General features: G+C 74.1%; 33 protein-coding genes and 2 pseudogenes. 13 read left to right on the top strand and 22 right to left on the bottom strand.

The window, feature by feature from the left end; translation table 11 throughout:
* Positions 1 to 152: 152 nt before the first annotated feature.
* The 8 genes from ACH4SE_RS35585 to ACH4SE_RS35550 all read right to left on the bottom strand — a co-directional run bounded on the left by ACH4SE_RS35585 (position 153) and on the right by ACH4SE_RS35550 (position 11,514).
* On the bottom strand, positions 153 to 737 hold the full coding sequence (locus ACH4SE_RS35585) for a TetR/AcrR family transcriptional regulator (protein ID WP_398547713.1): 585 nt from the start codon (positions 735 to 737) through the stop codon (positions 153 to 155).
* A gap of 70 nt (positions 738 to 807) precedes the next feature.
* A complete protein-coding gene (locus tag ACH4SE_RS35580) occupies positions 808 to 1,848 on the bottom strand; it encodes a 3-oxoacyl-ACP synthase III family protein (protein ID WP_398547712.1) in 1,041 nt (346 codons plus the stop codon).
* A 98-nt stretch (positions 1,849 to 1,946) separates the two neighbouring features.
* Positions 1,947 to 3,515, bottom strand: a complete 1,569-nt coding sequence (locus ACH4SE_RS35575; protein ID WP_398547711.1) for an alkaline phosphatase family protein — start codon at positions 3,513 to 3,515, stop codon at positions 1,947 to 1,949.
* 55 nt (positions 3,516 to 3,570) lie between these two features.
* Complete coding sequence (locus ACH4SE_RS35570) at positions 3,571 to 6,963, bottom strand: hypothetical protein (protein WP_398547710.1); 3,393 nt, start codon at positions 6,961 to 6,963, stop codon at positions 3,571 to 3,573.
* 255 nt (positions 6,964 to 7,218) lie between these two features.
* Complete coding sequence (locus tag ACH4SE_RS35565) at positions 7,219 to 8,127, bottom strand: class I SAM-dependent methyltransferase (protein ID WP_398547709.1); 909 nt, start codon at positions 8,125 to 8,127, stop codon at positions 7,219 to 7,221.
* An 83-nt stretch (positions 8,128 to 8,210) separates the two neighbouring features.
* Entirely contained in the window at positions 8,211 to 9,314 is a 1,104-nt protein-coding gene (locus ACH4SE_RS35560; RefSeq protein WP_398547715.1) for an NAD(P)-dependent alcohol dehydrogenase, read from the bottom strand.
* Positions 9,311 to 10,750 carry an aldehyde dehydrogenase family protein gene (locus ACH4SE_RS35555; RefSeq protein WP_398547708.1) on the bottom strand — a complete coding sequence of 480 codons (1,440 nt, stop codon included), beginning with the start codon at positions 10,748 to 10,750 and terminating at the stop codon, positions 9,311 to 9,313. The genes ACH4SE_RS35560 and ACH4SE_RS35555 overlap by 4 nt, the downstream gene beginning before the upstream one ends.
* Before the next feature lie 8 nt (positions 10,751 to 10,758).
* Positions 10,759 to 11,514, bottom strand: a complete 756-nt coding sequence (locus tag ACH4SE_RS35550; RefSeq protein WP_398547707.1) for a (5-formylfuran-3-yl)methyl phosphate synthase — start codon at positions 11,512 to 11,514, stop codon at positions 10,759 to 10,761.
* Between the two features lie 543 nt (positions 11,515 to 12,057).
* On the opposite strand from ACH4SE_RS35550, the gene ACH4SE_RS35545 reads away from it, so the two are divergent.
* From ACH4SE_RS35545 to ACH4SE_RS35535, 3 genes are all read left to right on the top strand, one after another.
* The gene (locus ACH4SE_RS35545) at positions 12,058 to 13,683 is read left to right on the top strand and encodes an NUDIX domain-containing protein (RefSeq protein WP_398547706.1); all 1,626 of its coding nucleotides are present in this window, start codon (positions 12,058 to 12,060) and stop codon (positions 13,681 to 13,683) included.
* 483 nt (positions 13,684 to 14,166) lie between these two features.
* Positions 14,167 to 14,592 (top strand): PPOX class F420-dependent oxidoreductase, encoded by a 426-nt coding sequence (locus ACH4SE_RS35540; protein ID WP_398547705.1) that lies wholly within the window; start codon positions 14,167 to 14,169, stop codon positions 14,590 to 14,592.
* 235 nt (positions 14,593 to 14,827) lie between these two features.
* Positions 14,828 to 15,703, top strand: a complete 876-nt coding sequence (locus ACH4SE_RS35535; protein WP_398547704.1) for a hypothetical protein — start codon at positions 14,828 to 14,830, stop codon at positions 15,701 to 15,703.
* A gap of 66 nt (positions 15,704 to 15,769) precedes the next feature.
* Here ACH4SE_RS35535 and ACH4SE_RS35530 read toward each other — a convergent pair whose 3' ends face one another.
* On the bottom strand, positions 15,770 to 16,723 hold the full coding sequence (locus tag ACH4SE_RS35530; protein ID WP_398547703.1) for a helix-turn-helix transcriptional regulator: 954 nt from the start codon (positions 16,721 to 16,723) through the stop codon (positions 15,770 to 15,772).
* A gap of 95 nt (positions 16,724 to 16,818) precedes the next feature.
* On the opposite strand from ACH4SE_RS35530, the gene ACH4SE_RS35525 reads away from it, so the two are divergent.
* The 3 genes from ACH4SE_RS35525 (at position 16,819) to ACH4SE_RS35515 (ending at position 19,569) form a co-directional block, all read left to right on the top strand.
* On the top strand, positions 16,819 to 18,258 hold the full coding sequence (locus tag ACH4SE_RS35525) for an MFS transporter (RefSeq protein WP_398547702.1): 1,440 nt from the start codon (positions 16,819 to 16,821) through the stop codon (positions 18,256 to 18,258).
* A 177-nt stretch (positions 18,259 to 18,435) separates the two neighbouring features.
* Positions 18,436 to 19,023: an RICIN domain-containing protein gene (locus tag ACH4SE_RS35520; RefSeq protein WP_398547701.1), complete on the top strand. Its 588-nt coding sequence runs from the start codon at positions 18,436 to 18,438 to the stop codon at positions 19,021 to 19,023.
* A 324-nt stretch (positions 19,024 to 19,347) separates the two neighbouring features.
* Positions 19,348 to 19,569, top strand: a complete 222-nt coding sequence (locus tag ACH4SE_RS35515; RefSeq protein WP_398547700.1) for a hypothetical protein — start codon at positions 19,348 to 19,350, stop codon at positions 19,567 to 19,569.
* Positions 19,570 to 19,642: 73 nt separating this feature from the next.
* Here the strand turns inward: ACH4SE_RS35515 and ACH4SE_RS35510 are convergent, their stop codons facing one another.
* Genes ACH4SE_RS35510 through ACH4SE_RS35500 form a run of 3 tightly spaced genes read right to left on the bottom strand, consistent with a single transcriptional unit; the run spans position 19,643 to position 23,248 of the window.
* Positions 19,643 to 21,250, bottom strand: coding sequence for an FAD-dependent oxidoreductase (locus ACH4SE_RS35510; protein WP_398547699.1), 1,608 nt, complete (start codon positions 21,248 to 21,250; stop codon positions 19,643 to 19,645).
* The gene (locus ACH4SE_RS35505; RefSeq protein ID WP_398547698.1) at positions 21,247 to 22,008 is read right to left on the bottom strand and encodes a methyltransferase domain-containing protein; all 762 of its coding nucleotides are present in this window, start codon (positions 22,006 to 22,008) and stop codon (positions 21,247 to 21,249) included. The genes ACH4SE_RS35510 and ACH4SE_RS35505 overlap by 4 nt, the downstream gene beginning before the upstream one ends.
* Before the next feature lies 1 nt (position 22,009).
* The gene (locus ACH4SE_RS35500) at positions 22,010 to 23,248 is read right to left on the bottom strand and encodes a lycopene cyclase family protein (protein ID WP_398547697.1); all 1,239 of its coding nucleotides are present in this window, start codon (positions 23,246 to 23,248) and stop codon (positions 22,010 to 22,012) included.
* 407 nt (positions 23,249 to 23,655) lie between these two features.
* Between ACH4SE_RS35500 and ACH4SE_RS35495 the strand changes: the two genes are divergently transcribed.
* From ACH4SE_RS35495 to ACH4SE_RS35480, 4 genes are read left to right on the top strand one after another with little or no spacing between them, the layout of a single operon-like run.
* Entirely contained in the window at positions 23,656 to 23,937 is a 282-nt protein-coding gene (locus ACH4SE_RS35495; protein WP_398547696.1) for a hypothetical protein, read from the top strand.
* The gene (gene crtI / locus ACH4SE_RS35490) at positions 23,937 to 25,481 is read left to right on the top strand and encodes a phytoene desaturase family protein (protein WP_398547714.1); all 1,545 of its coding nucleotides are present in this window, start codon (positions 23,937 to 23,939) and stop codon (positions 25,479 to 25,481) included. Before ACH4SE_RS35495 ends, crtI begins: the two co-directional genes overlap by 1 nt.
* Complete coding sequence (locus ACH4SE_RS35485) at positions 25,478 to 26,542, top strand: phytoene/squalene synthase family protein (protein ID WP_398547695.1); 1,065 nt, start codon at positions 25,478 to 25,480, stop codon at positions 26,540 to 26,542. The genes crtI and ACH4SE_RS35485 overlap by 4 nt, the downstream gene beginning before the upstream one ends.
* Complete coding sequence (locus ACH4SE_RS35480) at positions 26,539 to 27,543, top strand: DUF5914 domain-containing protein (RefSeq protein WP_398547694.1); 1,005 nt, start codon at positions 26,539 to 26,541, stop codon at positions 27,541 to 27,543. The genes ACH4SE_RS35485 and ACH4SE_RS35480 overlap by 4 nt, the downstream gene beginning before the upstream one ends.
* Before the next feature lie 44 nt (positions 27,544 to 27,587).
* Here the strand turns inward: ACH4SE_RS35480 and ACH4SE_RS35475 are convergent, their stop codons facing one another.
* Both ACH4SE_RS35475 and ACH4SE_RS35470 read right to left on the bottom strand, forming a co-directional pair.
* Positions 27,588 to 28,400, bottom strand: coding sequence for a hypothetical protein (locus tag ACH4SE_RS35475; protein WP_398547693.1), 813 nt, complete (start codon positions 28,398 to 28,400; stop codon positions 27,588 to 27,590).
* 107 nt (positions 28,401 to 28,507) lie between these two features.
* On the bottom strand, positions 28,508 to 30,031 hold the full coding sequence (locus tag ACH4SE_RS35470; protein ID WP_398547692.1) for a glycoside hydrolase family 43 protein: 1,524 nt from the start codon (positions 30,029 to 30,031) through the stop codon (positions 28,508 to 28,510).
* Positions 30,032 to 30,791: 760 nt separating this feature from the next.
* On the opposite strand from ACH4SE_RS35470, the gene ACH4SE_RS35465 reads away from it, so the two are divergent.
* On the top strand, positions 30,792 to 32,270 hold the full coding sequence (locus tag ACH4SE_RS35465) for an endo-1,4-beta-xylanase (protein ID WP_398547691.1): 1,479 nt from the start codon (positions 30,792 to 30,794) through the stop codon (positions 32,268 to 32,270).
* Between the two features lie 72 nt (positions 32,271 to 32,342).
* On the opposite strand, the gene ACH4SE_RS35460 is transcribed toward ACH4SE_RS35465, so the two are convergent.
* The 7 genes and pseudogenes from ACH4SE_RS35460 to ACH4SE_RS35430 form a co-directional block, all read right to left on the bottom strand.
* On the bottom strand, positions 32,343 to 34,064 hold the full coding sequence (locus ACH4SE_RS35460; protein WP_398547690.1) for a CocE/NonD family hydrolase: 1,722 nt from the start codon (positions 34,062 to 34,064) through the stop codon (positions 32,343 to 32,345).
* A 129-nt stretch (positions 34,065 to 34,193) separates the two neighbouring features.
* Entirely contained in the window at positions 34,194 to 35,075 is an 882-nt protein-coding gene (locus tag ACH4SE_RS35455) for a carbohydrate ABC transporter permease (protein ID WP_398547689.1), read from the bottom strand.
* Positions 35,075 to 36,097 carry a carbohydrate ABC transporter permease gene (locus tag ACH4SE_RS35450; protein WP_398547688.1) on the bottom strand — a complete coding sequence of 341 codons (1,023 nt, stop codon included), beginning with the start codon at positions 36,095 to 36,097 and terminating at the stop codon, positions 35,075 to 35,077. Before ACH4SE_RS35450 ends, ACH4SE_RS35455 begins: the two co-directional genes overlap by 1 nt.
* Positions 36,098 to 36,108: 11 nt before the next feature.
* Positions 36,109 to 37,413: an ABC transporter substrate-binding protein gene (locus ACH4SE_RS35445; protein WP_398547687.1), complete on the bottom strand. Its 1,305-nt coding sequence runs from the start codon at positions 37,411 to 37,413 to the stop codon at positions 36,109 to 36,111.
* Between the two features lie 579 nt (positions 37,414 to 37,992).
* Positions 37,993 to 39,012 (bottom strand): annotated as a pseudogene (locus tag ACH4SE_RS35440) (non-reducing end alpha-L-arabinofuranosidase family hydrolase); the annotation flags it as partial.
* Positions 38,998 to 39,315: pseudogene (locus ACH4SE_RS35435) on the bottom strand (cellulose binding domain-containing protein); the annotation flags it as partial. The pseudogenes ACH4SE_RS35440 and ACH4SE_RS35435, both read right to left, overlap by 15 nt.
* A 463-nt stretch (positions 39,316 to 39,778) precedes the next feature.
* Complete coding sequence (locus ACH4SE_RS35430; protein WP_398547686.1) at positions 39,779 to 40,057, bottom strand: GlsB/YeaQ/YmgE family stress response membrane protein; 279 nt, start codon at positions 40,055 to 40,057, stop codon at positions 39,779 to 39,781.
* Between the two features lie 238 nt (positions 40,058 to 40,295).
* On the opposite strand from ACH4SE_RS35430, the gene ctaD reads away from it, so the two are divergent.
* Together ctaD and ACH4SE_RS35420 are read left to right on the top strand one after the other, a co-directional pair.
* Positions 40,296 to 42,026 carry a cytochrome c oxidase subunit I gene (gene ctaD, locus ACH4SE_RS35425; protein WP_398547685.1) on the top strand — a complete coding sequence of 577 codons (1,731 nt, stop codon included), beginning with the start codon at positions 40,296 to 40,298 and terminating at the stop codon, positions 42,024 to 42,026.
* A complete protein-coding gene (locus ACH4SE_RS35420) occupies positions 42,023 to 42,388 on the top strand; it encodes a hypothetical protein (protein ID WP_398547684.1) in 366 nt (121 codons plus the stop codon). Before ctaD ends, ACH4SE_RS35420 begins: the two co-directional genes overlap by 4 nt.
* Positions 42,389 to 42,418: 30 nt before the next feature.
* Here the strand turns inward: ACH4SE_RS35420 and ACH4SE_RS35415 are convergent, their stop codons facing one another.
* Positions 42,419 to 43,489 carry an aldose epimerase family protein gene (locus ACH4SE_RS35415; RefSeq protein ID WP_398547683.1) on the bottom strand — a complete coding sequence of 357 codons (1,071 nt, stop codon included), beginning with the start codon at positions 43,487 to 43,489 and terminating at the stop codon, positions 42,419 to 42,421.
* Positions 43,490 to 43,692 lie beyond the last annotated feature (203 nt).

Raw genomic sequence — 43,692 nt, 5'->3', positions numbered from 1 at the left:
CGCCCGGGGCCGCGGGGGCCGGGGGGGGGGGGGGGGGGCGGCGCGGGGGCGGGGGGGGGCGGGGGGCGGGGGGGCCCCCGCCCCGGGGGGGGGGGCGGGCGGGGGGGGGGCCCCCGGGCCCCCCCCCCCGCCCCCGTCCGCCTGCGGGCCCGTCAGCTGCGCGGGGTGATCCCCTCGTACAGGAAGGGCAGCAGCTCCTTGGCCGCCCTGCCGGTCTGCTCGGTGACCAGCGCCACCGCGTTGCTCAGCTTGAGCAGGGTGGAGACGTCCAGGTCCTCGCGGATGGTGCCGTCGTCCTGCGCCGCGCGCAGCAGCCGGGCGGCGGCGGCGCGCATCCCGTGGCAGGACTGGTAGAGGTGCGAGGTCTCGTCGTGCATCGCGGCGAGGGTGGAGGCGGGCAGGCCGCGGTACTCGGTGAGGTTGTCCAGCAGCACGTCCAGCCAGCGCCGCAGCCCCGGTCCGCCCGGGTCGGGCCCCGCCAGCAGCTCCTCCGCCAGTGCCTGGAGCGCGTCGAAGCGGTCCGCGATGACCGCCTCCAGCAGCACCTCGCGGGTGGGGAAGTGCCGGTAGACGGTGCCCACGCCGAAACCGGCCTGCTTCGCGAGGCCGTTGAGGGTCACCTCGGCGCCCTTCTGGGCGTAGAGCGTGCGCGCCACGTCGAGCAGCTTCTCGCGGTTGCGCAGGGCGTCCGCCCGGGCGGGCGTCCGCCGCATCACGTCCTCCGACCGGTGGGCCACCACATACCGGCGAGTCTACCCCGCGGGCGGGCGCGGCCGGGGGCCGCACCCGCCCGGTGCCGGCGCGCCGTCAGACCCGCTCGACGGCGAAGCCGGCCCTGATCCACTTGCTGGACTCCACGGCGATCCCCAGCGCCCTGTCCCCCGGCACCATCTCGTCCAGCGCGCGCTCCAGTTGCAGGAACGGCAGGGCGTTCCCGGTGTTGCCGGTCTCGGTGACGCAGGCGATCTCCTCGGCCGCCGGGAAGCCCAGCAGCGGCAGGATCTTCTCGCTCATCCGGGCGGAGAGCTGGGGCGGCAGCAGGTAGTCGACCTCGCTCTCCTGCCAGTCCAGGTCCGCCAGCAGCACCCGCGCGATCTCCGCCGCCATCGGCGGCACCGACTCCTCGATCTCCTTGTAGTTCTCGCCGATGGCCGGCTCCTGGGACTTCTCACCGCGGTCCGCCGGGCCGTACCAGCGCAGGGTCTGCCCGGGCTCCCGGCCCAGGCCGGTCAGCGTGGTGCCGACCCGGTGGACCAGCGCGCGGGCGCCGCGCCCGGCACCCGTGCCCAGCACCACCGCGCCCGCCGCGTCCCCGAAGAGCAGGAAGTTGACCAGCTGGGCGGGCGGCAGGGTGCTGAGGTCCGCGGTGGTGTCGAAGTACTTGGCGGTGGTGTCGGCGCCGATCACCAGGGCGGTGCGCTTGGTGCCGGAGGCCAGGAACTGGTGGGCCACCTGGAGCGCCTGGACGGCCCCGGAGCAGCCCGACTGCAGCTGGAAGGCCGGCACGCCGTCGATGCCGAGCCGGTCGGCGACCATGGTGGCGGTGGTGGGCATCAGCTGGTCCGGGGTCGCGGTGCCCATCACGACCAGGTCGACGTCCGGCCCGGCCAATCCGGCCGCGTCCAGCGCCCGCTGGGCGGCGGTCGCCGCGAGGTCGGTCAGCGACCAGCGGGGCTCCCCGGTGTCGAGGTCGACCGACAGGTGGCGGGTGCCCGCACCGACGAAGGTGTCCACCCACTGCCGCCAGGTCTCCGTCATACCGAACCGGCGGGCGAGCCGGGCGTTGTCGATCGGCAGGCCGGGCACGGCGGTGCCCACGGACAGGATGTGCACAGGACGAGTCTCCACCCGTCCATCGTCGGGGCCCGGTCTAAAGCGGTCCTTTGCCCGCGGGCGGCCCGTGCCGCGCGACGGCGCCCCGTCGCGCGGCACGGCCGGGCCTTCGGTCAGCGCTCCTGGCGGGGCATGGGCTGGGTCGCGCCGGGCACCTGCGGCATGGGCTGGGTGGCGGCCTCCGCCTGCGCGGCGACGTTGGCGAGCCGCGCCCCCGCCTCGAACTCCGGGTCGGACGGCGCCCGCTCGGCGTGCGGCTGGAAGACGCCGGAGAGGTCGCCGAAGGTCTTCCGGCGCCAGCGCGTGATGGCGTCGAAGGTGACCGGGCCCTTCCCCGAGAGCCCGCCCGCCGCCGTGACCGCCTCGATGAGGCGCAGCGGCGAGGTGTGGTCGGAGACCTCGGAGAAGATGTGCCCGCCCACGGTCCACGGCGACACCACGATGCAGGGCACGCGGAAGCCGGCGCCGACCGGCAGGCCGCCGCCGGGGGTGCCCCTGGGCGACGGGAGGCTGACGTACTCCTCGGGGTAGGCGCCGCGGTCCGGGACCGGCGGCGGGACGTGGTCGAAGAAGCCGTCGTTCTCGTCGTAGTTGATGATGAAGACGGTCGAGTTCCACAGCTCCTCGTTGGCCGCGAGGGCCTCCAGCTTGGAGGCGAGGAAGTACGCCCCGGCAGCGGGGGTGTTCGGCGGGTGCTCGTCGGAGGCGTAGGGGCCGTCCGGGAAGAGCCACGTCACGTCGGCGAGGGTGCCGTTGGCGCAGTCCTCCTCGAAGCCGAGGTAGGGCGTGCCGGCCGGGGTCGGGTTGAGCGGGTCGCCCACGCCGCCGGGCGTCCCGTCGCCGAACAGCGTGCCGTTGAGCCGTATCCGGTTGTACAGCTCGGGCGGGACGAGGCCGGGCTCCTTGAAGTTGGCCCACCAGCTGAAGTAGTTGTAGCTGCCGGAGCTGGTGTAGGTCTTGACGGTGTAGCCGGCGTCGAAGAGCACCTCGGCCGCCGACTTCCAGGCCAGTGTGTTGGGCTGCACCGTCTCCAGGATCGGGCCGCCCTGCTTGCCCTGCGGGTCGTTGGTGCCCGACATCCAGATCGCCCGGTTGGGGTAGGTGGGTCCGAGCACCGAGCAGAAGTAGTGGTCGAGCAGGGTGAAGTTCTCGGCGAGCGCCCAGTGGAAGGGGATGTCCTCCTTCTTCAGGTAGCCCATCGTGTAGGAGCCCTTCACGTCGCCGTCGGAGGCGAGGTGGGAGACCAGCCAGCCGTCCATCGCGCCCCCGTTCCAGGCGGCGTGCTGGTCGCGCCAGTCGTGCGAGAGCGACGGCACCGCGGCGGCGCCGGTGGTGACGGTGTCCATGTGGAAGGGCGCGAGCCAGCCGTCGGGGTTGGCCGGGTCGGGCTGCTGGAAGACGGAGTTGCCGTTCGGCAGCCGGACGGCCTTCTTGTCGCCGAAGCCGCGCGCGCCCGGGAAGGTGCCGAAGTAGTGGTCGAAGGACCGGTTCTCCTGCATGACGTACACGACGTGCTTGATCTGGGAGAGGTCGAAGCCGCGCCGGCCGGCCGAGGCGGCGCGCGCGAGCTGCGCGGGCAGGACGCCGGACATGCCGGCCGCGGCGGCGACCCCTGCCGCGCCGGCGATGAAGGCGCGCCGCGAGGGGCCGCGGCTGCTCGGTGTGGCGCTGGTGCCGTTCATGCGGGTTTCTTTCCTCGTCGTGGGGTCGGGCCGGGAGCCGGGGCGGGCCCGCTGGTCAGCGGGCGACGCCCAGGACCTCGGCGATGGCGCTGTTGGTGGTGTCGGCGACGTACAGGACGCCGGTCGACAGGTCGACCGCGACGGCGTACGGGGTGTTGAGGTGCGAGGCGGAGGGCGCCTGGCCGCTGCTCTCGCCGCCGGCCGTGGGCGCCGCGGCGTTGACGACGGTGGTGATGGTGCCGTCGGGGGTGACCTCGCGGACCGCGTTGTTGAGGGTGTCGGCGATGAAGAGGTTTCCGGCGTTGTCGACGGCCACGCCCTGGGGGGCGTTGAGCCGGGCGCGGACGGCGGGGCCGCCGTCGCCGGACCAGCCGCCGCGGCCGTCGTCCACGGCCCTGTCCTCGGCGTAGTCGCCGGCGACCGTCGTGATGGTGCCGGTCCGCCCGTCGACCTTGCGGACGACGTTGTTGGCGGCGTCGGCGATGTAGACGTTGTCGTGCCGGTCGACGGCCACGCCGGTGGGCATGGTCAGCCTCGCCGTGCGGGCCGCGCCGCCGTCGCCGGAGTAGCCGGCGTCGCCGCGGCCCGCGAAGGAGGTGATCCGCCCGTTCGGCAGGAGCTTCACGACGCGGTGGTTGTAGGTGTCGGCGATGTAGACGTCGCCGTGCGCGTCGGCCGCGACCGCCTGCGGGTGGTTCAGCGACGTGCTGGTGGCGACCCGCTGCTCCTGCCCGGCGAGGCCGGAGGAGCCGCCGGTCCGCGCGTCACCGGTGCCCGCGACCCGGTGGATGACGCCGTCCGGGGTGATCTCGCGGACCACATTGTCGGCGCTGTCGGCGACGAAGAGGTCGCCCTCGGCGTCCACGGCGGTGCCGCCGGGCTGGTAGAGCGTGGCGGCGGTGGCGGGACCGCCGTCGCCGTTCAGGCCGGAGCCCTCCAGCGAGCCGGCGATCACCTTGCTCTGCCCGTTCGCGAGCGCGGCGAGGACGTTGTCGCCGGTGTTGGAGGCGTAGACGACACCGCCGCTCGCCGAGACGCCGGCCGGGCGGTACAGGCCGCCTGCGGGCGGCAGCGGCAGGCCCGTGGTCGGGTCGATGCGGACCTCCCCGCCGCCCGTGGCGTCGTAGGGCAGGGTCTGCAGGATCGGTCCGGTCGGCCTGGTGCTGTCACCGATGACGAGGCTGAGGTCGTCCGCCTCACCGTTGTTGTCGGCGCCGGTGTTGACGGCGGTCATGGTGATCTTCAGGACGACCCTGACCGCTCCGGCGGGCACGGTGCCGTACCAGGCCTGCGGGACGAGTCCGGAGACGCCGCCGCGCTGGTTGGCCTTGACCGGGCCGATGCTCGCGATCGTCAGCGTCGCGCCGTTGCCGCCCTGGAAGTCGGCGGTGACGACGGCGTTGTCGTTCTGCGTGGCGTAGCCGCCGAGCAGCCCGGAGAGTGCGAAGGACTTGCCGGAGACGTCGCCGAGCGGGGCGAGGTCGATGGGCTGGGTCTGGGTGGTGGCGACGCCTGCGATCGCGCTCTGCGGGTCGTGGCCGCCCCAGAAGACGCGGCTGCCCGGGCGAACGGGCGGGTAGGCGGACGGCGCCTGGGCGTACGACTCGGCGACGGCCCGGGGAGCGGGCAGCGGGGAGGCGCTGGCCCAGCAGTCCGGTACGGACACCGGGGCGTCGCCGGGCGCGCCGAACCACACGTCGGAGGTGTACTCCTCCGCGCCAGGGTTGGAGACCAGGTTGCGGTCCAGCGCCGGGGCCACCCGGTCGGGGCAGTTGGGGTCGGTGCCGTGGGTGCCGGTGGTGAGGTCGTAGTTCTGCCCGTGGACGCCGGAGGACGTGGGGTCGACGACGAAGGCGAGGTCGTCGGCGACGCCGTTGCTCTCGCTGCCCGCGGAGATCGCCGTCGCGGAGATCGTGACGACGACCGTGGCGGTGCCCTTGGGCAGGGTGCCGAGGGTCTGGACGGGCAGCATGCCACTGTCGGCCGGGGTGCCGCCCTTCGCCGCGAGGTAGTCGGCGGCCGCGACCCGCTCGGGCTCGGTGATGGGCCCGATCCGCGCGCTCGCCAGGGTGGTGCCGCTCGCGTCCTCGAAGTCGGCCCGGACCTCGGCGAAGTCGCCCTGCGTGGAGTAGCCGCCGAGCTGGCCGGACAGCGCGAAGGGGTGGCCGCCCGCGTTCAGTCCGCCGACGTCGACGGTCTGGCTCGCGGAGGTCGTCACGCCCTGGACGTCGCCGCGGAAGCCGGGCGCCGGGGTGAAGCCGGGGTTCGCCGCCGGTGTCGCGGTGGAGTTCGCCCCGCCGGAGAAGTACCGGGATCCCTCCAGGCCGGGGTAGGGCGCCTTCTGGGTCCTCGACTCCACGACCGCGTCGGGGGCCGGCAGGTCGCTGTGGCCGGTCCAGCAGGCCGGTACGTCGACGGTGGCGTTCGCCGTGCCGGGGTCGGTGACGCCGCCGCCGGTGCCGTAGGGGTAGGCGACGGACACGTGGTCCTCCGCGCCCGGGTTGGAGATCAGGTTCCGGCCCGCGGCGGGCGCGGCGGGCCGGGGGCAGTTGCCGGACTCGTCGTAGTCCTGGCCGGCCGGCGCCACCGCGCTGTCGCCGACGACGACGAGGCCGAGGTTGTCGGCGTTGGCGTCGTTGTGGCCGGCGCCGCCCATGGTGAAGGTCAGGGTGACGACCACCTTGGACGCCCCGTCCGGGACGGTGCCGTACGCGCTGCGCGGGAGCATGCTGGAGGTGTCGCCCCGGTCGGCCGCCAGCACCGGTCCCAGGGTGGTGACCGCCGGGCGGGCGGTTCCGTCGTCGACCGCCTTGCCGCCGGAGTCCTCCCACGTGGCGCTGACGGAGGTGGCGTCGTCCTGGTTGGCGTAGCCGCCCAGGTTCGCGGTGAGCGCGAAGTGCGTGCCCGCGACGTCGCCGAGCGGCGCGAGGTCGATCGTCTGGGTCGCGGTGGTGACGGTCCCGGCGGGCGCCTTGTCGTTGGCGCTCCTGCCGCCGTAGAAGTTCCGCGTCCCCGCCTTGCCGGGGTAGGAGGCGGCGACCGCGCTGGCGATCTCGTTCGCCGGGTCGGTGCCGGCGATGGTGGAGGTGAGCGACCAGCAGTCGGGCAGGAGTACGGCGTCGGGGTCGGCGACCCCGCTGCCGGCGGTGGTGCCCGCGCCGCCCGGCAGCTCCCCGCGCGTCGTGGCGTACTCCGCGCCCGGGTTGGAGATCAGGTTGGCGTCGAGCGCGGCGTCCGCGCGTCCGGTCGCCGCGGAGCAGTACGCCCCGCCCGTCAGGTCGTAGGACTGCGGCGGCGCCGTGAAGGCGCTGACCCCCGTCCCGGACGCACCGGCCGACGGCAGCCCGACGATCACGAGCCCGGCGGCGACCACCGCGACGGCCGCCTTGCGCTGCGTGCCCCGGCCCCACCGCCGCCCACGCCACGTGGCCAGCTCTTTCACCCTCACCGTGCCGCCTTCCGTCCGCCGAGTCGTGCCGGTGCGACCGGCAAACGGCGAGCGGCACCGGAGATCCGGGTGCACGCTCGCCCTGGCGTACGCTCTGCGGGCCGGGTGAACGGGTGTCAAACGGGCGCCGTCCGGCACGCGTTGGATCAGCGAACGGTTCTGCTGCCCGGTCCGGCGGATCGTGCGCGGCGTGTTTTGTACGGCCGCCCGGGCGTCCCGCGGCCGGCGGCGGACCGCGGGGCGGGGCGGTGGGCGTCACGGGCGGGGCTTGTGCGCGAAGACCCAGCGGTTGCCCTCCAGCGCGTCGTTCCCCTCCGGCATCGGGCCGCGGCCGTGCAGCCGTGTGAAGTCGAAGGGGGTGTGGACGGCGGTGGACCAGCCCCTCGCCGACAGGGCGCCCGCGGAGTCGGGGCGGGGCCGCCGGTCGAACAGGGCGAGCAGGTCGATGCCGGTCCGCAGGCGCGTCGCGACGTAGAGGGGGCTGTCGCGGTGGACCAGCAGGTCCTTTTCGAGCTTGGCCTCGAAGGCCAGGGCGCCGCCCGCCGGAGTCATCCGGTCGACCGTGTCGATCAGGTGGGTCTCGGCGGCGGGCGGCAGGTAGAACAGCAGGCCCTCGGCCAGCCAGACGCTCGGTGCGGCCGTGTCGAAGCCCGCTCCGGTCAGCGCCCCGGCCCAGTCGTCGCGCAGGTCGACCGGGACGGGCACGCGTGCCGCCCGCGGGGTGGCGGCCAGACCGGCGAGCACCCGGTGCTTGAAGTCCAGCACCCCGGGCCGGTCGATCTCGAAGACCGCGCAGCCGTCCGGCCAGTCGAGCCGGAAGGCCCGCGTGTCCAGCCCCGCCCCGAGCAGGACCGCCTGGCGGGCCCCGGTCTCGCGTACCGAGCGGTGCACGAAGTCGTCGAGGGCCCTGGTCCGCAGGCCGAAGTAGCGGGCGAACCGCCCCCACAGCGGGTCGGCGTCCCCGTCCGGGACCTGCTCGGCGCGCAGCGGCCACTTCGCGCACGCCGGCGCCGCCCGCACGAAGTGCTCGGCGTAGGCGTCCTGGGCCAGGCTGTCCGCCCGGTGGGTCTCGATCGCCCGCGCCGCGGCGACCAGGAGCGCGGTCAGGCCGACACCCCCCTGCACGTCCTCCCGCTCGGTGTCCTGCTGCGCCGTGCCGGTCATGTGTGCTCCCTCGGTGTGGGTGAGAGCCCCGCGTACGGGGCGGCGGCGGGGTGCCGGGGCGGCCCGGCCGGACTGGCCGGCCCTCACCGCGCCCTCCCCTCCGGGATCAGCACGGGCTTGACCACGCGGCCCGCGTCGCAGTCGCGTTCGGCCTCGTTGACGGCGCCGAGCGGGTAGGTACGGATCAGCTCGTCGAAGGGGAAGAGGCCCGCCCGCCACAGGCCGATGAGCCGCGGGACGAGCAGCCCCGGCACCGCGTCCCCCTCGCAGATGTGGGAGATCCGCCGCCCCCGGTCCAGCGTCCCGGCCGCCAGCGCCAGCGTGCCGTGCAGCCGGGCCACCAGGCCGAGGTGGCCCAGCGGGCGCAGTGCCCGCAGCGCGTCGTTGACCAGCCGCTCCGAACCCGTGGTGTCCAGCGCGTACTGCGCACCCCCTTCGGTCAGGTGCCGGATCCGGCCGGGCAGATCCGCCGTCCCGGCGGGCACCGCGGTCGCGCCCAGCCGCTCGGCGAGGGCCAGCCGTTCGGGATGCCGGTCGACGGCGACGGTCACCGCACCGGCGGCGGTGGCGGCCATCACCGCCGCGAGCCCCACCGCGCCCGCTCCGTAGACCGCGACGGTGTCGCCCGCGCCCACGCCGAAGGAGTGGAGGACGGCGCCGGCGCCGGTGAGGAAGCCGCAGCCGAGCGGGCCGAGCAGTTCGACGGGGAGCGACGGGTCGACCCGGACGGCGTTGCGGGCCGGGACCACCGCGTAGTCGGCGAAGGACGACTGGCCGAACCACCGGGGCGCCAGCGCGCCCCCGGCCGCGTCCGTGAACCGCGCCGCGTCCTCCGCGCGGCCGCCGAAGAGGTTGAGCGAGGCGAAGGAGTCGCAGTAGGCGGGGGCCGCGCCCTGGCAGTTCCGGCAGCGCCCGCAGGAGTCGAAGCTCAGTACGACGTGGTCGCCGGGGCTCAGCCCGGTGCCGGGCCCGCCCGTCTCCACGACGGTCCCGGCGCCCTCGTGGCCGAGCACCGCGGGCAGCGGTGAGCGGCCCCCCGAGCGCCGCACCGCGAGATCGGTCCGGCACATCCCGCTGCCCGCGATCCGCACCAGGACCTCGCCCTCGGCCGGTCCCGGGTCCAGCACCACCTCCTCGACGGCGAACCGGCCGTCGTACGAGCGCAGCACCGCCGCGTCGAACCTCAGTGCCACGCCGTCCCCCCTGCCTCCGGTGCGGCTTCCGCTTCCAGGGGGCGGTGCAGGACGAAGGGCTGGAGGTTTCCGTACAGCCCCCACGGCCCGCCCGCGACACCGACACCGCTCTCCTTGGTACCGGCGAAGGGCTGGGCGAGGGAGAGTTCGGCGTGGTGGTTGATCCACGCCGTCCCGCACTCCAGCCGCCCGGCCACCGCCTCCGCCCGGTCGAGGTCGGTCCCCCAGACCGAGCCGCCCAGACCGAAGCCGGTGGCGTTGGCCGCCGCGACGGCGTCGTCGAGGCCGGTGTACGGCAGCACCGGCAGCACCGGCCCGAACTGCTCGTCGGCCACCACCGGGCTGCCGGAGGGGACGTCGGCGAGGACGGTCGGCGCGAAGAAGTAGCCCGGCCGGTCGAGCCGGTGGCCGCCGGCCGCGGCCCTGGCACCGTCCGCCAGCGCGCGGGCGGTGCAGGCCTCCACCCGGGCCAGCTGGGGGGCGTTGTTGAGCGGCCCCAGCTGCGAGCGCGGGTCGAGCCCGGCGCCGACGACGGCGGACTTCGCGCGCTCCGCGAGGGCCTCGACCACCTCGGCGTACCGCCGGGCCGGGGCGTAGACGCGTTTGACGGCCATGCAGACCTGCCCGCAGTTGCGGAAGGCGGCCCAGAACAGCCGGTCCGCGATCCGCTCGACGTCCACGTCGTCCAGCAGGAGGGCGGCGTCGTTGCCCCCCAGCTCCAGGGTGACCCGGGCGAGGGTGGCCGCGGCGCCGGCCGCGACGGCCCGCCCGGTGGGGGCGGAGCCGGTGAAGGTCACGTGGCGGATGCCCGGATGGGCCGCGAGGCGGGCGCCGAGCGGTTCGCGGCCGGTGACGACGGTGAGCACGCCCTCGGGCAGCGCCGCCGAGAGCACCGACGCCAGCAGCCGGGTCGCCAGCGGCGTGTAGGGCGAGGGTTTGAGCACCACCGTGTTGCCCGCGGCGAGCGCGGGCGCGAACTTCGCGGACGCGAGCTGGAGCGGGAAGTTCCACGGCACGATCGCGGCGACCGGCCCGAGCGGGCGCCACCGCAGCTCGCTGCGCACCGGCCGCCCGTCGGCCACGGGCACGGGCCCGGGTTCGAGCGCGGCGAAGTAGCGCATCCGGGCCGCCGTCCGGGCGACCTCCGCGCGGGACTCCGCCAGCGGCTTGCCCTGCTCGCGGGTGAGCAGCGGCGCGAGGTCGTCGCGGGCCGCCTCGACGGCGTCGGCCGCCGCGAGCAGCGCGGCGGTGCGGGCCGGGGGGTCGCTCCGCCAGCCGAACCAGGCCGCCCGGGCCCGCTCGACGACGGCGTCCAGCTCCTGCGGTGACTGGTCGGGGGCCTCCGCGAAGGCCTCCCCCGTGGCGGGGTCGACGACGGGGAGACGCCCGCCGCGGGCCTCCCGCCCCGGCGCGGGCCGGTCCTCCGGCATGCCGGCCGTCAGCCCGCCGCCGCGACGCGGGCGGCGCCTTCGCCGGCGTGCCGGTCCATCTCGGCCCGGAAGGCGGCCACCAGGTCCGGCCGGATCCTCCCGGTGGTGCGGTCACCGCCCTCGCAGACCGCGCCGCGCACTCCCACGATGTCCGTGCCGATCCGGGTCAGCGGGCCCAGGTCCGCCGCCTTGACGCTGCCCGCGAGGGCCGCGAGCAGGCCCGCCTCGTGGGCGAGCCGGACGAACTCCCCGCAGGCGTCCGGCGGCACGTGGTCGAACAGCCCGCTGCCGTCCTTGACCGCGGTGTCCAGCATGGCCGCGTCGGAACCGGAGCGCCGGGCGATGTCCGGCAGCGCGAGCGGGTTGACGCAGCCGATCCGGTGGGCGTCGGCGTAGCCCGAGGCCACCACGAACGCGTCCGGCCGGTAGTCCTTGACGGCCCGGACGACCCCGCGCATGACCTCGACGGCCTGGTCGGGCGTCGTGCACCCGTAGAGGCCGACCTTGATGTACGAGGCCCCCGACACCACCGCGCCCAGCGCGGCCTGGGCCACCGTGCCGGGCTTGTACGGGACGTCGCCGACCGTGGCCGACACCGGCGTGCCCGCCGGGACCGCGCCGCGGATCTCCCTGATGACCCACGGGTAGTTCGCGCCGAGGGACCCCTCGTCCGGTTTCTTGACGTCGACGATGTCGAGGTGTTCGGCGGCCTTCGCGCAGTCGAGGGCTTCCTCGACGCTGTCCGGGGAGATGAGAAGCAGCAACGCGGACTCCAGTTTCCTCGCATGGCAGCCCGGCCACACGGACGTGGCGCGGACGCCGCCCGGATCACGTGCGGTGTGCTCATCATTACGGCGGCCTCCGCCCCGCCGGCAGAGCGCGCGGAACCCGTACGGGTCACTCCCCCCGCCGTCCCGCGCCCTCCCCGCGCGCCGTCCACGCCGGTCCGCGGCCACGGCCATTGGCCCGAACGAGGCGTTACGGAGGGGGGATTCCGTGCGTTTGCCAGACCACCAGGGCCACGGCGGCGCCCCGACGGAGGACACCATGGATCCCGCACCCGTACACCCGTCCCCCTCTGCCGGACGCCGTCCCACCGCACCGGCGTCCGTGGCCCGCGGCGGCGGCCCGTCGCGGCCGGACCCGGCGCGGGCCCTGTGAGCGGGCCCGCCGGTACGCCCCCCGGCGGCGTCCCCGGGCCGCGTCCCGCACCGCCGGAGCAGCCGGACGGCCCCGGCCGGGGACGGGACACCGGGGCGCCGGCCGTCCGTCTTCCCGCCCCTCCCCCACCTGATCGGAGACCGCCGATGACAGCCGCCCCGACGACGGCCGTGCCGCCGGTACGGCACGAGCCCGCCGGCACCGCCGCACTGCTCGTCAACTCCCGCGGGCACTACCTGCTGCACCTGCGGGACGCGCACAAACCCATCTGGCAGCCCGGGACCTGGGCACTGCCCGGGGGCGGCCGCGAGCCCGGCGAGACACCGGACGAGAACATCCGCCGCGAACTGCGGGAGGAGACCGGCCTGGAGATCGACGGACTGCGGCCCTTCGCCGTCGTCGACTCCGGCAGCGACGGCGAGCCGACCATGGTCTACACCGGACGCTGGGACGGCGATCCCGCCGCCCTGGCCGTCACCGAGGGGATCATGCTGCGCTGGACACCGCCCGCCCAGGTCCCGTTCCTCACGGTGGAGCCCGGCGCCGCGGCGGTCATCGCCCGCCACCAGGCCGACCCGGAGCCGCGCCCCGACGCCCGGGGCCGGCCGCAGTCCCTGCACGTCGCCCTGCCGCCGGCGCGGCACACCGAACCGCTGGACGTCCACCTGATCCTGCGCCGCGAGGGTCCCGGCGGCCCGCAGGTGCTGGTCACCCGGCGGGCCGGGCCGGTGTACGCCTCCGGTCTGCGCCACCTCCCGTCCGGCCACCTCGACGGCCCGCACGAGGACGCCGTCGCCGCGCTGGTGCGCGAGGCCCGCGAGGAGACCGGCGTCCTCGTCGACCCGGCCGACGTCCGGGCGGCGGTCACCGTGCACCACCGCAGCCCCGCCGGGCAGGCCAGGATCGGGCTGTTCTTCGAGGTCCTGCGGTGGCACGGCACCCCGCGGATCGCCGAACCCGCCCTCTGCGACGCCATGGAATGGGCACCGCTGCACGCCCTGCCCGGCGACATGGTGGCGTACTGCCGCGCCGGTCTGGACGCCTACGCCGCCGGCGCCCGGGCGGCCGTGCACTTCCAGCTCCCCGGCGACCCGGTCGGCTACTCCCCCGGGGCCGACCGGCTGCGGCTCCTGCCGCACCCGTCCGGCCACGGCCGGGCCAACGCGCCGGAGCGCGCGGCGCACGCACGCTCCCGGCCGGCCGTGGAGGAGCGGCCCGCTCCGGGCGCGGCCGGGCCGGCGCACGAGGAGGGGCCGGCCGCGGCGGGCCCTCCCGGCTGGCTGCCGCCCGAGCAGTACGCCGCGACGCTGCTGAAGGCGACCTGCTTCGCCTGCGTCCACCTGACCGACGAGGAGGGCCGGCCGCTGCAACTGCACGCGGTCTACTCCGCCACTCACCCGTGGCAGCTGCCCGGCGGAACCATGGAGCCGGGCGAGCGCCCCTGGGAGACGGCGGTGCGCGAATGCCGGGAGGAGACCGGCCTCACCCCGTCCGGTCCGCCCCGGCTGCTGGCCACCGTGTTCGGACTGCCCGGCGAGGAGTGGCCGTTCGCGTCGGTCGGGCTGGTCTTCGACGGCGGACGCCTCACCGCGGAGCAGATCCGCGGCATCACGCTGAGCCCGCAGGAGCACGACGACGTCCGCGTCCTGCCCCTGGCGGAGTGGGAGGCGCTGATGCCGCCCCGCGACTTCGCCCGCCTGGTCGCGGTCGACGAGGCACGCCGCACCGGTGTCGCCGCGTACATCGGCGACTGGGACTGGGGAGACGCATGAGCGGCGCGGCCCTACCGCCCCTACGGCGCCCGTGCGTTCGTCACCGCCGGACGCGCCACCCGGCTGTCCGCTTCCCCGGACGGCCGGCACCGGACCGGCAACCCGACGCGGCCGGGCCTCGGCACCCGCCGCCGGGCGCACCGCCCGGCCCACCGGGGCCCGGGGAGCCGCGCCGCCGGACACACCGCCCGGCCGGCGGCCCTACCGCCCGTACGGCGCCCGTGCGTTCGTCACCGCCGGACGCGCCACCGGGCCCCGACCGGCTGTCCGCGCCCGCCCGGACGGCCGGGGCCTGATGGGGCCGCGCCGCCGCGGCACCCGCCTGCACCGGCCCGAGCGGATCCGCCCGCGTCCCGACGAGGAGGGCGCCGAAGGCCGCACCGCGCCGCGAGGAAGGGACGCGCGCCGCCGGCCGGGCGGTGATGCCCGGTCCGCGGCGCGGCGCCGCGGCGGGTCCGCCTCCGGCCGGGCCATGATGGGGCCATGCCCGAGATGACCGAACCGGAGTGGCGGGCCTTCCTCGCCCACGGCACCCGCACCGCCAAGCTCGCCACCACCCGCGCCGACGGCCGCCCCCACGTGGCGCCCGTCTGGTTCCTGCTGGAGGGTGACGAGCTGGTCCTCAACACCGGCCGCGACACCGTCAAGGGCCGCACGCTGGCCCGTGACCCGCGGGTGATGGTGTGCGTCGACGACGAGCGGCCGCCGTTCTCCTTCGTCCTCGTCCACGGGACGGCCACCCTCTCCGAGGACCTGGACGAGATCCGCGCCTGGGCGGGCCGCATCGGCGCCCGCTACATGGGCGAGGACCGCGCCGAGGAGTTCGCCGCCCGGAACGGCGTCCCCGGCGAGCTGCTCGTCCGCATCCGCATCGAGAAGGTCACCGCGGTCAGCAACCTCGCCGGCTGAGGCGCCGTCGCGCTCGGCCCCGGCCCGGGGAGCGCGGGAGCGGCGACGGGGTCCCCGGACCGCGCCGGTGGGGCCGGGCGACGGCGGCGGTGTCCGGCGCAACCGCCGGACAGCGCAGCGTACTTCAGGCTCGCGGGCGTCCCCGCACCCGTACCGGTCCCGCGTCACCGGCGAAGGCCGGGGGGCGTCCGGCGCCCCCTCCTCGCCCCGGACCGCGCCTTGTACGCTGATCCGCATGACGGACCCCCGGGGCGGCCGCCGCTGCCACACCCCCCTCAACGCCCTGCACTCCGCGGTGTACTTCTCGCCGGAGTTCGACAAGGAGATGGAGGCCCTCGGGCTCGCGAAGGCCCCCGGCGCGTACTTCAGCGCCCCGGGCTACTTCGCCGCACGCTCCGCCGCGATGGGCGCCGTCGGCCCCGGCACGGTGACGGCGGCCTTCTTCAACTTCAGCCATGCGCTGATCGCCCGGCACGTTCCCGCGGTCTGGGCCGTCGCCGCGCCCGAGCAGGTGCTGGCGGCACGCCTGCGCGCCGCCGACCGCCTGCTGCGGCGGCTGCTGGGCGACGGGGCGACGGCGAGCGGGGAGATGGCCGAGGCCGCCGAGCTGGCCCGGCACGCCGCCGCCGGCTGCGTGCGCGCGGGCCGGCCGCTGGGATCCGCGGAGGCGGACCAGCCCGTGGCGCAGGAGCCGCACCTGGCGCTCTGGCAGGCCGCGACCGTCCTGCGGGAACACCGCGGCGACGGCCACGTCGCCCTGCTCACGCAGGCGGGCCTGGACGGGATCGAAGCCCTCGTCTCCCACACGTCCTCCGGCCGCGGCTTCACCCCCGCCTTCGCCCGGGCGACGCGGGGCTGGAGCGAGGAGGAGTGGTCGGCGGCGCAGGAGCGCCTGCGGGACAAGGGCCTGCTGGACGCGGAGGGCCGGCTGACCGAGGCGGGGACCGCCCTGCGCGCGGAGCTGGAGCACGAGACGGACCGGCTGGCCGCCGGGCCCTACGACCACCTCGGAGCGGCCGGGGTCGCACGCCTCACGGAACTCGCGGGCGGCTTCGCCGCGACGGCGCTGGGCAACGGGGCGTTCCCGGACGGGATCTTCGGCAGGCGCTGAGCGCAGGGGCGGCGGCTGCCCCGGTCCCCCGGCGCCGGCGGAGCCTCGCGGTGCCGCGCCCACCCGTCACCTCGTCGCTTCGCGCGCGCGGTCCGCGAAGGTGCGGAGGCGGTCGACCAGGGCCGAGGGCGACCGGACGTGGAAGGGCAGGTCCAGCATCAGCAGGCGCACGGCCATCCAGTCGACGCGGTCGGCGTCCACGCGCCAGCGTGACGTGCCGTCCGCAAGGGCCTCCACCTCGCCCGGCGCCTGGCCGAGCTTCGACCGCAGGACGTCCGCGGGGGCGTCGACGTCCACCACCGCCGGCACCGTGGGCCACAGGCCGCGCAGCTTGGACTCGACGAACTCGGCCGCGTCGGCGGCGGGGAGCACGCGCGGCGCGGCGCGCGCACCGGTCGCGGTGACGCCGGTCAGCCGGTCGACCCGGAAGATGCGCCAGTCGTCGCGCGCCAGGTCCCAGGCCACCAGGTACCAGCGCCGGGCGCTGGCGACCAGCCGCTGCGGTTCGACGTGCCGGCGGGACTGCGCGCCGTCGCCCGCGCGGTAGGCGAAGCGGACGCTCTCGTGGTTGGCGATCGCACCGGCCAGGACGGTCAGCGCGGAGGGCTCGACGCGCGGGCCGCCGCCGGTCATCGTCACCACGGCGGCGCCCAGCGCGCCCACGCGGTGCCGCAGCCGCGACGGCAGCACCTGCTCCAGCTTGGTCAGCGCGCGCAGTGACGCCTCCTCGATGCCGTCCACCGCGCTGCCCGCGGCCGCGCGCAGGCCCACGGCGATCGCGACCGCCTCCTCGTCGTCCAGCAGCAGCGGCGGCAGCGCCCGGCCGGCGACCAGGCGGTAGCCGCCGAGCGAGCCCATGGTGGCCTCGACCGGGTAGCCGAGTTCGCGCAGCCGGTCCACGTCGCGCCGGACGGTGCGGGTACTCACCGCGAGCCGTTCGGCCAGCTCCGTACCGGACCACTCCCTGGGGGTCTGGAGGAGCGAGAGCAGATTCAGCAGTCGTGCCGGGGTGTCCATCATGTTTTCCAGGGTCGGCGCACTGTAGGACAGCACCTGTCCTACATCGCCCATAGCGTAGGGCCTGTCAGCGAACGAGGCAGGCAGGAGCCCGAGGAATGAGTAACGAGCGCAGGCGCTGGATCGCCCTCGCCGTGGTGATGACGGCCAGTTTCATGGACCTGGTCGACGCGACGATCGTCAACGTCGCCGTGCCCAGCATCCAGCGCGACACCGGCGCCGGCTTCAGCGCGGTGCAGTGGATCACCGCCGGCTACGCCCTGGCCTTCGCGGTCGGCCTGATCACGGGCGGACGGCTGGGTGACATCTACGGCCGCAAGCGCGTGTTCCTGCTCGGCACGGCCGGCTTCACGGTGGCGTCGCTGCTGTGCGGGGTGGCGGCCGATCCGCAGATGCTGGTGGCGACCCGCATGCTGCAGGGCGCGGCGGCCGCGCTGATGGTGCCCCAGGTGCTGTCGATCATCCACGCGACCTTTTCAGGTGAGGAACGCGGCAAGGTCTTCGGCCTGTTCGGCGCGGTCATCGGCCTGGCGGCCGTCACGGGTCCGCTGCTCGGCGCGCTGCTCACCCAGTGGGACGTCCTCGGGCTGCAGTGGCGGCCGATCTTCCTGATCAACCTGCCCGTGGGGATCGCCGGACTGCTCCTCGGGCGCCGGTTCATCGACGAGTCGAAGGCCCCGCAGGCGCTGCGGCTCGACCTGGCGGGTGTCGCGCTGGCCACCGCCGGCCTGCTGATGCTGATGTACCCGCTGGTCCAGGGCCGGGAGAACGGGTGGCCGCTGTGGGGCTACGCGATGATGGCCGGCGGCCTCGCCGTGCTCGCCGGATTCGTCCGCTACGAGCGGGCCAAGGCGGCCAGGGACGGCTCCCCGCTGGTCGAGCTGGTGCTCTTCCGGGCCCGCAGCTTCGCCGCGGGCATCGGGGTCCAGCTGCTCTTCGGTGTCGCGTGCGGCATCTTCTTCCTGGTCTGGACGCTCTACATGCAGATCGCGCTGGGCTGGTCCCCGCTGCACGCCGGGCTCACCGGCCTGCCGTTCACGGTGGCCTGCTCGGCCTCGGCCGGCATGTCCGTCCAGCTGCTGGTGCCGCGCTTCGGCCGCCTGGTGCTGCAGGCCGGGGCGCTGACCACGGCCGCCGGCGCGCTCCTCTACGTCGCGGAGGCCGAGCGCTACGGGCACGCGGTGCACTCGTGGCAGATGGCGCTGCCGCTGCTGGTGATGGGCGCCGGGATGGGCATGGTCTTCTCGCCGCTGACGGACGCGGTCCTGTCCGACGTGCCGCAGGAGCACGCGGGATCGGCCTCCGGACTGATCAACACCACCAACCAGCTGGGCAACGCGTTCGGCCTGGCCCTGGTCTCGGTCGCCTTCACCGGCCCGACCCCGGTCCGCGCCTTCGAACACGCCATGTTCTGGATGGTCGGCGCGCTCGCCGTCGTGGTCACCCTCATGGCGGCCCTCCCCCGCCGGGCCTCGCGTACCGCGGAGCCGGCGGGCCCGGCCGCCGAGCCCGCGAAGGCGCCCGCCCTGGCGGGCTAGGCCGCGCCGCAGGCGGTCGGCGGCCCGCGGCCGGGGAGCGTCCCCGGCCGCGGGCCGCCGTCGTGCACCCCTGCCCCGGCCCTTCGGCCGACCGGGCTACGCGCGGCGCCTTCCGTCCCGAAAGTCGCTCTTTGCCCGTCTTCCTGCCGTCATACTCCCCTTGTCGTTTTCCACCGCATGACGGAGCAGGAGGCAGACCGGGTGAAGACCCTCACGAATCTGGCGGCGGGTGCGGGAGCACTGGCGCTGACCGCCGGAGTGGCGCTCGGCACGCAGGGAGCGTCCGCGGCCGACAGGTCGCCGGCCGCGACGCCGCGGGCGATCGTCGCGCTGCAGTTCACGCTGCGCCTGGCCGTCAACCCCTACCAGGTCGCCAACGTCCGCGGAGCGGGCAGTTCCGACGGCGTGCCGATCATCCAGTACCCGCTGACCACCGGCGCCAACGAGCGCTGGCAGCTCGACGCGGCCGGCGGCAGCTACTACACGATCAAGTCCGTCAGCAGCGGGAAGTGCGTCAACGTGGCCGGCGGCGGCACCGCCAACGGCACCGAGGTCATCCAGTACACCTGCGGAACGGCCCCCAACGAGCTGTGGCGCTTCGTCCCCACGGGCATCGGCTACCAGATCGTCGACAAGTCGGCCAACAAGTGCCTGAACGTCGCCGGCGGTGTCGGCGTCGGACGCATCCTGATCCAGTACTCCTGCACCCCCCAGGGCGCGCCCAACGACGTCTGGCTCCCCGTCTGGGAACCCAACAACCGCTGAGCCGCCGCCGTCACGTCCGGCCTCCGTTGCGTCGCGGGGTCCGGCACCGAGGGCCCGCCGGCCTGGTCACCGACCGGCCGGCGGGCCCTTTCGCACACCGCCGGCGGGGCGGGCAGCCCCCGGGGGGCACCGCGGCGCCGTTCGCGTTCCCCGGCACCCGGGTGCGGCGGCGGCGACGTAGCCGCGAAGGACGTGGGCCACACATCGACGACGGACCCCCGGCCACCCCTTTCAGGTGACTGCGGCATATTCCGGACGGCGCGGGGGAGATCACGAATGCTCATGACGTCCCGTCAGTGTCCGTAGCCGAAGGAGCTCCACCCGATGCGACGCACCGTCACCACCGCGCTGTTCGCCGCCCTCCTGACCGCCGCCCTTCCGCTGGGTCCGGCGGCCGCACCGGCCTCCGCCGCGCCCTCCGCCCCGCCGGTCACCGCGGTCTGGATGGAGGACTGCCTCGCCGGCGACGGCCACCCCGTGGCGAGGGACGGCGTCCTGACGTGCCACGGCGGGGAGTTCGACGGGCAGCCGATCGACGCCGGGTGAACCGGCACCCGCCGCGCGCACTGTGTCCCGGCGGCCCGGCGGCCCGGCGGCCCGGCGGCCCGGCAACGTCGGCTCAGCCCTCGCCGCGGGCGGTGGACCCGGTGCGCGCCGGCGTCCGGAGGGGGCGGGCGAATCCGGCCGCGGCGCGCAGCGGCGCCGAGCGTCCGCGGTCCGGGACGGTCCACAGGGTGTGGCCGCGGAGGGCCCAGCGGCGCAGGAGGGCGTTGGCCGCGAGGAATCCGGTGGTGGCGGCCCGTTCCATGAGGGCGACGGGCAGGTCGGTGCGGACGAGGTCGCCGGCGAGGACGAGTCCCGGTTCGGGGGTGGTGACGGCGGGGCGGTCACGGTGGGCGCCCACGGGGAACAGCGGGCAGTCGGCCTGCCATTCGTGGCGGGCGTCCACCACGCGGGCGTCGCGGGTCTCCGGGTACAGGCGGTGGAGCTGGCGCAGCAGGAGGTCCTGCTGCTCCTCCCGGGCGGCGTCGCCGGGCAGCGCGTAGGCGTGCAGCTCCACCACCGAACCGCCGGTCCGCGCGGCCCACCGCGCCGCCTGGTCCTCCCACCGCTCCAGGACGCCGGCGTTGTCCAGCGGCCCGTAGCCGCTGGTGCCGAGGAATCCGGGGCGGTCGCGGGCCACCGGGCGGTCGAGCCACAGCCGGGAGACCAGGAAGGGGGGTGCGGTGCGCAGCCGGGCGACGCGCTCGCGCCAGGGCCGGTCGCCCAGTTGCGGTGAACCGGCCACCAGGGCGCGCAGGCCGGCGACGTCCAGGGCGAGGACGACCGTGTCGTGGCGGTCGCAGGTGCCGCCGGTCCCGACCGCGTACCCGCCGCCGCGGAGGGGTGTGACGCCCTCGACGGCGGTCCCGGTGCGGAGGTCGGCGCCGAGCCCGCTCAGGTGGCGCCGCAGCGGTTCCCACAGGGCCTGCGGGTAGGGGGCGCTGGGAACGTCGAAGAGCAGGCCCTCGCTGGAGCCGAGGAAGTAGATGTGGAACATCAGCGCCATCTCGGCCGCGGACAGCTCGGCGGGGTCGGCGAAGAAGCTGCGGGAGAAGACGGTGAAGGCCAGGCTGTTCGCGGCCTCCGGGAAGCCGATGGCGTCCAGGTACTCCGCGGCGCTGAGGTGGTCCAGGCGGTGGTAGACGTCCGGCACCCGCACGTCGAGCAGCGGCAGGGCGGCCGAGGGGTGCATGCGCAGCAGGTCGCGGACGGTGAAGGCGGGGCTCAGCGCGACGAACCCCAGGGCGCTCAGCGGAGGGGTGCGCGGGACGTGCCGGAAGCTGTCGCGCAGACCGCTGCTGTGCTGGAGCGGGTAGTCGGGCAGACCGGTCAGCCCGGCGAGCTGCGGATCGGTGCGGCGCAGCAGCGCACGCAGGTTGTAGTACTGACGGAAGAAGGCGTGGAAGCCCCGGCTCATCGTGGCGGCGCTGCCGTCGGAGAGCCGGACGGGCCAGCCCGCCACCCGGCCGCCGAGTACGGGCCGGCGTTCGTACAGGGTGACCTGGACGCCCCGTTCGGCCAGGGCGGTGGCCGCGGTGAGCCCGGCGATGCCGCCGCCGACGACGGCCGTGGAGGGCGGCCGGCCGGCGGGCCGCTGTGCGCCCGGGTGCGCGGGCAGCATGCAGGCCCGTCTGTCCCGGCCGATGCCGGCGGAGCGGCCGGGCCGCAGGAGGGTGCCCGTCATCGCGCCTCCTGTGCGCCGGTGCGGGACCGGCCGGTGTCCCGGGGGCCGGCGGGCCGTCCGGCGAGCACGGTGTGCACGACCCCGGTCTGCCACCCGGCGACGGGGAGGACCCTGGTCCGGGTGAAGCCGGCCCGGGCCAGCCGTGCGGCGAAGGCGGGGGCGGTGTCGAAGGCGACGACGCTGCGCCACAGGTGACGGTAGAGCGCACGGTTGCCGGTCAGGGTGCCGGCCGGCTGCACGACGCCCTTGCACACGGCCGTCCACACCGCGCGGTCCACCGGCCGGCCGCTCAGCGCGTATTCGTGGACGGCGAGTCTGCCGCCGGGAACGAGGAGCGAGCGTACGCGGGCCAGGACGGCGTCGGGGTCGGCGAGGTTGCGGAAGAGGTAGGCCGCGAACACCGCGTCGAACGGGCCGCCCGCCACGTCGTCGGGCAGCGACTCGGCGGTGGCGTGCACGAACGTGACGCGGTCCGGCCACCGTTTGGCCGCGGCGCGGCGCAGCATCCCCGCCGACGCGTCGACGGCCACGACCTCCGCGGCGGGAGCGGCGTGCAGCAGCGCGGCGGTGGAGGCGCCGGTGCCGCAGCCCAGGTCCAGCACCCGCAGGCCCGCCCCGCCGTCCGGCAGCTTCAGCCGGCGGGCGGAGCGCCGCAGCTGGCGGTGGTATCCGGGGTTGGCGGCGACGAGCGCGTCGTAGCTGCGGGCACCGCGGTCGAAGGCGGCGGCGAGGTCGCTGCCGTGCAGGAGGGCCGTCATGTCACTCCTCGGGTCCCGGTGTGCGGGGAAGGGCGCCGGCGGGCGGCGGGGGGCTCACGAAGCGGCGGCGCGGAACGGCGGGCAGTGCCGCGGCCGACCGGAGCATGCGCAGGACGGGGGTGTGCAGGCCGATGGCGAGGTCCTCGTGCAGGCGCGTCGTCCCGTCGAGGAAGCGCAGCAGGCGTACGGCGGGCACCTCGCGGAAGAGCCGGGGGAAGAAGTCGGCGCCGTCGATGACGCCGCTGTCCAGACCGTGCAGCAGGACCGCGTCCATGGCCGCCGACCGCGTACGGTGCGGGCGCGGCGGAACGGGGTCGCGGCCGGAGCGGTAGGCGCGGGCGACGGCCTGGCTCTGGCGCTGGATGGTGGCGAAGGTGTAGCCGGTGGCGGGGCGGGTGGCGCCCCCGGCGGTGCCGATGCGGAAGACCGCGGGGCCGCTGCTGCGGGCGAACCGGCCGTCGGTCATGGGGATCGCGCCGGTCTCGGTGGCGGTGACGTCGAACTCCCCCAGCCGCAGCACCTGCCCGGTGTAGTCGAGAAGGGCGGCCCGGTAGGCGTCGGGGGGCAGCGCCCGGGCGGAGAACTGCGTGTATTCCACCAGCGCCCGGTGGCGCCCGGTGGGGAGGACGTACCCGAAGGCCATGCCGTGCCGCGGCTGGGGGACGCGGAAGTCCATCCAGTCGGCGACCCCCGGGTCGAAGACCGGCCGGCGGGTGCGCACGAACCAGCCGTGGAAGTGCTGGAGCAGCAGGGTGCGGGCGGCGGGCGGCCGGGGCCGGGGCCGGGAGTCGAACAGCCAGCGGGCGCGCACGGTCTGCCGGACCCCGGCGCCGGTGGTGAGCACCGCCTCGGCCCCACCCGCGGCCGCGCGCACGCACTCCACCGTGCCGTCGGCGCGCCGCACCCCCGGCACGCCGTCCAGATGTGCTCCGACCAGCGCCTCGAAGTCGGGCGAGCGGATCATCTTGTAGCGCAGGGGCGCGATGTCGCGGACGATCGCGCGGCCGTTCCGGTCGTGCACGCGCAGCCACCGCCACGACGCTGCCACCGCCCGCTCGTACGGTCCGGCGCCGGCTTCCCAGAAGCACCAGGTGCGCGGCGGGGGACGCACGCCGGAGGACGACGGCTCGACCACGACGAGCGAGGGGACGCGCCCGTGCCCGGGAGCCGCCGTGAGCGCGTGCGCCAGCGACAGGCCTGCCGCCCCGGCGCCGACGATGGCGACGTCCGCGTCGTGCACGCCGTGCGCTCCTTCCCGCCGCCGCGGTGTCCCGGTCATACGGGCAGCATTCCGCGGACGGGGGCGTATCGGACGCAGGCGCGACACCGACTCACCCCATGGGCTCCTCCCGGCGGCCCGCGCGGGCCCGGGGTGGCCTCGGCCCGGCGGACGCCCGCGCCCGGCCGCTGCCCCGGGGGCCGTGCCCGGCCGGCGGCGCACGCGCACGCGCATGGCGGCACGTGCGGCGGCCGATCGGGCGACTGCTGGGGAGTGGCGGGCGCCGCGCGGGCGCGCGGGGTGCTCCGCTGGCCCGGGAGTCCACCGGCCGAACCGGGGACGCGGGTGCCCACGGCCGCTTCCTGCGGTCCGTTCGGCGGAGGTTACCGGTGCCACGCACGGGGGCCGTCCGCGAGAGAGGAAGCGCGATGCTCCGGCCGCAGGTCACACCGCCCGGCTCCGGCACGGGCGGCGCGGCGAGGGCCCGTACGCACCCGATCGCCGCCTTCGCCGCCGGCGCGGCGGCGCTCCCCGCGGCCGGTGAGGCGGTCCGGCGGGGCCCGCGGATTCGCGTCGCGGGGACCGCCGCCGCCGGTACGGCGGCCCCCGGGCGCACGGACGGCGACGCCACCGGCCGTGCCGCCGACGGCGACGGGCCCGCGACCGCCGCGCAGCCGGCGGGCGCCCTCCGCGAGGAGGGCGCGTGGTGATGCGTACCGTGGCGGGCCGCACCGACCACGTCGTCGTGGTGGGCGCCGGCCTCGCGGGTCTGTCGGCCGCGCTGCACCTGCTCGGCGCCGGACGGCGGGTCACGGTCGTCGAGCGCGACACGGGGCCCGGCGGCCGGGCGGGCCGGCTGGTGCTCGGCGGATTCTCCCTCGACACCGGCCCCACCGTGCTGACGATGCCCGACATCGCCGACGAGGCCTTCGCCGCGGTCGGCGAGCGGCTGCGCGACCGGATCGGCCTGATCCCCCTGCACCCCGCCTACCGCGCGCGGTTCGCCGACGGCAGCGCGCTGGACGTCCACACCGGCGCGGAGGCCATGGAGGCCGAGGTGCACCGGTTCGCGGGGGCCCGCGAGGCGGCGGGCTACCGGGGCCTGCGCCGCTGGCTGGAGCAGCTGCACCGGGCGCAGATGCGCCGCTTCATCGACGCCAACGTCGACTCCCCCTTCGGGCTGCTGAACACGGACCTGGTGCGGCTGGCCGCGCTCGGCGGCTTCGGCCGCTGGCAGCCGCGCGTCGAACGGCACCTGCACGACGAGCGGTTGCGCCGGGTCTTCACCTTCCAGGCGCTGTACGCGGGGATCCCCCCGGCCCGCGCGCTCGCCGCCTACGCCGTCATCGCCTACATGGACACGGTGGGCGGTGTGTACTTCCCCCGTGGCGGCATGCACGCCCTGCCCCGGGCCATGGCGGACGCGGCCCGCGACGCCGGCGCCGACATGCGTTACGGGCACGAGGCCATGGCGCTGGAACGGCGCGGCTCGCGCGTGACCGCCGTGGTCACCCCGCACGGCTCGATCCCCTGCGACGCCCTCGTCCTGACCCCCGACCTGCCGGTCGCCTACCGGCTGCTCGGACGCGAGCCCCGCCGCCCGCTGGCGCTGCGGCACTCCCCGTCGGCGGTCGTGCTGCACGCCGGGACCGACCGCACCTGGCCCGAACTGGCCCACCACACGCTGTCCTTCGGATCCGCGTGGAGCAGCACCTTCGACGAGCTCACCCGCACCGGCCGGCTGATGAGCGACCCCTCGCTGCTCATCACGCGCCCCACCACCCACGACCCGTCGCTCGCGCCGCCCGGCCGCCACCTGCACTACGTCCTCGCGCCCTGCCCCAACACGGTCACCGGCCCCGGTCCCGGCGACTGGGCCGCCCTGGCGCCCCGTTACCGCGACAGCCTGCTGCGCGAACTCGACAGACGCGGGCTGACCGGGATCGCGGAGTCCGTCGAACTGGAGCGCATGGTGACGCCTGCGGACTGGGACGCGTGCGGGCACGGCGCCGGCACGCCGTTCTCCGTGGCCCACACCTTCGCGCAGACCGGCCCGTTCCGCCCGCGCAACCTGCCGCGCGGCACGGACAACGCCGTCCTCGCCGGGTGCGGCACCACCCCCGGCGTCGGCATTCCCACCGTCCTGATCTCCGGAAAGCTCGCGGCCGCCCGCATCACGGGCCTGCCCGCCCCCGCCGCCGGCGGCGGGCACCGGACGCCGGGGTCCCCGGCCGCCGCCGGGGCGCGGCGGTGACCGCCCGGGCCGTGCGGCGCGCCCTGGACCGCGCCGGCATCACCGACCCGCGCCTGCGCGCGGCCTACGTGCGCTGCCGCGGCCTGCACGCGCGGCACGGCAGGACGTACTTCCTGGCGACCACTCTGCTGCCGCCCGCCAGGAGGCCGTCCGTCCACGCCCTGTACGGCTTCGCCCGCTGGGCCGACGACATCGTCGACAGCCTCTCCTCGCGGGCGACCCCCCAGCAGCGGGCCCGCGCCCTCGACCAGCTCGAACAGCGCCTGCACGCGGGCCTGAACGCGGGCGAGAGCCCGGACCCGGTCGTCCACGCCCTGGCCGACACGGCGGCCCGCCACAGCATCGACCACCGGCACTTCACCGACTTCCTGGCCTCCATGCGCGCCGACCTCGTCGTCACCGACTACGCCTCCTACGACGACCTGCTGGCGTACATGCACGGCTCGGCGGCCGTGATCGGCCTCCAGATGCTGCCCGTCCTCGGCACCGTCGTCCCGCGCGAGCAGGCGGCCCCGCACGCCGCCGCCCTCGGGGTGGCCTTCCAGCTCACGAACTTCCTGCGCGACGTCGGCGAGGATCTCGACCGCGGCCGCGTCTACCTGCCCCAGGACCTGCTCGGCGCACACGGCGCCGACCGCGAACTGCTGCAGTGGAGCCGCCGCACCGGGCGCTCGGACCCCCGCATCACCGCTGCCCTCAAGGCTGCCGACGACCTCACCCGCGGCGTCTACCGTACGGCCGAACCCGGCATCGCCCTGCTCGACCCGGTCTCCAGGCCCTGCATCCGCACGGCCTTCACCCTCTACCGCGGCATCCTGGACGCCATCGCCCACGACGGCTGGACGGTGCTGCACCGGCGTTCCGTGGTGAGCCGCCGCCGCCGGGCGGCCGTCGCCGGGGAAGGCCTGGCACGCATCGCCGCCGCCCGGCTCCGCGCCCGGTACGCGGGCCGGCCGCAGGTCCCCGCCGACGGGATCCGGCCCCTCCGGGCCGCGGACGGCCCCCGGCTCCCCTCCCGTCACGGCGCGCCCTCCGCACCCGCCGCCGAGGACGCGCCGTGACGGGAGGGGCGGCGCGGAGCCGCTTCCCGCTGCGGCTGCGCCGCCGTCCGGTCGCGTGGTCACGGCAGCCGCCCACCTGGCGGGACGCCCGCCCCTCGCTGATCGCGGACGCGCTCGGCGCCGCCCAGGAGCGCCCGGCCGGCAACTGGTACGTCGTCGGGGCCAGCCGCGAGACCCACGGCGACCGTCCGCTCGCCCGCACCGTCGCAGGCGAGGAGGTCGTGGTCTGGCGCGACCGCGCCGGCGCACCGGCCGCCGGGCCCGGCGCCTGCCCGCACCTGGGCGCGCCGCTGCGCGACAGCCCGGTGTGCGGCGGGATCCTGCGCTGCCACTGGCACGGACTGGCGCTGGACGGCTCGCCGTACGCGGGCTGGCGGCCCTACCCGGTGCACGACGACGGCGTCCTCGTCTGGGTGCGCCTGGACCACGTCGGCGGGGAGGCGCCGCTGCCCGCACCGGTCGTGCCCGCCCGCCCCGCCCCGGCGCGGTCGGTGGACGCGGTCTACACCGGCGTCGGCCGCTGCGAGCCCGAGGACGTCGTCGCCAACCGGCTCGACCCCTGGCACGGCGCCTGGCTCCACCCCTACTCCTTCGCCGACCTCACCGTGCTGCCCGGCACGGCGGGCGGCCGCGGGGACGCCGGGATCGCCGTCGAGGTGTCGTTCAGGCTCACCGCACGGCTGGTGGTCCCCGTACGGGCGGTCTTCACCGCGCCCGGCCCCCGCACCGTGGTCATGCGCATCACCGACGGCGAGGGCGCCGGCTCGGTGGTCGAGACCCACGCCACGCCGCTGCGGCCCCCCGGGCACGACCGGCCGCGCACCGCCGTCGTCGAGGCGGTCCTCGCCACGAGCGACCGCCCCGGCTTCGCCGCCGCCCGAACCGCCGCCGGACTGCTGCGACCGCTGGTCCGCGCCTGCGCGCGGCGCCTGTGGCGCGACGACCTCGCCTACGCCGAACGGCGCTGCCACCTGAGGAAACTCGGCCGCTTCCCGGGCTGACGGCGCCCGGCCGCGGTGGGACCGCCGGACGAGGAGGGCGGGGCCTACCGCGCGGCCTCGTAGCGGGCCACGTTCCCGGAGACCGCGGTGAGCAGCGGTTCCAGGCGGTCGACGAGCTTCTGGTAGTCCTCGGTCCTGCCGTCCGACCACTGGGCCAGCCCGGCCACCATGGCCCGCTGCTGGCCGGTGAAGGCCTGCACCATTCCGCTGTCGGCCGGGAGGGTGGGCAGGCCGGAGCCCGGCGGCGGGGCCTGGGCACCCACCTCGTAGTCGTCGAAGGCCATGCTCAGCTCGGTCACCAGCCTGACCGTGTCCTGCGGGGCCTTCATCGTGAAGACCGCCAGGTTGAACTGGTCGTCGTGCGCGTCCTTGTAGAGGGCGACCTCCTCGCCGACACAGCCCTCGCTCTCGTCGATCATGCCGATCAGACGGGGCCCGACCGAGTCCGGTTCGGTGCAGGACTTCATCGTGACCGCGGCCACCCGGGTGAACATGCCGGCGCCGCTTCCGACGTGCGCCGGGAACGCCTCCGCCAGCGGCACCATCGCCCGTACCGCGGCAGGACGCGCGGTGGGGGCCGCGGGGCTCGGGGCGGAGGCGGAGGCGGAGGGCACGGCGGTCGCGACCACCCCGGCGGGCGAAGAGCCCGCCGGCCGCAGCACCAGGAAGGCCGCGACCGCCGCCGCCACCACCGAGGCCCCGGCGGCCCACGGCCACAGCCGCTTCCCCCCCGGGGCGGAAGCGGCGGCGGGAGCGGCGGCGGCGGCGGTTTCCCTGGCGAAGCGGGCGACGAAGTCGTCCCACTCGTCGTCGCCCGTGTGACCGCCCCCTGCGGGCATGTTGTCGTTCGTCGGCACGGGGGAACCGTAGTGGCCGTGGCGTCCGAGCGCCGCAGGTGCGAGGTCACAGCATGATCACTATCCGCCGGTGCCGGTGTGCGCGGGCGCCGGGGACGTGCCGCCGGTCAGCCGAGGTGCTCCGGCTCGTAGGAGAACCAGTCGAACGCGACGCTGCCCTCCAGCGCGTACATGCCGATGACGCGCCCGGTGAAGCCGGTGGCCACCTCGGTGGACAGGTAGCGCCCCTCGAGTTCGGCCAGCGGTGTGGCGCCGGGGACCGCCGGGTCCCCCGCCCAGAAGGCGAGGGTGTCCGGGCCGGTGGGCTCGATGCCGGCGAACTCCGGGGAGGGCGGGACCACGTCGGTGGTGCGGATCGTGACGGTCAGGGTGAGCGGGCCGGGCGGCACCGCGCGGCGGGCGACGGCCTGGCGCAGCGGGCCGATGCGCGCGATGACGCTCACCTCGCCGTCACCGACCTCCAGGTCGTAGTGGTGGGCCTCGTCCATCCGCACGCTCAGACCGCCGCGGCCGGTGCCGGGGTCGAGCAGGGCGGTGACCCGGCAGTCGTGGTGCTGCTGGCGGCGGCCGACGAAGGTGTACCCGGGGTGGTCCAGGGTGCGGCCGGTGGCGTGCAGGGTGAGCCACCCGGGGCGTTCGGCCGACGACCAGGAGCCGTCGGGGCGCGAGTAGGGGGAGACCCAGTGCGGCGCGAGTGCGGCGCTGTCGAAGTCGTCCCGGGCGGGCAGGGCGGGAACGGGGTGCCAGGCGCCGCCGGGGGCGTTGTGCCGCTCGGGCACCGGGGCCATGACCGGCCAGCCCTCCGCGTTCCACTCCACGGGCGCGAGGAACGTCTCGCGGCCGAGCACGTGGAAGTTCGGGGTGTAGCCGCGCGGCCTGGTCCCCAGCAGCACCATCCACCACGTGCCGTCCGGAGCCGTGACGAGGTCGCCGTGGCCGGTGCTCTGGACGGGGTGGTCGGTCGCGCTGTGGGACAGCAGCGGGTTGCCCGGCGAGCCCTCCCACGGCCCGCGCGGGGAGCGCGCGCGGGCGACGGACACGGCGTGGCCGCGCTCGGTGCCGCCCTCGGCGATCAGCAGGTACCACCAGTCGCCGATGCGGTACAGGTGCGGGGCCTCGGGCCACTTCAGGCCGGTCCCGGACCACGTCGGGAACGGGCCCTCCAGCACCTCGCCGGTGACCGGGTCGATCCGGGCGATGTGGACGCCGGGAACGGTGAACGCCGCCCAGCAGGTGCCGTCCTCCTCCCACGCCAGGTCCGGGTCGATACCGGGCAGGTCGATCCACACCGGGTCCGACCACGGGCCTTCGGGCCGCTCGGCGCTCACGACGAAGTTCCCGCCGCCGCTGACATTGGTGTTGATCACCCAGAAGCGGCCCGCGTGATGGCGGATCGTGGGGGCGTACAGGCCGCGCGACGCCATGGCGCCGGGCACGGGCAGCGGCAGTTGCCCGGGACGGTCGAGCACGTTGCCGATCTGGCGCCAGTGGACCAGGTCCCTGCTGTGGAAGATCGGCAGGCCCGGGAAGTACTCGAAGCTGGAGCACACCAGGTAGTAGTCGTCACCCACCCGGCACACGCTCGGATCGGGGTGGAACCCGCTGATCACGGGGTTGTCGTACACGTGCACTGGGTGCATCCCTTTCGCATGTCTCCGCACCCCACGGCATGGGGCCGGTGAACCACCGGCCGCGGGCGACGTGCAGACACACGGCAGTGAGCGCTAACAATCCCCTCGGGCCCACCAGCACGGGCGCGTGGTTCCTCGGCAACCTACGACCGCCCGCGGCCTTCCGTCAACAGCCGGCACAACGCGGCGGCACACCTGCCACCGCCACCCGAGACACCGGCTCCCCTACCCGAAAACTTTCGAACGGGCCTCCACCCCCGGCATGCCCCCGGGCAACCAGGGGCCGAGGGGCTGCCGCCAGGTGTTCCTGCGCGATGTATTGACGTGCCCCGACAGCCGACCTACTGTGCCCGAAACAATCGCAGGGCGCCCGAAATCTTTTCGGAACCCCTCAGCGGCGCTTGGCTCAGGAACCGGGGAACTCCCCTTCCCCGCACGGGACGTGTCGGGGTCCGTGGAAGCAGTGACGCCACGTTCCCCGCCACCGAGCCGGAGAGGACGACGATTTGTTAGCGCTCACCAGTATCACCCGGGTGCGCCCGCGTCGCGCCGACCCCGTCCGGGCGGCGCGTCCGCCACGTCCCCGCGCGGCTCCTTCGCCGACACGCTGACAGCCCCGCCTTCGCCGGCGCTCAGCCGGCCTCCCGCCCCCGACCGGAACGCGTCCCGTCCCGGTCGCGCAGGCGGTCCGGCTCCTGGCCGCAGCAGGGCACCCACGCCATTCGGTGCCCTCCCCCCCACACGAAGGAGACCCACCATCATGTCTTGGCTGAACAGACGTCGCCGCGTGCCCGGAAGGGCGGTCGCGGCGGTCGCCGGGGTGGCGGTGAGCGCCACGACGGCTCTCGTCGGCATCGCGGTGACCGCGCCCCATGCCGGGGCGGCGAGTTCGCTCGGCGCGGCGGCCGCGCAGTCCGGCCGGTACTTCGGTACGGCCGTCGCGGCGGGCAAGCTCAGCAACTCGACGTACTCCACCATTCTCGACCGGGAATTCAACATGATCACCCCGGAGAACGAGATGAAGTGGGACACCACCGAGCCCTCCCGGGGCAACTTCAACTTCGGCCCCGCCGACCAGATCGTCAGCCACGCCCAGGCCCACGGCCAGCGCATGCGCGGACACACCCTGGTCTGGCACAACCAGCTCCCCAGCTGGGTGTCCGGCCTGTCCGCCTCCGACCTCCAGTCGGCCATGGACAACCACATCACCCAGGAGATGACCCACTTCAAGGGCAAGATCTACGCCTGGGACGTCGTCAACGAGGCCTTCGCCGACGACGGCAGCGGTCGGCACCGCAGCTCGCCCTTCCAGGACAAGCTCGGTGACGGCTTCATCGAGCACGCCTTCCGCACCGCCCGCTCGGTCGATGCGAACGCCAAGCTCTGCTACAACGACTACAACATCGAGAACTGGTCGGACGCCAAGACCCAGGGCGTCTACAACATGGTCAAGGACTTCAAGTCCCGCGGCGTGCCCATCGACTGCGTCGGCTTCCAGAGCCACTTCGGATCGAGCGGCCCGCCCGCGAGCTTCCAGACCACCCTGACGAACTTCGCCGCCCTGGGCGTCGACGTCCAGCTCACCGAACTCGACATCGCCCAGGCCTCCTCCACCGCCTACGCCAACACCGTCAACGCCTGCCTGCACGTCGCCCGCTGCACCGGCATCACCGTGTGGGGCATCCGCGACAGCGACTCCTGGCGGACCGGCGAGAACCCGCTGCTCTTCGACAGCAACGGCAACGCCAAAGCCGCCTACAGCGCCGTCCTCAACGCCCTGAACGCGGCCGGCACGACGAGCCCGCCCACCTCGTCGTCCACCTCTCCGTCCACGTCGCCGCCCACCTCTCCCCCGACCGGCACCGGGGGCGCGCTCAAGGGCGTGGGATCCGGACGCTGCCTGGACGTGCCCAACTCGACCACCACCGACGGCACCCAGGTCCAGCTGTGGGACTGCAACGGCCAGGCCAACCAGCAGTGGACCCTGACCTCCGCCGGTGAACTCCAGGTCATGGGCAAGTGCCTGGACGCGGCCGGCACCACCAACGGCGTCAAGGCCCAGATCTACACCTGCTGGGGCGGCGACAACCAGAAGTGGCGCGTCAACTCCGACGGCACCGTCGTCGGCGTCCAGTCCGGCCTGTGCCTCGACGCCGTCGGCGTCGGCACCGCCAACGGCACCAAGATCCAGATGTACACCTGCTCCGGCGGCAGCAACCAGAAGTGGGCGTGGAACTGACGCCGCTTCCGTGGAACGCCGCGCGCCGTGCGGGCCGTCACCGGCCCGCACGGCGCGCGGCTCCCGTCCCGTTCAGCCCTGGGCGGCCGGTTCGGCCCCCGGGGAGGGCGGGGCCGCGGGGCCGGTCCACACCGGCAGGTCGACACGGGTGGGGCGGGCACCGGCGTGGGAGATCTCCTGCTCGGCGCGGATCGTGGCCGTGGCGGTGACGGCGGGTTCGCCGGTACCGGGATTGCGGGCGTAGCGCGGATGCGCGCCCGAGCTGATCTGGAGGCCGATGCGGTGACCGGCCGCGAAGCGGTGGAAGGCCGGCCACAGCGGCACCACCACCTCGGTGAATCCCTCGGGGTCGGGCTGCGGGTCGGTGGCGGCCGTGCCGACGCTCCCGATGCGGCGGATGCCGTCGCAGACCGTCAGCGACCGGCCGTCGGGATGCACGTCGCAGAGCCGGACGAACACGTCGGCGCTGGGCGCGGAGGAACGGAAGCGGATCCGGGCGACCGGCTCGCCGGCGACGGCCACGGCCTCCTCCAGCGGAGCGCTGCGGAAGGCGGTGACGTCGGCGCGGCGTTCGTGCGCGGCGTTGTCCACCGGCTCGCAGTCCGGCCCCAGACTCGGGCCGCCGACGGCGGGGGTGGGGTCACCGGGGTCGTACGTGTAGCGGGTGGCACCGCCGTCCGGGGCGGACGGGTCGAGCAGCCCGGAGGCGTGCGGGTGCCACGGCACGACCGTGGTGCCCGGCGGCGGCCACGCGGGCAGGTCGTGCCACTCCCGGCTCCCGGTGAGGAAGGCCCGGACAGGGGCGCGGCGGCTCTCCCGCGCTCCGGTGAAGTGCTCCTTGAGGAAGGCGACGGACTCGGCGAACGCCTGGCTCTCCCCGCCGCCGGCGTGGCCCCACGGACCGACCGTCAGGCGCGGCGGCCGGCCGGCCGCCGCGAGCAGGGCGTAGGTCCGCAGCTGCCAGGGCAGGAAGATGTCGTACCAGCCGGTGCTCATGTAGACCGGTGCGGTGACGTCGCAGACCGAGGCCGTGTGCGACTGCCCGGTCCAGTGGCCGGCGGTCAGGTCCTCGTGGGTGAGCCAGTCCTGGTACCAGCCGATCGGCCGCCCGGCGGCGGCGGTGTCGCCGGCGCCCAGCGGCAGCACCGCGAAGGCCCGGTCCAGCTTCCGGTCGGGCAGCGGCAGGCGGCGCAGCACCGAGGCGACGGGGCGGTGCATCAGGTCCATGTCGCGCGACCATCCGAGGGCGTTGCGCAGCGCGAAGGCTCCGTTGTCCCAGGTGGTCGCGCCGAAGTCGGCCATCGTGTTGATCAGGCAGAGCGCGTCGGGCGCGTTGCCGGGGTCCTCGCGCTGCATGCTCCCGGCGACCGCCCACTGGACGTACCCCAGGTAGCTCGGCCCGTAGGTCGCGACCGAGCCGGTGAACCACGGTTGCCCGCGGACCCACCGGTGGGTGGCCCTGCCGTCCCGCTGCTCGTCGACCTGGGGGGTGAACGTCCCGCCCGATCCCCCGGTGCCGCGGCAGCTCTGGACCAGGACGGTGAAGCCCTCGCGGGCGAACGCCGGGGCGTGGGTGAGGGAACTGTGGCGGCCGTACGGTGAGCGGATGACGACCGTGGGCAGGGGCGGCACGGCCTCGCCGACGGGTGTGTAGAGGTCGGCGACGAGCTCCACTCCGTCGTCCATGGGCACGCGCAGCCCGCGCCGTACCGCGACGTCGTGGGGGCCGGGGGCGACTCCGGGGAGCTGCCCGCTCCGGTCCCGGCCGTGCAGCAGCCGGCTGATCCTGTTCATGGGGTGTGTCCTTCGGGATCGGCGCAGGGGCGGAGCGGGTGGACCGCGTCGACGGCAGGCCTCCTGCCCCTGCCGAGGGGAGGTACGGCAGGGGCAGGAGGCCGGACGGTGCGGTGTCCCGCCGCGGGTTCAGCCCTTGACGGCGCCGGTGAGTCCGCCGACGATCCGCTTCTCGAAGATCGAGAAGAAGATGAGGGCGGGGAGCATCGCCAGCGAGGTGAAGGCGAGGACCTTCGCGGTGTCGGTGGAGTACTGCGACGAGAACGCCTGGACGCCGAGCGGAAGGGTGTAGTTGGCCTGCGAGTTGAGGATGTACAACGGCAGGACGTAGTTGTTCCAGCTTCCGATGAACGCGAGGATGCCGACGGTGACGACACCGGGCAGCGACAGCGGGATCACCATGCGGGCGAAGAACCCGAGGCGGCTGGTGCCGTCGATGGCGGCGGCCTCCTCGATCTCGTTCGGGATGGCCCGCAGGAAGGGCACCAGGATGATGACGGTCGTCGGCAGGCCGAAGGCGATCTGCGGGATGATCACGCCGAGCAGGTTGTCGACGAGCCCCAGGTCCTTGATGACGATGTACAGCGGGGTGATGGCGATGACCATCGGGAACATCAGGCCCGCGGCGAACAGCGAGTACATCGCGCCCTTGAGCTTGAAGTCGTAGCGGGCGATCACGAAGCTGACCATGAGGCCGAGGACGACGATGCCGACCGTGCTCGCCAGCGCGACGAGGACGGAGTTGGCGAACTCGCCCCAGAACCTGTTGGACTCCAGGACGTCGAGGTAGTTGCGCGTGACCCACGGGTGGGGCAGGCCTGACGGGCTGGTGGTGATCTGGCTGTTGGTGCGGAATCCGCCGATGACGATGTAGAGCACCGGCGCGATGCACACGGCGATGAAGAGCAGGGCGATGAAGTAGGTGACGGGGTTCCCCCACTGCTCGGGGGCGTCACGGTCCTGGCGGCGCGGCCTCCCGCGCCTGGCGGGGACGGCGGTGGCGGCAGTCATCAGACGGTTCCTTCCGTGACGGCTCCCCGCAGGTCCCGGCGCAGGACGAAGCGCTGGTAGATCAGTGCGACGATCAGGGAGATCAGGAACATCACGACGGCGATGGCACTGCCGTAGCCGTAGTTGCCGGCGTTGCGGCCCTGGGCGAGCATGTAGATGGCCATGGTCGAGGTGCCCGCGGTCCCGGAGACGTACTGGCCCCAGATGATGTAGACGAGGTCGAACAGCTGCAGCGAGCCGATGATCGACAGGAACGCCCAGATGCGGATCGTCGGCCCGAGCAGGGGGAGGGTGATCCGGCGCTGGATCTGCCAGTAGGAGGCGCCGTCGATCGAGGCGGCCTCGAAGAGCTCCTGGGGGATCGACTGCAGGCCGGCGAGCATCAGGATCACCGCGAAGCCGATGTACTTCCAGGTGATGATGGCCATCAGCGTCCAGATGGCCAGCTTCGGGTTCGACAGCCAGTCGGCCTGCAGCGAACCGAGGCCGATGTGCCGCAGCAGGTCGTTGATCGCGCCGTCGCTCTGGGCCATCAGGCTCCAGCCGGTGCCGACGATGACCTCGGAGATGATGTAGGGCACGAAGATCAGGACCCGGATGACCGAGCGTCCGCGGATCTTCTGGTTCAGCAGCAGGGCCAGGCCGATGGCCAGGGGGGCCTGGATGACCAGCGAGAGGCCCATGATCATGAAGCTGTGCTTCAGGACCTGGTGGAAAGCGGGGTCGTCGAGGATCAGCCGGTAGTTGTTCAGGCCGACCCAGTCGGTGGGGGCTCCGTAGCCGTGCCAGCGGTAGAAGCCGTAGTAGGCGGCGAGCGCGACCGGGAAGATCACGAACGCCAGGAACATCAGGATCGCGGGACCGGACAGGACCGCGATCTCCAGTCGCATCATGGCACGGCCGCGGCGGCGCGAGGCCGCCCGCGGCGCAGCCGGGGGCGCGGAACCGACCGCACCCCCGGCCTTCGGCGTGCCCTGCGACCGGCGGCCGGTGGCCGGACCGGTACCCAGGGTGTCACTCATCGCTTGCTTACTCAGCCCTTCTCAGCGGCAGAGTTGGTGTCCTTGACGATGTCGGCGGAGGTGCCCTTGCCTGCCAGCAGGTTCACCACCGCGGTGTTCATCGCGTTGCCGACGTTCTGGCCGTACATGGTGTCGAGGAACTGCATCGAGTAGGCGGCCTTGTTGAAGGCCTGCAGCGCGGAGATGTTGTACGTGTCGGTGACGACGCCCTGGGCCTCCTTGTTCACCGGGATGGTGAAGAACGCCTTGGCGTAGGCCTCCTGCTGCTCCTTGGTCACCAGCCACTGGAGGAACTGCAGGGCCTCCTTCGGCGCGTTCTTCGACAGCGAGTACCCGCCGCTGCCACCCATCATGGCGCTGGGGTCACCCTGACCGCCCGGCACGGCGGGGAAGGGGAACCAGCCGAGGTCCGGCAGCGGCTTCTGGTCGGGCGTCAGGCTCCCGATCACCCCGGGGTCCCAGTTGCCCATGAGCTCCATGGCGGCCTTGTGGTTCGCCAGCAGACCCGCGGACGAGCCGGCACCCTGCTGGGCGGAGGCCGTCAGGAACCCCTTCTGGAAGGGGCTGACCTTGAGGAACGTCGACAGGTCGTCACCGGCCTTGGTCCAGCACGGGTCGTCGAACTTCAGCGACTTCGCCGCCTTGTTCATCGTGTCCTGGCTGCACTCGCGGAGCGCGAAGTTGTAGTACCAGTGGGCCGCCGGCCAGGCGTCCTTCGCGCCGACCGCGATCGGCGAGACGTTGATCGCCTTCAGCTTGGCGACGTCGGCCTTGAGCTCGTCCATCGTGGTCGGCGGTGCCGCGATACCGGCCTGCTTGAACAGGTCCTTGCTGTAATAGATGCCCTCGGGCGCCGTGTCGAGCGGCATCGCGTAGACCTTGCCGTCGATCGAGTCACCCGCGATGGCCGCCGGGCCGACGTTGGTCTTGTCGGTGTCGGTGAGGTTCAGCGCCTGGATCTGGCCGGCGTCGACCATGGCCTGCATCTTGCCGCCACCACGCTGCAGGAACACGTCCGGCGCGGAGTTGGAGTTCAGCGCGGTCTGCAGCTTGCCGTCGAAGTCCTCGTTCTGCACGTACTGGATCTTGATCGTCACGTTCGGGTGCAGCTTGTGGTACGCCGCCGCGGCGCTCTTCCAGAACTCCGCGCCGGGCCCCGGCGAGGCGTTCTCCCACACGGTCACCGTGGCCTTGCCGTCGGACGAACCACCGCCACCGCTGCCGCCGTCGTCGCTGCCGCCCGCACAGCCGGTGGCGACAAGGGCGAGACCCAAGCCGACAGCCACCGCCGTCGCGCTGCGTATTTTCCGCGTCATGGTGGAGACTCCCTGATCTTTCGTTTCTGTCACAATTGGAGCAAATTGGTTCGTTCCGCACAGTCGCGTACGGACCGGTGCTGCCCTGCGCACGGCACCGTCACCTCGCCGCAGGCGACAGGCCTGGCGGCAACCGGTCCGGCGAACAGCGGCAGGCGCCACCGCTCGCGCGCACAAGTGAGCGCTAACATTCCAGCTCTTCACCCCTGTACCACCAGGGGTGCGGTGACGCCGTTCCGCCCCGCGGGGGACGGTTCCAGCCTGGACGTGAAGCCCCGTTGCCGCCCTGACTCGTGATCTCGGGCGAAAACTTTCGGGCTCCTCTCGATCGTTTCGGGCACATTAAGTCAGCCATCAGGGCACGTCAATAGATCTCGCAGGAAGGGATGACATCCCGTGGCTGATCCACCGCTACCGGCTCCGGCGCACTTGACCCCGCTTCGCGCAAGGGAGTGTGCGAAAGTTTTCGAGTGTGATGGCTTATGTTTCGGTCCACGCGCGCCTTCCGGTGCGGCCCGCGAACGCAAGGAACCCCAACCGCCGTGCGGTTGGGGTTCCTTGTGGAGCCGAGGTGGTGGGTCAGTGCTGGAGGGTGAGGACGCCGGGTCGCCAGGGGAGCTGGTCGTAGGCTCCGCCTGCGCTGGGGTTCTTGCCCTGGTAGAGGAACTGGAGGTTGCAGGGGTCGATGGTCATGGTCTGGTCGGGGTTGTTGCGGACGAGGTCGCCGTGGCTGATGTCGTTGGTCCAGGTGGCGCCGCTGTTGGCCTTGCCGGCGAAGGGGTTGCTCTCGCTGGCGGCCTGGGGGGTCCAGGTGCCGCTGAGGCTGGAGGCGGTGAAGGACCGGAAGTAGCGTCCGTTGGCGCCCATGGCCTCGACGATCATGAGGTACTGGTTCTGGTTCTGGACCTTGTAGACCTGGACGGCCTCGAAGAGGTTGGCCTGGGTGTCGCTCATGACGGTGGTGTAGTTCGAGCCGAAGCTGCCGGGGAAGTTCCCGATGGGCATGCTGGCCCGGTAGATCTTGCCGTTGTCGCCGGCGAAGAACAGGTACATGTTCTGGCCGTCACCGATGAGGGTCTGGTCGATGGGGCCGGTCCCGGAGCCGGAGATGCTGCCGGTGAACAGCGGCTGCGGCGAGGACCAGCCGTTGGGGTTGGTCGGGTCGCTGCTGGTGCGGTAGATGAACGGCCAGGCGCCCCACTGGTAGGCCAGCACCCAGATGTTCTTGGGTGCGAAGTAGAACAGGGTGGGGGCCACCGCCGACTGGCTCATCCCGGTCTGCCCGGCCGAGGCCATGTCCGACCAGTTCGTGAACGGGCTGAAGGCCATCGACCCGTAGGACGAGCCGTTCACGTTCGACGCGTACACCAGGTGCTTGCCGTTGTAGACGACGTTGGTGAAGTCCTTCAGCGCCACCCACCCGTTCGCCGGCTGCGCCAGCGCACCCGTCGACGACCACCGGTACGACGACGGCAGCGAACACGTCCCACCCGACGTCGGCGGCGTGGTCGTGGGGCTCGTCGGCGGCGTGGTCGTCGGGCTCGTCGGCGGCGTGGTGGTGACGCCACCGGTGCAGGCGGTGCCGTTGAGGGTGAAGGCGGCGGGCACAGGATTCGCGCTGGTGTAGGCCCCGTTGAAACCGAAGCTCGTGGACGCGCCGGTGGCCAGGGAACCGTTCCAGGCGGCGTTGGTCACCGTGACCTGGGAGCCGCTCTGGGTGTACGAACCGCTCCACAGGTCGGTGACGGTCTGCCCCGACGCGAACGTCCAGGAGAGCTGCCAGCTCGTGAGCGGCTCGCCCAGATTGGTAACGCTCACATTGGCGCCGAAGCCGCCGGTCCACTGGTTCGTGATGCTGTAGTCGACCCGGCAGCCGCTGGCCGCCTGCGCCGACGACGCCACGAACGACAGCCCGGCGGCGGCCAGTACGGTGGACAGCACGGCTGTCAGCAAGGGCCGGTACCGTCTGGACGAGTACGTCTTTTTCACAGGACACACTCCTTGAGTGAGGAGCCCCGGAACGGCGGATTGTTCACGCTAACATTCTGCGCCGGACAGTACCGTGGTCCACCCGTGCTCCCCGGAGGAGCGGGCGGACAGCTGGACATGGAGATCACTCGACCTCATCTCCTGGCGGTCCGGCCGGGGCGCGGCTGCGCGCGCGCCGTCCGGAACACGGTGGGGGGACCGTTCGCGAGGCTCGGCGGTGGTGGGGGGGCGCTTCGGCGCCGGCCTGTCAGCCGGCACGAAACGGTGGCCAGTCTGGACCCGTACGGTTCGAAAGGTCAACGCCCCCGCACGTACGGGCCCCGCCGCGCGAGGACTGCTCGCACGGCGGGGCCACGGGCGGGGAGGATCACATGGCTCAGAAGCGGTGGTGGTGCCGGTGACCGCGACCCGCGTACAGGGGGGTGATGAGGGCGATCAGGACCGCCGCCGCGCCGATCTGCAGCGCGTGCCGGATCCAGTCGACCCCGTTGGTGTCGGCGACACCGAAGGCCGAGGCCAGGCCGTTGCCCAGCAGGCCGCCGATGATGCCGAGGACGACCGTCAGCCACAGCGGGACGGGCTGACGGCCCGGCAGGACGAGCTTGGCGAGCAGACCGATGACGAGACCGGCGATGATTGCCCACAGGATTGTCATGACACTCCCTCGCTTTCCGGGCGATCGGTTTCCGTGAACACCCACCGTCCGCCTGCCCCCTTCGGCCCGGGTCACTCCTGGAGATTCGTGGATCCGGTGGTGCGGGCCGGCGACGGGAGGACCGGCGCATTGCTGCATCCGCGCGAAACGACCGCGCGCCCGGGTCGGATTCCGTTTGCCGCGGGGAATCGCGGGCACCCCGGCGGGGCCTGTCCCTTGCGATCGACGGAGTGTGGGAATGACGGTCACGACCGAGGACGCCTCGACGGCGCCGGTGCCGGTTCCGGGGCGTTCGCCCGGCGCGGTCGCCGTGGCCTGGATGACGACGACGGACCACAAGAAGATCGGTCACCTCTACCTGATCACGGCCTTCTGCTTCTTCCTGTTCGCGGGGGCGCTGGCGATGTTCATCCGTGCGGAGCTGGCCCGGCCCGGACTGCAGTTCCTGTCGAACGAGCAGTACAACCAGTTCTTCACCATGCACGGCACCGTGATGCTGCTGCTCTTCGCCACCCCGACCTTCGCGGGCTTCGCCAACGCCGTGATGCCCCTGCAGATCGGCGCGCCCGACGTGGCCTTCCCGCGGCTGAACATGTTCTCCTACTGGCTGTTCCTCTTCGGCGGCCTGATCGTCGTGGGCAGCTTCCTCACCCCCGAGGGCGGCGCCGACTTCGGCTGGACCGCGTACGCGCCGCTCAACGGGGCGCTGCACAGCCCCGGCGTGGGCGCGGACATGTGGATCATGGGCCTGGGCCTGGCCGGTTTCGGCACCATCCTCGGGGCGGTCAACTTCATCGCCACCATCGTCTGCATGCGCGCCCCCGGCATGACGATGTTCCGGATGCCGATCTTCACCTGGAACGTGCTGCTGACCTCGGTCCTGGTGCTGTTCGCCTTCCCCGTCCTGGCCGCGGCGCTGCTGTGCCTGGAGGCCGACCGGCAGTTCGGCGCCCACGTCTTCGACGCCGCGTCCGGCGGGCCGATCCTGTGGCAGCACCTGTTCTGGTTCTTCGGCCACCCGGAGGTCTACATCCTCGCGCTGCCGTTCTTCGGCGTGGTCACGGAGATCCTGCCGGTCTTCGCCCGCAAGCCGATCTTCGGCTACGTCGGCCTCGTCGGCGCGACCGTCGCCATCGCGGGCCTGTCCGTCACCGTGTGGGCGCACCACATGTTCGCCACCGGCATGGTCCTGCTGCCGTTCTTCTCCGTCATGACGTTCCTGATCGCCGTCCCGACGGGGGTGAAGTTCTTCAACTGGATCGGCACGCTGTGGAACGGCTCCCTGAGCTTCGAGACACCCATGCTGTGGTCGCTCGGCTTCCTGGTCACCTTCCTCTTCGGCGGTCTGACCGGCATCATCCTGGCCTCACCGCCGCTGGACTTCCACGTCACCGACTCGTATTTCGTCGTGGCCCACTTCCACTACGTGCTCTTCGGCACGATCGTCTTCGCGATGTTCGGCGGCTTCCACTTCTGGTGGCCCAAGATGACCGGCAGGCTGCTCGACGAACGCCTGGGGAAGATCCACTTCTGGACGCTCTTCGTCGGCTTCCACACCACCTTCCTCGTCCAGCACTGGCTGGGCGCCGAGGGCATGCCGCGCCGCTACGCCGACTACCTGGCCGCAGACGGCTTCACCGCCCTCAACACGCTGTCCTCCGTCGGCTCCTTCCTGCTGGGGCTGTCCACGCTCCCCTTCCTCTACAACGTGTGGAAGACCGCCAGGTACGGCGAGCGGATCACCGTGGACGACCCCTGGGGCTACGGCCGCTCGCTGGAATGGGCCACTCCCTGCCCCGCGCCGCGGCACAACTTCCTCACCATGCCGCGCATCCGCTCCGAGTCACCGGCCTTCGACCTGCACCACCCGGCCATCACCGAGGCGGAACGCCGGCAGCACGGCGGCCGGCGGGACGCCGTCGAGCCCGGCAAGGGCGTCGCCACACCCTCCGAGGACGGTTCCGCGTGAGCGGGCGGCCGGAACCCCCGGCCGGTGACCTCGCAGCGGGCCTCGCCCGTGTCGAGGGGTTCCTGCTCGCCGCGCACGAGACAGCCGCGGCCCGCGCGGAGGCGGAGCGGTTCGCCGACCGCCTGCCCTGGCTGCTGAGCGCGCAGCGCGACGACGTCGTGCACCACTACGCCGACTTCCGCCTCGCCTCCGCGCGGCGCCAGTGCGACGCCGTCGCCGCGCGCTGCACCGAGCTGCGGGCGGAGTACGAGCAGCGCTACGCACGGCTGCGGCTGCGCCTGGTCCGCACCTGCGTCGCCGCCGTCCTCACCGCGGTCCCGGCGGCAGTCGGCCTCGCCTGCCTCGTCTCCCGCCTCGCCTGACGGCCGGCCCCCCCGGTCCGGCGCGGCGGCTCAGGGCATGATGCCGAGGCGGTAGACGGTCGTCGACCGGTAGACCTCGCCCGGGCTCAGCCACGGTGAGGGGTAGTCCGGCCTGTTCGGTGCGTCGGGGAAGTGCTGGGTCTCCAGGGCGACACCGCCGAACCGCTGGACCGGGCGGCCGTTCAGGCCGGTGACGGAGCCGTCGAAGTGGTTGCCGGTGTAGACCTGGATTCCGGGCTCCGTCGTCAGGCACTCCAGCCGGCGGCCGGAGGCCGGATGGCTCAGAACGGCTGCGGACGCCGTCGTACCGGGCGTGCGGGGGCGCAGGACCCAGTTGTGGTCGAAGCCGCCCCCGGCCATGCGTATCCGCTCGTCGCCGGTCGCCGGCGCGGCCCGCAGCGGCGTGGGCTCCCGCAGGTCGAAGGGGGTTGCGTCCACCGGTTCCGGCGGTCCGGGGAGCGGCAGCAGATCCGGGCCCACCGGGGTGTAGTGGTCCGCGTCGACCTGCAGTTCGTGATCCAGCACCGTGTGCTCGGCGTCACCCGCCAGGTTCCAGTACGCGTGGTTGGTCAGGTTGACCACCGTGACGGCATCGCTCGTCGCGGCGTAGTCGATGGCCAGGTCCCCCCCGTCTCCGAGGGTGTAGGTGACCGTGGCCTCCAGCCGGCCCGGGAAGCCCTGGTCACCGGCGGGGCTGACGAGGCGGAACTCGATGCCGGCCCGGTTCGCGTCCCCCGCCGGACGGGCGGACCACGCACGCAGGTCGAATCCGTCCGCCCCTCCGTGCAGGGTGTTCCCGTTCTCGTTGGCGCTCAGCACCTGTGTGCGGTCCCGAAACCGCAGCCGGGCGCCCCCGATGCGGTTGGCGTACCGTCCGACGGTGGCACCGAGGTACCGCGCGGCCCCGAACCTGTCCGGGACGCTCAGCGGGCTGACGACCACCTCGCCGATCCTCCCGGCACGGTCGGGGCAGCGCACGGAGTGCAGACTCGCGCCGAGGTCCAGGACTTCGACCGCGAACGGGCCGGCCGTGAGCAGCCAGTGCTCGACGGTCCTTCCCCCGGGAAGCGTTCCGACAGCTGAGCGGGTGACAGTGGGCATGAGGCTCCGTACGCGTGTGGCGGCGATGGTCCGGAGGGCGCCTCCGCCGGGCGGGTCCCGGCGGGAGGTGCCGTCCGGCGGGTTCATCCTCGAAGGAGGCGGCGGGTCACAGGCCGCGTGCCAGGCGGTAGTAGGCCTGGTTCCAGCGGATCTCGTTGGCGAACTGCCGCGGGGTGGTAGCGGCGTCGATCAGGAGGAGCTCG

Origin of the sequence: Streptomyces sp. NPDC020983 (genome assembly GCF_044333485.1) — a bacterium.
Classification (GTDB): Bacteria; Actinomycetota; Actinomycetes; order Streptomycetales; family Streptomycetaceae; genus Actinacidiphila.
This window is presented reverse-complemented; position numbering and strand designations above follow the sequence as displayed.

Coding starts and splice junctions, on each gene's coding strand:
- ACH4SE_RS35575 (WP_398547711.1), bottom strand. CDS start 3,515: ATGAACGGCACCAGCGCCACACCGAGCAGCCGCGGCCCCTCGCGGCGC.
- ACH4SE_RS35565 (WP_398547709.1), bottom strand. CDS start 8,127: ATGACCGGCACGGCGCAGCAGGACACCGAGCGGGAGGACGTGCAGGGG.
- ACH4SE_RS35555 (WP_398547708.1), bottom strand. CDS start 10,750: ATGCCGGAGGACCGGCCCGCGCCGGGGCGGGAGGCCCGCGGCGGGCGT.
- ACH4SE_RS35545 (WP_398547706.1), top strand. CDS start 12,058: ATGACAGCCGCCCCGACGACGGCCGTGCCGCCGGTACGGCACGAGCCC.
- ACH4SE_RS35540 (WP_398547705.1), top strand. CDS start 14,167: ATGCCCGAGATGACCGAACCGGAGTGGCGGGCCTTCCTCGCCCACGGC.
- ACH4SE_RS35535 (WP_398547704.1), top strand. CDS start 14,828: ATGACGGACCCCCGGGGCGGCCGCCGCTGCCACACCCCCCTCAACGCC.
- ACH4SE_RS35530 (WP_398547703.1), bottom strand. CDS start 16,723: ATGATGGACACCCCGGCACGACTGCTGAATCTGCTCTCGCTCCTCCAG.
- ACH4SE_RS35525 (WP_398547702.1), top strand. CDS start 16,819: ATGAGTAACGAGCGCAGGCGCTGGATCGCCCTCGCCGTGGTGATGACG.
- ACH4SE_RS35520 (WP_398547701.1), top strand. CDS start 18,436: ATGACGGAGCAGGAGGCAGACCGGGTGAAGACCCTCACGAATCTGGCG.
- ACH4SE_RS35515 (WP_398547700.1), top strand. CDS start 19,348: ATGCGACGCACCGTCACCACCGCGCTGTTCGCCGCCCTCCTGACCGCC.
- ACH4SE_RS35510 (WP_398547699.1), bottom strand. CDS start 21,250: ATGACGGGCACCCTCCTGCGGCCCGGCCGCTCCGCCGGCATCGGCCGG.
- ACH4SE_RS35505 (WP_398547698.1), bottom strand. CDS start 22,008: ATGACGGCCCTCCTGCACGGCAGCGACCTCGCCGCCGCCTTCGACCGC.
- ACH4SE_RS35495 (WP_398547696.1), top strand. CDS start 23,656: ATGCTCCGGCCGCAGGTCACACCGCCCGGCTCCGGCACGGGCGGCGCG.
- crtI (WP_398547714.1), top strand. CDS start 23,937: ATGCGTACCGTGGCGGGCCGCACCGACCACGTCGTCGTGGTGGGCGCC.
- ACH4SE_RS35465 (WP_398547691.1), top strand. CDS start 30,792: ATGTCTTGGCTGAACAGACGTCGCCGCGTGCCCGGAAGGGCGGTCGCG.
- ACH4SE_RS35460 (WP_398547690.1), bottom strand. CDS start 34,064: ATGAACAGGATCAGCCGGCTGCTGCACGGCCGGGACCGGAGCGGGCAG.
- ACH4SE_RS35455 (WP_398547689.1), bottom strand. CDS start 35,075: ATGACTGCCGCCACCGCCGTCCCCGCCAGGCGCGGGAGGCCGCGCCGC.
- ACH4SE_RS35450 (WP_398547688.1), bottom strand. CDS start 36,097: ATGAGTGACACCCTGGGTACCGGTCCGGCCACCGGCCGCCGGTCGCAG.
- ACH4SE_RS35445 (WP_398547687.1), bottom strand. CDS start 37,413: ATGACGCGGAAAATACGCAGCGCGACGGCGGTGGCTGTCGGCTTGGGT.
- ACH4SE_RS35430 (WP_398547686.1), bottom strand. CDS start 40,057: ATGACAATCCTGTGGGCAATCATCGCCGGTCTCGTCATCGGTCTGCTC.
- ctaD (WP_398547685.1), top strand. CDS start 40,296: ATGACGGTCACGACCGAGGACGCCTCGACGGCGCCGGTGCCGGTTCCG.
- ACH4SE_RS35415 (WP_398547683.1), bottom strand. CDS start 43,489: ATGCCCACTGTCACCCGCTCAGCTGTCGGAACGCTTCCCGGGGGAAGG.